This window comes from Pseudoclavibacter helvolus (genome assembly GCF_049707175.1).
In the GTDB taxonomy this organism is placed as follows: Bacteria; Actinomycetota; Actinomycetes; order Actinomycetales; family Microbacteriaceae; genus Pseudoclavibacter; species Pseudoclavibacter helvolus_A.
The window spans coordinates 1-56,935 of the sequence record NZ_JBNAFM010000004.1; the positions used below are offsets into that span (position 1 = coordinate 1).

56 protein-coding genes, 1 pseudogene and 1 riboswitch (1 of these 58 cut by a window edge) are annotated in these 56,935 nt (G+C 67.0%); of the genes and pseudogenes, 35 read left to right on the top strand and 22 right to left on the bottom strand.

Annotation, left to right across the window (positions count from 1 at the left end):
* Nucleotides 1-788 precede the first annotated feature (788 nt).
* Complete coding sequence (locus ACPYN9_RS04045; RefSeq protein WP_424464130.1) at nt 789-1,715, bottom strand: DUF4870 domain-containing protein; 927 nt, start codon at nt 1,713-1,715, stop codon at nt 789-791.
* Complete coding sequence (locus ACPYN9_RS04050; protein WP_424464132.1) at nt 1,705-2,238, bottom strand: hypothetical protein; 534 nt, start codon at nt 2,236-2,238, stop codon at nt 1,705-1,707. The genes ACPYN9_RS04045 and ACPYN9_RS04050 overlap by 11 nt, the downstream gene beginning before the upstream one ends.
* A gap of 144 nt (nt 2,239-2,382) precedes the next feature.
* On the opposite strand from ACPYN9_RS04050, the gene ACPYN9_RS04055 reads away from it, so the two are divergent.
* Nucleotides 2,383-2,874, top strand: coding sequence for a SixA phosphatase family protein (locus tag ACPYN9_RS04055; protein WP_424464133.1), 492 nt, complete (start codon nt 2,383-2,385; stop codon nt 2,872-2,874).
* An 82-nt stretch (nt 2,875-2,956) separates the two neighbouring features.
* On the opposite strand, the gene ACPYN9_RS04060 is transcribed toward ACPYN9_RS04055, so the two are convergent.
* On the bottom strand, nt 2,957-4,141 hold the full coding sequence (locus tag ACPYN9_RS04060; protein WP_424464135.1) for a cation:proton antiporter: 1,185 nt from the start codon (nt 4,139-4,141) through the stop codon (nt 2,957-2,959).
* Nucleotides 4,142-4,280: 139 nt separating this feature from the next.
* Between ACPYN9_RS04060 and ACPYN9_RS04065 the strand changes: the two genes are divergently transcribed.
* From ACPYN9_RS04065 to ACPYN9_RS04085, 5 genes are all read left to right on the top strand, one after another.
* A complete protein-coding gene (locus tag ACPYN9_RS04065; RefSeq protein ID WP_424464137.1) occupies nt 4,281-5,012 on the top strand; it encodes an alpha/beta hydrolase in 732 nt (243 codons plus the stop codon).
* On the top strand, nt 5,002-5,241 hold the full coding sequence (locus ACPYN9_RS04070; protein ID WP_424464138.1) for a hypothetical protein: 240 nt from the start codon (nt 5,002-5,004) through the stop codon (nt 5,239-5,241). Before ACPYN9_RS04065 ends, ACPYN9_RS04070 begins: the two co-directional genes overlap by 11 nt.
* A gap of 49 nt (nt 5,242-5,290) precedes the next feature.
* Nucleotides 5,291-5,857 carry a hypothetical protein gene (locus ACPYN9_RS04075; protein WP_424464140.1) on the top strand — a complete coding sequence of 189 codons (567 nt, stop codon included), beginning with the start codon at nt 5,291-5,293 and terminating at the stop codon, nt 5,855-5,857.
* A 101-nt stretch (nt 5,858-5,958) separates the two neighbouring features.
* The gene (locus tag ACPYN9_RS04080; protein WP_424464142.1) at nt 5,959-7,359 is read left to right on the top strand and encodes an FAD-dependent oxidoreductase; all 1,401 of its coding nucleotides are present in this window, start codon (nt 5,959-5,961) and stop codon (nt 7,357-7,359) included.
* 9 nt (nt 7,360-7,368) lie between these two features.
* Nucleotides 7,369-7,728, top strand: a complete 360-nt coding sequence (locus ACPYN9_RS04085; RefSeq protein ID WP_424464144.1) for a hypothetical protein — start codon at nt 7,369-7,371, stop codon at nt 7,726-7,728.
* A 41-nt stretch (nt 7,729-7,769) separates the two neighbouring features.
* On the opposite strand, the gene ACPYN9_RS04090 is transcribed toward ACPYN9_RS04085, so the two are convergent.
* Nucleotides 7,770-8,213 carry a hypothetical protein gene (locus ACPYN9_RS04090; protein WP_424464145.1) on the bottom strand — a complete coding sequence of 148 codons (444 nt, stop codon included), beginning with the start codon at nt 8,211-8,213 and terminating at the stop codon, nt 7,770-7,772.
* Between the two features lie 170 nt (nt 8,214-8,383).
* Nucleotides 8,384-9,067 carry a hypothetical protein gene (locus ACPYN9_RS04095; RefSeq protein ID WP_424464147.1) on the bottom strand — a complete coding sequence of 228 codons (684 nt, stop codon included), beginning with the start codon at nt 9,065-9,067 and terminating at the stop codon, nt 8,384-8,386.
* Nucleotides 9,068-9,146: 79 nt separating this feature from the next.
* Nucleotides 9,147-9,261: riboswitch (SAM riboswitch) on the bottom strand.
* A 105-nt stretch (nt 9,262-9,366) separates the two neighbouring features.
* Here ACPYN9_RS04095 and ACPYN9_RS04100 point away from each other — a divergent pair.
* From ACPYN9_RS04100 to ACPYN9_RS04140, 9 genes are all read left to right on the top strand, one after another.
* Nucleotides 9,367-9,498 (top strand): hypothetical protein, encoded by a 132-nt coding sequence (locus tag ACPYN9_RS04100; RefSeq protein WP_424464148.1) that lies wholly within the window; start codon nt 9,367-9,369, stop codon nt 9,496-9,498.
* A gap of 321 nt (nt 9,499-9,819) precedes the next feature.
* On the top strand, nt 9,820-10,956 hold the full coding sequence (locus ACPYN9_RS04105) for a DNA cytosine methyltransferase (protein ID WP_424464149.1): 1,137 nt from the start codon (nt 9,820-9,822) through the stop codon (nt 10,954-10,956).
* 122 nt (nt 10,957-11,078) lie between these two features.
* Complete coding sequence (locus ACPYN9_RS04110; protein WP_424464151.1) at nt 11,079-13,685, top strand: Z1 domain-containing protein; 2,607 nt, start codon at nt 11,079-11,081, stop codon at nt 13,683-13,685.
* Nucleotides 13,686-13,801: 116 nt separating this feature from the next.
* Entirely contained in the window at nt 13,802-14,674 is an 873-nt protein-coding gene (locus tag ACPYN9_RS04115; RefSeq protein ID WP_424464153.1) for a PD-(D/E)XK motif protein, read from the top strand.
* Nucleotides 14,671-16,599: a hypothetical protein gene (locus ACPYN9_RS04120; protein WP_424464155.1), complete on the top strand. Its 1,929-nt coding sequence runs from the start codon at nt 14,671-14,673 to the stop codon at nt 16,597-16,599. The genes ACPYN9_RS04115 and ACPYN9_RS04120 overlap by 4 nt, the downstream gene beginning before the upstream one ends.
* Nucleotides 16,596-17,486 (top strand): hypothetical protein, encoded by an 891-nt coding sequence (locus ACPYN9_RS04125; protein WP_424464157.1) that lies wholly within the window; start codon nt 16,596-16,598, stop codon nt 17,484-17,486. The genes ACPYN9_RS04120 and ACPYN9_RS04125 overlap by 4 nt, the downstream gene beginning before the upstream one ends.
* Nucleotides 17,483-18,334, top strand: coding sequence for a hypothetical protein (locus ACPYN9_RS04130; RefSeq protein ID WP_424464159.1), 852 nt, complete (start codon nt 17,483-17,485; stop codon nt 18,332-18,334). Before ACPYN9_RS04125 ends, ACPYN9_RS04130 begins: the two co-directional genes overlap by 4 nt.
* A 1,340-nt stretch (nt 18,335-19,674) precedes the next feature.
* Nucleotides 19,675-21,726 (top strand): sigma-70 family RNA polymerase sigma factor, encoded by a 2,052-nt coding sequence (locus ACPYN9_RS04135; RefSeq protein ID WP_424464160.1) that lies wholly within the window; start codon nt 19,675-19,677, stop codon nt 21,724-21,726.
* 92 nt (nt 21,727-21,818) lie between these two features.
* Nucleotides 21,819-22,163, top strand: coding sequence for a hypothetical protein (locus tag ACPYN9_RS04140; RefSeq protein ID WP_424464161.1), 345 nt, complete (start codon nt 21,819-21,821; stop codon nt 22,161-22,163).
* A gap of 41 nt (nt 22,164-22,204) precedes the next feature.
* Here ACPYN9_RS04140 and ACPYN9_RS04145 read toward each other — a convergent pair whose 3' ends face one another.
* A complete protein-coding gene (locus ACPYN9_RS04145; RefSeq protein ID WP_424464162.1) occupies nt 22,205-22,351 on the bottom strand; it encodes a hypothetical protein in 147 nt (48 codons plus the stop codon).
* Between the two features lie 182 nt (nt 22,352-22,533).
* Between ACPYN9_RS04145 and ACPYN9_RS04150 the strand changes: the two genes are divergently transcribed.
* Nucleotides 22,534-23,838, top strand: coding sequence for an alpha/beta hydrolase (locus ACPYN9_RS04150; protein WP_424464164.1), 1,305 nt, complete (start codon nt 22,534-22,536; stop codon nt 23,836-23,838).
* A gap of 13 nt (nt 23,839-23,851) precedes the next feature.
* On the opposite strand, the gene ACPYN9_RS04155 is transcribed toward ACPYN9_RS04150, so the two are convergent.
* The 6 genes from ACPYN9_RS04155 to ACPYN9_RS04180 all read right to left on the bottom strand — a co-directional run bounded on the left by ACPYN9_RS04155 (nt 23,852) and on the right by ACPYN9_RS04180 (nt 29,203).
* Nucleotides 23,852-25,345 carry an amino acid permease gene (locus ACPYN9_RS04155; protein WP_424464166.1) on the bottom strand — a complete coding sequence of 498 codons (1,494 nt, stop codon included), beginning with the start codon at nt 25,343-25,345 and terminating at the stop codon, nt 23,852-23,854.
* Nucleotides 25,346-25,528: 183 nt separating this feature from the next.
* Entirely contained in the window at nt 25,529-25,849 is a 321-nt protein-coding gene (locus ACPYN9_RS04160) for an L-rhamnose mutarotase (RefSeq protein ID WP_424464167.1), read from the bottom strand.
* An 8-nt stretch (nt 25,850-25,857) separates the two neighbouring features.
* On the bottom strand, nt 25,858-26,529 hold the full coding sequence (locus tag ACPYN9_RS04165) for a FadR/GntR family transcriptional regulator (protein WP_424464168.1): 672 nt from the start codon (nt 26,527-26,529) through the stop codon (nt 25,858-25,860).
* A gap of 165 nt (nt 26,530-26,694) precedes the next feature.
* Nucleotides 26,695-27,495, bottom strand: coding sequence for a TspO/MBR family protein (locus ACPYN9_RS04170; protein ID WP_424464169.1), 801 nt, complete (start codon nt 27,493-27,495; stop codon nt 26,695-26,697).
* Between the two features lie 88 nt (nt 27,496-27,583).
* Nucleotides 27,584-28,108: a pyridoxamine 5'-phosphate oxidase family protein gene (locus tag ACPYN9_RS04175; protein WP_424464171.1), complete on the bottom strand. Its 525-nt coding sequence runs from the start codon at nt 28,106-28,108 to the stop codon at nt 27,584-27,586.
* A gap of 165 nt (nt 28,109-28,273) precedes the next feature.
* A complete protein-coding gene (locus tag ACPYN9_RS04180) occupies nt 28,274-29,203 on the bottom strand; it encodes an NUDIX domain-containing protein (RefSeq protein WP_424464173.1) in 930 nt (309 codons plus the stop codon).
* A 185-nt stretch (nt 29,204-29,388) separates the two neighbouring features.
* Between ACPYN9_RS04180 and ACPYN9_RS04185 the strand changes: the two genes are divergently transcribed.
* Entirely contained in the window at nt 29,389-29,814 is a 426-nt protein-coding gene (locus tag ACPYN9_RS04185) for a hypothetical protein (RefSeq protein ID WP_424464175.1), read from the top strand.
* Nucleotides 29,815-29,847: 33 nt separating this feature from the next.
* On the opposite strand, the gene helR is transcribed toward ACPYN9_RS04185, so the two are convergent.
* Both helR and ACPYN9_RS04195 read right to left on the bottom strand, forming a co-directional pair.
* A complete protein-coding gene (gene helR, locus ACPYN9_RS04190) occupies nt 29,848-32,016 on the bottom strand; it encodes an RNA polymerase recycling motor ATPase HelR (RefSeq protein WP_424464530.1) in 2,169 nt (722 codons plus the stop codon).
* Between the two features lie 86 nt (nt 32,017-32,102).
* Complete coding sequence (locus ACPYN9_RS04195) at nt 32,103-33,233, bottom strand: FUSC family protein (RefSeq protein WP_424464177.1); 1,131 nt, start codon at nt 33,231-33,233, stop codon at nt 32,103-32,105.
* Between the two features lie 236 nt (nt 33,234-33,469).
* Here ACPYN9_RS04195 and ACPYN9_RS04200 point away from each other — a divergent pair, with 236 nt between their 5' ends.
* The 9 genes and pseudogenes from ACPYN9_RS04200 (at nt 33,470) to ACPYN9_RS04240 (ending at nt 41,526) form a co-directional block, all read left to right on the top strand.
* Nucleotides 33,470-34,486 (top strand): siderophore ABC transporter substrate-binding protein, encoded by a 1,017-nt coding sequence (locus ACPYN9_RS04200; protein ID WP_424464179.1) that lies wholly within the window; start codon nt 33,470-33,472, stop codon nt 34,484-34,486.
* A gap of 164 nt (nt 34,487-34,650) precedes the next feature.
* Entirely contained in the window at nt 34,651-35,664 is a 1,014-nt protein-coding gene (locus ACPYN9_RS04205; RefSeq protein WP_424464180.1) for an ABC transporter permease, read from the top strand.
* On the top strand, nt 35,657-36,724 hold the full coding sequence (locus ACPYN9_RS04210) for an iron chelate uptake ABC transporter family permease subunit (RefSeq protein WP_424464182.1): 1,068 nt from the start codon (nt 35,657-35,659) through the stop codon (nt 36,722-36,724). The genes ACPYN9_RS04205 and ACPYN9_RS04210 overlap by 8 nt, the downstream gene beginning before the upstream one ends.
* Nucleotides 36,721-37,479, top strand: coding sequence for an ABC transporter ATP-binding protein (locus tag ACPYN9_RS04215; RefSeq protein ID WP_424464183.1), 759 nt, complete (start codon nt 36,721-36,723; stop codon nt 37,477-37,479). Before ACPYN9_RS04210 ends, ACPYN9_RS04215 begins: the two co-directional genes overlap by 4 nt.
* Nucleotides 37,480-37,538: 59 nt before the next feature.
* Nucleotides 37,539-38,486, top strand: a complete 948-nt coding sequence (locus ACPYN9_RS04220; protein WP_424464184.1) for an ABC transporter substrate-binding protein — start codon at nt 37,539-37,541, stop codon at nt 38,484-38,486.
* A gap of 16 nt (nt 38,487-38,502) precedes the next feature.
* Entirely contained in the window at nt 38,503-39,567 is a 1,065-nt protein-coding gene (locus ACPYN9_RS04225; RefSeq protein ID WP_424464186.1) for a FecCD family ABC transporter permease, read from the top strand.
* Nucleotides 39,564-39,809: a hypothetical protein gene (locus tag ACPYN9_RS04230; protein ID WP_424464188.1), complete on the top strand. Its 246-nt coding sequence runs from the start codon at nt 39,564-39,566 to the stop codon at nt 39,807-39,809. The genes ACPYN9_RS04225 and ACPYN9_RS04230 overlap by 4 nt, the downstream gene beginning before the upstream one ends.
* Before the next feature lie 24 nt (nt 39,810-39,833).
* A pseudogene (locus tag ACPYN9_RS04235) lies at nt 39,834-40,628 on the top strand (FecCD family ABC transporter permease).
* Complete coding sequence (locus tag ACPYN9_RS04240; protein WP_424464190.1) at nt 40,621-41,526, top strand: ABC transporter ATP-binding protein; 906 nt, start codon at nt 40,621-40,623, stop codon at nt 41,524-41,526. Before ACPYN9_RS04235 ends, ACPYN9_RS04240 begins: the two are co-directional and overlap by 8 nt.
* A gap of 55 nt (nt 41,527-41,581) precedes the next feature.
* Here the strand turns inward: ACPYN9_RS04240 and ACPYN9_RS04245 are convergent, their stop codons facing one another.
* Entirely contained in the window at nt 41,582-42,298 is a 717-nt protein-coding gene (locus ACPYN9_RS04245) for a glutamine amidotransferase (RefSeq protein ID WP_424464192.1), read from the bottom strand.
* Between the two features lie 123 nt (nt 42,299-42,421).
* Entirely contained in the window at nt 42,422-43,090 is a 669-nt protein-coding gene (locus ACPYN9_RS04250) for a GntR family transcriptional regulator (RefSeq protein WP_424464194.1), read from the bottom strand.
* Between the two features lie 180 nt (nt 43,091-43,270).
* Here ACPYN9_RS04250 and ACPYN9_RS04255 point away from each other — a divergent pair, with 180 nt between their 5' ends.
* Genes ACPYN9_RS04255 through ACPYN9_RS04275 form a run of 5 tightly spaced genes read left to right on the top strand, consistent with a single transcriptional unit; the run spans nt 43,271 to nt 49,268 of the window.
* Nucleotides 43,271-44,563: an NRAMP family divalent metal transporter gene (locus ACPYN9_RS04255; protein WP_424464196.1), complete on the top strand. Its 1,293-nt coding sequence runs from the start codon at nt 43,271-43,273 to the stop codon at nt 44,561-44,563.
* Between the two features lie 28 nt (nt 44,564-44,591).
* Complete coding sequence (locus ACPYN9_RS04260; protein WP_424464197.1) at nt 44,592-45,380, top strand: LamB/YcsF family protein; 789 nt, start codon at nt 44,592-44,594, stop codon at nt 45,378-45,380.
* An 8-nt stretch (nt 45,381-45,388) separates the two neighbouring features.
* On the top strand, nt 45,389-47,065 hold the full coding sequence (locus ACPYN9_RS04265) for a 5-oxoprolinase/urea amidolyase family protein (RefSeq protein WP_424464199.1): 1,677 nt from the start codon (nt 45,389-45,391) through the stop codon (nt 47,063-47,065).
* Complete coding sequence (locus tag ACPYN9_RS04270; RefSeq protein ID WP_424464201.1) at nt 47,062-48,834, top strand: acetyl/propionyl/methylcrotonyl-CoA carboxylase subunit alpha; 1,773 nt, start codon at nt 47,062-47,064, stop codon at nt 48,832-48,834. Before ACPYN9_RS04265 ends, ACPYN9_RS04270 begins: the two co-directional genes overlap by 4 nt.
* 56 nt (nt 48,835-48,890) lie before the next feature.
* A complete protein-coding gene (locus tag ACPYN9_RS04275) occupies nt 48,891-49,268 on the top strand; it encodes a VOC family protein (RefSeq protein WP_424464203.1) in 378 nt (125 codons plus the stop codon).
* A gap of 65 nt (nt 49,269-49,333) precedes the next feature.
* Here the strand turns inward: ACPYN9_RS04275 and ACPYN9_RS04280 are convergent, their stop codons facing one another.
* Nucleotides 49,334-50,329: a Gfo/Idh/MocA family protein gene (locus tag ACPYN9_RS04280; protein ID WP_424464205.1), complete on the bottom strand. Its 996-nt coding sequence runs from the start codon at nt 50,327-50,329 to the stop codon at nt 49,334-49,336.
* 140 nt (nt 50,330-50,469) lie between these two features.
* Here ACPYN9_RS04280 and ACPYN9_RS04285 point away from each other — a divergent pair, with 140 nt between their 5' ends.
* Nucleotides 50,470-51,051: a hypothetical protein gene (locus ACPYN9_RS04285; protein ID WP_424464207.1), complete on the top strand. Its 582-nt coding sequence runs from the start codon at nt 50,470-50,472 to the stop codon at nt 51,049-51,051.
* Nucleotides 51,052-51,135: 84 nt separating this feature from the next.
* Nucleotides 51,136-51,702 (top strand): dihydrofolate reductase family protein, encoded by a 567-nt coding sequence (locus ACPYN9_RS04290; protein ID WP_424464209.1) that lies wholly within the window; start codon nt 51,136-51,138, stop codon nt 51,700-51,702.
* Nucleotides 51,703-51,726: 24 nt separating this feature from the next.
* Here the strand turns inward: ACPYN9_RS04290 and ACPYN9_RS04295 are convergent, their stop codons facing one another.
* Nucleotides 51,727-52,401 (bottom strand): response regulator, encoded by a 675-nt coding sequence (locus tag ACPYN9_RS04295; protein WP_424464211.1) that lies wholly within the window; start codon nt 52,399-52,401, stop codon nt 51,727-51,729.
* Entirely contained in the window at nt 52,398-53,618 is a 1,221-nt protein-coding gene (locus ACPYN9_RS04300; RefSeq protein WP_424464213.1) for a sensor histidine kinase, read from the bottom strand. The genes ACPYN9_RS04295 and ACPYN9_RS04300 overlap by 4 nt, the downstream gene beginning before the upstream one ends.
* 117 nt (nt 53,619-53,735) lie before the next feature.
* On the opposite strand from ACPYN9_RS04300, the gene ACPYN9_RS04305 reads away from it, so the two are divergent.
* Entirely contained in the window at nt 53,736-54,527 is a 792-nt protein-coding gene (locus ACPYN9_RS04305) for a GAP family protein (RefSeq protein ID WP_424464215.1), read from the top strand.
* A gap of 63 nt (nt 54,528-54,590) precedes the next feature.
* Here ACPYN9_RS04305 and ACPYN9_RS04310 read toward each other — a convergent pair whose 3' ends face one another.
* The 3 genes from ACPYN9_RS04310 to ACPYN9_RS04320 form a co-directional block, all read right to left on the bottom strand.
* Entirely contained in the window at nt 54,591-55,031 is a 441-nt protein-coding gene (locus tag ACPYN9_RS04310; RefSeq protein ID WP_424464216.1) for a thioredoxin family protein, read from the bottom strand.
* A gap of 76 nt (nt 55,032-55,107) precedes the next feature.
* Nucleotides 55,108-55,614, bottom strand: a complete 507-nt coding sequence (locus ACPYN9_RS04315) for a thioredoxin family protein (RefSeq protein ID WP_424464218.1) — start codon at nt 55,612-55,614, stop codon at nt 55,108-55,110.
* Nucleotides 55,615-55,627: 13 nt separating this feature from the next.
* Nucleotides 55,628-56,119, bottom strand: a complete 492-nt coding sequence (locus ACPYN9_RS04320) for a DUF4395 domain-containing protein (protein ID WP_424464219.1) — start codon at nt 56,117-56,119, stop codon at nt 55,628-55,630.
* A gap of 164 nt (nt 56,120-56,283) precedes the next feature.
* Here ACPYN9_RS04320 and ACPYN9_RS04325 point away from each other — a divergent pair, with 164 nt between their 5' ends.
* Nucleotides 56,284-56,935, top strand: the 5' portion of a protein-coding gene (locus ACPYN9_RS04325; protein ID WP_424464221.1) for an aldo/keto reductase. It continues 278 nt past the right edge of the window; 652 of the gene's 930 nt are visible here — the first part of the coding sequence; its start codon is at nt 56,284-56,286; its stop codon lies beyond the right edge, outside the window.

Here is a 56,935-nt window from a genome sequence, read left to right on the forward strand (position 1 = left end):
CCCTCAACAGATCGGTCCGGCCCTCAAGAAGCGCATCCACAACCGCCGTCTCACGAGACGAACCCCTGAATGACTCCAATGCCACGATGACCTCCCCCAAGATCACCACCAGCGTACCACTGGAACAGTCCAATAACTAGTCCATGAACAGGCTTTCTGAGAAAACTTCGAACCTGAGTACGAGCCAGAGCGAAAGCCGAACAAGCCCCGGTCAGGGAGTCCTTCGACCCGCCAGTTCGGTGATGAAGTAGACACTCGGTGGCTCCAGCGGCGTCCTTCACCTTCACGCTGTGGCGTACCCGACGACTGCTTTTCGCTTGAGCACCGACGGACGAACTGCGCGTCTAATGGACGCTCTCATTCGACTCTCGAACCCCGACCGAAAGCGCGGGGCCGGCGCCGTTCGCGGCGCAGCCTCGCGCATCCCGGAGATCTCAAAGATCTAAAAGCCCTGCCTCGCCGCGCAGTCCCGCAGCCCCGCAGCCGTGCAGCCGTGCAGCCGTGCAGCCAACGCTAGCCGCGCATCCCAGCAACTGCGCATCCCACGCATGCCGAGCTACCCGAGCACCTCGCACGCGAACTCGAGACGTGCCGCGGGTAGGCCGGCAGGTCAAGCGCGTCAATGCCGGAGAGCCCCACCACGGCGCACCAGCGAACGCAGCCCAGCGCCGGAAGCTCACGGCCCGAACTTCAGACCCCCGAGACGCTGCCGCGCCTCAATGCCCAAGACACTGCCGCACCTTGATGCCCAACTCGATACGCAACTCGATGCCCACGGTTCGGTGTTCTCAGCCCGCTCGGGACTGCTCACGAGCGGATGCGCCTCCCTGGAGCGTCTCGGCCTTCAAGAACGGGATCGCCGCAAAGAACGTGAACACGCGGCCTTGCGAGGCCGTCACCGTCCCGGCGATCGAGGCGATGACGTGCAGGAATCCGACGGCGAGGATGAGCACCATGACGCCGGTCGCCGCGATCTGGCCAAGGGGGCCAGATGTCACCGCATCCACCCCGAGACTGCCCAGCGTCATCATGCCCACAACGAAGACCACATAGGCTGCGAAGGCGAGCAGCATCGTGGCGGCCCAGTTGGCCGCAACTCGCGCGTTTTCACGAGCAACGGCGCTCTCGGAGCGACGCCACACTCGCCTCGACACGAACCACATCGTGAGGGCTCCCGCCAGCATTCCCAAGATCGGGATCGGGATCCAGCCGATGAACCCCAGCGCCCAGCACTTCGTTCCGTTCTCCGACGGCGCGACGTACACGTACTGCACGGGTGGCGTGGGCTGAGCGCCCGCGTCCGTCGCCCCGAGCGTCGGCAGCACGTTGTTCGCGGGATGCGCGTGCGGAGCCGAGGACTGCGCTCGCGGAGCCGAGGATTGCGCCTGCGGACCCGAGAACTGCCCGTGCGGACCCGAGAACTGCCCGTGCGGACCCGAGAACTGCCCGTGCGGACCTGAGGATTGCGGGTGCGGAGCTGAGGCCTGCGCGTAGGGATCCGAAGTTTGCGCGTACGGGTCCACATCCTGTCCCGACAGACCCACCTGTTGCGGCAAACCGACGTTCGGCCCCTGAGCGTTGGCAGGCTCGTTCGAGCTCGCGGCCGATGAGTCGTTGACGGAGGTGTCCCTCCACGACCAAGTGCCGATGCTCAGCGGGTCTCGATTCGGGGCGCCGTGTGCAAGCTGTTCGTTGGGCGTCTGCTCATGCGACATGGAAATCTGCCTCTCGTGCTCGAAATGGGATGGCGAGCGCGTAGCGGAATGCCCGCCCCTGCGAGGCGCTGACGCCACCGCAGATGATGCCGACGAGGTTCGCTGTGCCGATGGCATAGAGGAACCCAGTGGAAGTGATGAGCATCCATGAGTTGTCGGTCGAATCCGCCATCGCCCCCACCGAGACCGCGAAGAACGCGGCCGCCACGGCCACGAGCCCGAGCATCGTCTTCCCCCAGTTGGAGGCGTTGCGTGCGACTTCTCGTTGGAAGGCGTCGTCGGAGGCGAGGCCGCGCGCCGAGGAACTGATCATGCTCGTGGGGCCGACGATCCACCCGAGCAGTGGCACGAGCACCGTCAACCCGACGAGCCAGTACGAGGCGCCCGTCGCCGGCCGCTTCACGTAGACGATCTGCGACTGCCCCGCCACGTGGTGCTGTTCCGCACCGGTCGGATGCGGATGCGGATGCGGATGAACATGCGGCTGCGCCTGCAGCGGCAGATGCGGATGCGGATGCGTCACGAGCGTTCCCCCCAGAACTCCGTTGTGGCCCTCTGCTACTCCCCCGGGCCAGCCGCGAAGTTAGCACGGGCGGGTACGCGGCGCGATGGGCAGTTCTGCCCGTGTAGAGAGCCCAACGTGCTCTCGGTTGCTTAGGCTGGCGGCATGCCCCGCACTCTGATCTTGCTCCGCCACGCCAAAGCCGAGCATCCGATGACGATCGACGACCGCCAGCGTTCGCTTGCCGAACAGGGAGTGTGGGACGCCGCCGCCGCCGGCGACTGGCTGCGCGAGCACGCGCCGAGGGTCGACAAGGTCCTCTGCTCCCCTGCCGCCCGTACGAGGCAGACGCTCGAGACGGCTGAGGTGCTGGCCCCTGCCGAGTTCCCGAGCGCCCTGTACATGGGCGGCGAGGACGACTACCTGGATCAGGTCAAGGAGACCGCTGCCGACGTGCAGACGCTGCTCGTCATCGGCCATGAGCCGACCGTGTCCGGCACGGCAATCGCGCTGGCCGCCGATCGGGAGTCGGATCTGGCGCGCGAGATCCGGCACGGTTATCCGACGTCGGGCATCACGGTGCTGACGTTCTCAGGTGAGTGGGATGCGCTGCGATGGGGTTCGGCGAACATCACGGCCTTCCACGCGCCACGCTGAGGTCCGCCACACCGACACGCGCCACGCTGAGGCCCGCCACACCGACACTCGCCACGCTGGCACCCACCGCCGTACCCCGCCACTACGACCGCGCGGCCTCGTCTCGCACCGCATCCGCTGGTCTCAGGGCCATGCCGATGAGCGGGAAGAAGAGCACCAAGAGCATTCCGGCGCCCACGAGCGATGAGGCGATGGCGGGTTCGAGCACCTTCTGGTCGACTCCGATCGCGGTGACTGCGACGATGATCGGCAGCGCCGTGGAGCTGAGCAGCCCGAGGCTTGCGCGCTCTCGAGGCGAGGTTCCTTTGGGCGCGGTGAGCTGCGCCGGCAGGCCGCGGATGATCAGCAGCAGCCCGAGGAAGACGGGCAGCAGGATGAGCGCCTGCACGCTCCCGAGCAGCGCGTCGAGGTTGAAGGTGACGCCCGTGTAGATGAAGAAGAGGGGCACGAGGAAGCCGAAGGCGATGGCCTCGATTTTGCTTTCGACTTGTTCTCGGTCGGCTTCGGGGGCACTGCGCATGATGATCTGCCACATGACCCCTGCGGCGAAGGCGCCGAGCAGGATGTCGAGGTCGAGCATGGCGCTGAGGGCGACCAGGCAGGCGAGGGTGAAGATGACGATGCGCACCGCGAATTGACCTGAGGTGTGGAGGCTCGCGTTGACGAGCCGGTGCAGGTGCCCGTGCTTGAGGCGAACGGCGACGAGGATTGCGACGCCGGTGACGACGACGAAGAGCGCGAGCACGAGTGCTGAGACGCCTGGTGAGCGGGTGCCGAGGAAGACGGAGATGGCGACGAGTGGGCCGAACTCGCCGACTGCGCCCATGGCGGTCGTGGCTTTGCCGAACGGTGAGCTGAGTTCGCCGGCGTCGCGGAGGATCGGGATGAGCGCGCCGAGCGCCGTCGAGCTGAGGGCGATTGCGATGATGACGCCTGCCTCGCCGGGCGCGATGAGCAGGCCGGCCGCGATTCCCATGGCGAGGCTCAGAACCCAGGCGAGTGAGGCTTTGGCGAGTGGCCCGCCGCCGAGGCTGCGGAAGCGGATCTCGTTGCCCGCGACGAAGAACAGCGCCGCGAGGCCGAACTCGGACAGCCAGTCGAGGAGGTCTGATTTGTCGACCCAGCCGAGCAGGCTGGGCCCGATGGCGATGCCGAGCAGCAGTTCGAACACGACGATCGGCACTTTGACCCAGGGCGAGATGCTGCGCGCGAAGAGGGGTGCCAGCACGGCGAGGGCCGGGATGAGGAAAACCCCAGGTTCGGACACGCGCTCAGGCTAACAGCGCAATGGCTGGAGGCCCGCGGTTCAGGGGCCGGTTCTGGGGCATGTTCGGGGCCGTGTGGAAGGATGCTCGCGGAGAACGGTGCCGTGGCTGCGCGCGCCGGCACCCAAAGGGGAGGCAGCGGTGAGGCTGAACACGATCACGACCGGCGATGGCCCGAAGAAGGTCGCGCTGGTGCATGGAATCGGGGCCAGCGCTGAGCTGTGGACTTCGTTCGTCGAGCGGATGGTCGAGTCGGGTGAGTACACGGCGATCGCGGTCGACCTGCGGGGTCACGGCGACAGCCCGCGGGCGACGAGTTACCGTCTCGGTGAGTTCGTGGACGACCTGTGCGAGACGCTGCCGGACGATCTGCACAGCGCGGTCGGGCATTCGCTTGGCGGAACGCTGCTGGTTCGTGCCGTTCCCCGGCTCAGGCCCGGACACGCGATCTACCTTGACCCGGGGTTCAAGCTTGGGCTGCCGAGTCGGGGCGCCGGTGCCCGTGTGTTCTGGGCGCTCTCCGGGGTGACGCTGCCGCTTGTCATGCTGGCGAGCGCCGCAACGGGAACCAACGACACGAAGCGGTACACGCAGCAGACGAAGGTTCTGAATGATCGCGCGAAGCGCCGCTTCGACCGCAAGATGACGGTCGGCATCTTCGACCAGATCGCGCACGACGCGTACGTTCCCGCCGCTCCGCTCGTGCCGTCGACGGTGGTGCTCTCGGCTGAGGGCAAGGCGGTGGTGCCGGCGCCTCTGCCAGAGGAACTGGATGCGCTTGGCTGGGACGTGCGCAGCTTGCCTGAGGTCGGGCATCCGTTCTGGTTGCATGACGCGGATGCGACGTTCCGGTCGGTGCGCGATGTCCTTTGAGAGCGTGGTTGTCGTGACCGGGTGCGTCGTGGCGGCCGTACTGCTGGCGTTCGGGGTGCTGATGCTGGTGGCCCCGAGGGCGATGGCTCGGCGCGGGCTTCCGCGCAGTTACAAGGCGGGTGGCCATGCCTCGGTGGGCTACACCCGCCTCTCCGGTGGCGTGCTGTGTGGCGTCGCGGTGGCCACCGCGGTCTTGAGTTTGGCGGCAGGCCCCTTGGGGCTCTTGTGACTGGGGTGCCTCCCCTAGGCTGAGTCGACCGGCTGACGAAGGAGTTCGCATGCTGTCTGTTGAGTTCCCCAGGGATGTCATCTTCACCGCTTCCCTGTTCGGCTTTGCGACGTTCGTCTGGGCCGGGTGGGCGCAGGAGCGGCCACGGCATTGGGCGTGGCGCATCGTCTTCGGCGTGTTGAGCCTGGCCGGGGTGGCGCTTTTGGGCGTCACGCTGCCGACGGCTATCAGGAATTGGTCGAGCGCGACCGCCCTGCAGGTCGATTCTCTGCCATTCACGATCTACATCGTCATGGTGGCGCTGGAGGTGGTCGGCGGCCTCATCGCGGCCTTCTTCCTGCTGCACCGCAAGAAGGGCGAGCTGATGGCTCCCGTGATGCTGCTCATCGTGGGCCTGCACTGGGTGCCCATGATCTGGGTGTTCGAGCAGCCGTTCCTCGCGCCGGCCTCGATCTGGGCCGTCGCGGTTGCGATCGCCGCGTTCTTCCTGCCGCGCGAGAAGCAGGCGCCGAGCTTCTGGTGCGGCATCTTGGCGGCACCGGTCTTCCTGCTCACTGGCGTGATCTTCGCGGTCGTCGGCTTGCACGAGTTCGCGAACATGCCCTGCGCCTGCTGACCGCAGCGCCGGGGCGCCCGGGACGCCGTTTGTTAACCTGGTGGTCAGCAGAGCTACATGCGCAACTCGACCAGACATACAGAACCAGGGAACAACAGAACATGAGAATTGCGATCATCGGTGCCGGCCCGAGCGGCATGGCACAGCTTCGGGCGTTCGAATCGGCGGCACAGCAGGGGCGCGAAATCCCCGAAATCGTGTGTTTCGAGAAGCAGGCGGATTGGGGCGGTCAGTGGAATTACACGTGGATGACCGGCCTCGACGAGCACGGCGAGCCCGTCCACTCGAGCATGTATCGAAATCTCTGGTCGAACGGCCCCAAGGAGGCCCTGGAGTTCGCTGATTACAGTTTCGACGAGCACTTCGGTCGCCCCATCTCTTCCTATCCCCCTCGCCCCGCGCTGTGGGATTACATCTCGGGTCGCGTTGAGCGGGCGGGTGTGCGCAAGTACGTCCGATTTAGCACGGTTGTGCGCTGGGTCGACTTCGACGAGGCGACGCAGCAGTTCACGCTCGTGAGCGAGGACCTCGAGGCGAAGAAGACCACCCGCGAGGTGTTCGATCGGGTCGTTGTCGGGTCTGGCCATTTCTCGTTCCCGAAGATGCCGACGTTCGAGGGACTCGAAACGTTCCCTGGCCAGGTGAGTCACGCGCATGAGTTCCGCGGCGCGGAGAAGCTGCGCGATAAGGATGTGCTCGTAATTGGCTCGAGCTATTCGGCGGAGGACATCGGCAGCCAGGCGCACAAGATGGGGGCGCGTTCGGTCACGGCAAGTTACCGGACGGCTGCGATGGGCTACGACTGGCCGGTGGGCTTCGAGGAGCGTCCGCTGGTGACTCGCTTCGACGGTTCGACTGCGCATTTCGCGGATGGCACACAGAAGGACTTTGATGCCGTCGTGCTGTGCACGGGGTACCTGCACAAGTACCCGTTCCTGCCTGACGAGCTGGCGCTCGACTCCCCCAACAACGTGTACCCGGAGGGCCTCTACAAGGGGGTTGTGTGGGAGCGGAACCCACACCTGTTCTATCTGGGTGCTCAGGATCAGTGGTTCACGTTCAACATGTTCGATGCGCAGGCGTGGTTCGTGCGCGATGTCATCTTGGGCGACATCGTGTTGCCTGGGGTGGATGCGCGCCGTGCGGATATTGATGCGTGGCTCGAGCGTTTTCACGCGATCGGCGGGGCTGCGGAGGAGATTCGTTTCCAGGCGGAGTACACGCGCGACCTCATCGAGGCGACCGATTATCCGATGTTCGATCTCGATGAGGTCGTGGAGATTTTCCTTGCGTGGAAGCGCGATAAGGCGGAGGACATCATGGGCTACCGCGATCGCACGTACCGTTCGGTCATGACGGGCACGATCGCATCCACGCACCACACGAAGTGGGTGGATGAGCTCGACGACAGCTTGGATCGCTATCTGTCACCGAGTCCTGCTGCGGTGCAGCGGACGGCGGCGGATTCGGCCGAGGACGCCGCTGACGCGCCTGCCGTTTAGGCTGGCCGGATGAAGCTCAGTCGACATGAGGCCGCGATCCGCCTCGACATCCCGTTGGAGATGGCGAAGCGAAATGGGCTGCCTCCGTACATTGCCGAGGAGGCGTTGGCGGAGCTGGATGCGAACCCGCCGGTGTGGCTGGCGCAGTCGCGGGCGAACCGCACCGGCAAGCGTCCGGTGTGGGCGACGCTGACGTGCGAGGTGTGCGGGACGGTTGAGAAGGTGCGGCCGAAGAAGTGGTGGCCGGAGTTCACGTACGTGTCGTGCGATAACCACGACCTCGACGCGCTGCCGGCGCCCGCTGCGGGCACGACGCGCGAGTTCTCGTATGGCATCGGGACGCGTTTCACGGGTGTCGTCGACGCGTAGCTAGTCCTCTCCCTCGGTGCGGCGCCCGGCGTCGGCGGTTGTTATGACTCGGTGTTCGCGGGGCGCCACCCGCCGTCGACGGAGAGCAGGTGCAGTTCTCCGCCGATGGCGGCGAATTGGGTGAACTTCGTCGCCGACATTTCGCTCCAGATCGACCCGATGATGCGGTCTCCCGCGGTGTAGTTAGCGATCAGCTCCATAAAGAACTGGTCGTGCTGGATGAAGTCGTCGTGGAAGTCGGAGGCGAGCCAGAACCGCTCGGTGTCGGACGTCAAGCCAGCAGCCAGGCCGCAGGGAACCCAGGTGAACCAGTCACGCTCAGGAAGGTACTCGGCCCATTGGTAGTGTGGCGCGCCGGCTGCTAGGTCGGGCCCGCGGCCGGCAGCCGGGTCCTTCGAGACGATCGAGTGCAGGTACTCCGTGACCCAGGCGGGCCGGTCTTTGCGGAGTTGGGTCTGAATGGTCATCGAGATGGCGTAGCTCACGCGACCACCCTATGCACCAGACTCAGGCTGTCTCCTCGCTGGCATTCAGGTCAGGCGCCTGTGGTGGGTCGCCCGTCCGGTCACGGCTGGCGGGGCTGGGACCTTTCTCTCGAAACCACTGAACAGTGTTCATTGGGCACGATCCAGTGGCTCCGAGAGGGCCCCGTTCCTCAGCCCAGCGCGTTGGACCTTCGGCTCAGGCGCTCGAGGTTCGCGTCGCGGAGTCTTCCGTCGCCGCGCGGCCCTTCGTCGTGAAAGGCGCGACGCTCGTTTTTCCGCGCGACACACACCGCGCATCCGCTTGGGGCCTCCCCCGCTTGCTTCAGACCTAGCTCGACCGCGTGGGCGAAGTTCCCGTTGTTGTAGGCGGCGGGGATCGCCTTCCAGTCGTCGGGGCGGAGGTGCCCGGCGCGGTAGCCGAGCTTGCCGTGTTCGAGGCCGGCTCGCCGGAGGGCTTTCTTCGGCGACTTCGCGTCGCAGTCCTGCTCGTGTGCGTCGAGTTGGCGGCGGGCGAGGTGTTGTGCGCTTGTGTTGAGGAGCAGGAACAGCAGGGGCGAGAAGCCGAGCTGGTGCCAGCAGCCGGCGAACTCCTGCCAGTCGGGTTTGGTGTCGAGCCTTCCGCCGCGGAGCGTGCTGGCGAGCATCGCCATGATGAACGGCGGCGTGCCGTGCGTGTGCGGGGGCCAGCGGAGCACGGCTTGCAGCCATTCGCGGCGCAGGTCGTGGGGTAGGGCGCGGAAGGTGGCGAGGGCCCGTTGGTCGAGCTCGGCGTCCCAGTCGCGTTCGGCCTTGATGAGGTAGACGCCACTCTGGGCGTGCGTGGTGCCGCCGGTCGGCGTTGGGGTTTCGGGCATGGATGCGCTCCTCACGGGTACGCCACGCGTTCAGCGGATGCGCGGCGCGGGTTCACCGCGCACGGCACCGCTTGGTGCGTGAACTGACTTGTCGCGCACCGGACGGTGTCGACCCGTTCTTCCCCTGGGGCACCCCACTCAGGTAGAGGGTTGCCGTGCAGCTAGCCAGGTACTTGACGCTGCAACTCGTGAACGTGGGATGGAGATTAGCACGAAGGCCGCCCCAGGAAGGCGACGTCATGGTGTGACGGATCGACCCTACGCGTAGCTCCCTGTTCGCTCGCCCCTAGACCTGTGCCGTGAACGACGCATCGTTGCCCACGGTATGGATCACGTTTGTGTTAGCTGCCGAGATGGAAAACGGGTTCGCGGGAAGCACATTTGCAGCGCCGTCGACCATCCAGCTCTCCGAGGACCAAGCGGTGATGTAGGCCGGATGGCCCGACCTAAGGCCATTGACACCACGACGTGCGGGTGGAGCGGCTGGCCCCGACGAGTTCGCGTAGATCATCGGCGATTCGGGCCAGCAGCCAGTCTGCCGCTGGGCAGACACGGGACCCAAGTGACCGGGGAATGTTCTCGGTGGTCTAAAGCTCGTCTAGGCTCGAATGAGGCCCGCACGGGGCTTCCCGGAGAGCCGTCGTTGCAATGTCGGTGGCATCGACAACACTGAAGTCGTCGCACTCGAGGATCATCCAACGATCTCAGGGGCTCTAGCAACGTGCGCCGCGACTGAACCGACAAGAGGACAGATGAAGAGATTCCGTCTAGGTGAGTTTTTCTCGGGACCCGGTGGCCTGGCCCTCGGCGCGCTGGCCGCGGCGAAGGATGTCTCAGGCCGTGTGGCCCTGGAGCACGAATGGGCCGTAGACATCGACCCGGATTCATGTCAAACATTTATCGACAACGTCCCCGGGGCTTCAGGTGACTCAGTCCATGTCGGCGATGCTCGTGCGTTCTCGCGTCCCGACAAGCTCGCTGAGCTCAGTGGCATCGATGGCTTCGCATTCGGATTCCCGTGCAACGATTTCAGCGTCGTTGGTGAGCACAAAGGACTCGACGGTAACTTCGGCGGCCTCTATCGCACTGGTGTCAAGGTCTTGAAAGCAAAACAGCCCGAATGGTTCGTGGCGGAGAACGTCGGTGGAATCCGAAGCGCCAACGGGGGCCTTGCGTTTCAGGTCATCCTCAGCGAGCTCGAAGCTGTCGGCTACGAGGTGACGCCACACTTCTATAAGTTTGAGGAGTACGGCGTTCCGCAGACGCGTCATCGCGTGATCATCGTGGGCATCCGGAGGGACCTCAATGCTGCCGGCATAAGGTTTAAGGTCCCCGCTCCGACCCATACCAAGCCTGAGCTCGCCCCTCACCAAGGTTTGATGCCCTTCGTGACATCGAGGGAAGCACTGGAGAAGGCAATACCCCCCGGGACGACACACAACGAACTCACGCGCCAGTCTCAACGCGTCGTAGACCGTCTAAACCAGATCGATCCAGGTGAAAACGCGTTCAACGCGAAACGACTGCAAGCGGATCTCAGACTAAACGTCCGCGGGGCCACCATTAGTCAAATCTACCGACGACTACACCCGGATAAGCCTTCGTACACCGTGACGGGGTCGGGTGGCGGCGGAACTCACATGTACCACTGGGAAGTACCGCGAGCCCTCACGAATCGTGAGCGCGCGCGACTTCAGACTTTCCCGGACGAACACAAGTTTTATGGGAATCGCGACTCGGTGCGTAAGCAGATCGGCATGGCCGTGCCAGTCAACGGAGCCCGTGCGATATTCCAGGCCCTATTCAAGTCAATGCTCGGACTGGAATACGAGTCAATCGAACCAAACTTGAAGGCTGAAAGTCCTGAACTCTCGCTTCGCCAGGCTTGATCACCTAGCCTCCAGAATCAGCACCCACCAAACCTTTCGCGAATGGAGTCGCATTGGACACTCGATTTTTAGTTGAGACTATGGTCCAAAAGTTTCAACTCGACGCGTCATTTGATGACGCTTTGAAGCAGACGAAGCTCTTCTTCGAGGGCCAGTCGCTACAAGGGCTCGACGAAGCACTGGAGCAAGTCGAGAGAGATCACTACGCCAGCGTGTCCTCGGCAACAAAACTACACGAGACTTCGATCTCTCAGAAACTCGATATGTTGCAGCAACGCTGGTACGCCGGCCCCTTGAAGAATGGTCTTTGGCAAGAGCTTGCGGATCGGATGCGAGAGAGCGGCTTACGGGGGGCGGTGGACGCCGTAGACGAATCGACAGAGGCCATTGTTGCCGCGATGGCCGAGCCCCGTGTCGAGGACGATCGACGGCTAGGACTTGTCGTCGGGAACGTCCAATCCGGCAAGACCGCGAACTATTCAGGTGTTATCGCTAAAGCACTGGATCAGAACTACAAGTTCGTGATCGTTCTATCCGGCATTCATAACAACCTTCGCCGCCAGACCCAGATTCGCCTCGAGCGTGATCTGGGCGTGACGGATAACCCGAGCGCCTGGCATGGACTCACCTCACCAGATGCCGACTTCGGAACCGCTGCGAAGCGAAACGCGAGCAGTATCGTCTCGAACAATGCAAGAATTCTGGCTGTCGTCAAAAAGAACAAGAATCGACTCGAGAATCTTCTGGAATTTCTCCGCGCGCTCGACTCGGACGTCGTTCGCAGAACTCCGATCTTGATCATCGACGATGAGTCCGACCAGGCGACGCCCGACTCCTCGCCGAAAGGCAAGGAGGAGGCATCGACCATCAGCAGGCTCATGCGCGACCTCTGGGCCGAGGTGTCGAATGGCACCTACATCGGCTACACGGCGACCCCGTTCGCGAACGTCTTCATGGATCCGAGCGCGGAAGCGGCGGAGCTCTACCCAAGCAATTTCATCCACGTGATGCCCACGCCCGACTCGTACTTCGGGGCGGCCCGGCTCTTCGGACTCGGCACCGAACAAGCGGCTGTTGAAATCGATACTCACGACGTGCTCCGTCACGTCCCCGACGTCGAGCTGGATGCGCTTCGCCCGGCTGGGAAAGATGCGCCCTTCGACGCTGAAGTCACGCCATCACTCGTCGACGCCATCAGGTGGTTCATTGTTGCAGCCGCCGTCCGACGAGTGCGCGGTCAAAACGAAAAGCATTCAACGATGCTTATTCACACGACGCACAACGTGGAGCCGCATTTCGACCTCCGCGATGCAGTGGTCGACTTTCTTGAACCTCGTCGAGCGCGTGCTCGCGACGGTGACGTTCGGGAGTTCTACGCGACCTTCCACGAGGAGATCGACCGGGCTCCGGAACTACTGACCAGCAATGCTCAGGAAGCGACATGGCCGCGTGTGGAGCAGGAGATCCTAAGCGTGATGCGTAATCTGCGTGTCTCCGTCGACAATGGCCAGGCCGATGCAAGTGAGCGCCTGGACTACCGCGATGAGGAGCCGCAAACTGTCATCGTGATCGGTGGGGGCACCCTCTCGCGCGGACTCACTCTAGAGGGTCTGTTTGTCTCCTTCTTCACCCGTTCTTCGAACGCCTACGACACGCTCCTGCAGATGGGTCGCTGGTTCGGATATCGGAGCGGTTACGAAGATTTGCAGAGGATCTGGCTGAGTAGCGGTCTGGACGAGGATTATCGGTTCCTTGCGCAAGTCGAGCACGAGCTCCGCCAAGACATCGACAGGCTGATCCGTTCAGGGCAGTCGCCATCACAGATCGCTGTTCGTGTGCGCCAGCATCCCGGTCGGTTGCAGATTACGAATCCGAATAAGATGAAGCACGCACACGAAGTTGAGGTTGATTTCGAGGGCTATCCGATGCAAACGTACGTGTTTGATGTCGGATCGGAAGAGAAACTCGAATCTAATCGACAAGCGGCTCGAGGCTTACTCGGTCGCATCAGTGACAAAGTCGCCAAAACACGGCACGCAGACACCGGCGGATCTCGGGTATTCACGGGCGTTCCGGTCGAAGAGATCAAGAAGTTCTTCCAGGAGCTCTCGGTCCACAGCCATTTCGGCGACTCCTTCTCCGCCGCCGTGGCCTGGTCGGCAAACAAGCTCCCCGAGAAGCCCTGGAACGTGGTCCTGGCGGGCGGCAACGAACCGAGTCAATTCAAGGTAGGAGGGTTCACAGTTTCGTCGGTCCGACGCGCTCCGATTAGTCCAGATGAAGACGCGGTCAAGGGCAAGCACATCAACATTCGAGCTTTGATGAGCGGAGACGACATGCTGCTCGATCTCAAGCTTCTAGACACTGGCCACGATTCAGAGCGCTCCAAGTACTCACGGAAAGACCGCATAACGCAGAAAGAGATGCGGGCAGCGGTCGACGACGGCGACGGGAACGGCCTTCTGATCATCTACCCCCTGAGTCCCCGCTCCGTGCCGACAACTAAGAGCCGAGTCCCGATGCAAGAGGCGCTAAAACAGGTCAACCCCGATGTAGAGTTCAGCGACCAGCCCATAATCGGGGTCGCGTTGGTCGCACCGATCGACAGTCGCCATGAGTTGATCTCCAAGGGAACCTACCTAGCCGTCACGCCGCACTTTCAGGCAGACGAGGACGTGGACGAGCTCCCGACACCGGACACAGAGAAGAACTTCACGGGTGTTGTCTGATGCGCGCGGAAGAGACTTTTCGGCAGGCCCGCCGTTTGGGAGACGTCCTTCGCATCGATGAAGCCCGCGTCGCTCCCGTAGTCGGAACCCCCTCGGGGCGAGCCGTCTGGCTGGGGATGGACAGCAACGACGTGTCGGTCGCCTACTTCGAGGTTCCAGGTAGCCCGGACGTCTCGTTTGCGGTGAGCCAGCTGATGTTGGTCTCGACTGTAAACATTGGACTGGATACTAACGGTGCTCGCTACACCGCCATCAAGATAGCCTGTCTCGACCCTTCGCTCGCGGCGATCTTCACGACGTTCATTGAAGACCTGATCGGTGACCTTTCGGAGGAGGCGGACGTGCCGCAACTGATTGTGGCCTCGGCGGCCCGTTGGCGGCGTCTGCTACAGGTGGCCGGACGCGAACTCTCGGCGCATGCGATGGCAGGGATCTACGGCGAACTGCTGTTCCTCGAGCGTGCAGTGGCCGAACTCGGCAGTTCGAGCCTGCACGACTGGCAGCGGCAAAAACACGACTCTCATGACTTTAGCGGTGCAACTGGGTGTGTAGAGGTCAAAACCACCGGAATGCAGTCAAGAGCCGCCGTCGGCATCCACGGCCTGCGGCAGATGCTTCCCTGTTCACCAGCTCCCCTGACTCTAGCCGTCGCCGAAGTCGCTGTTACGGGTGCTGGAGAGTCGATCGACGATGTCATCGAACGGGTTCTGACCACCGGAGTGGACCCAGAGCTCTTCGCCGATAAGTTGGCCGATCAGGGGTACGTCTACAAGATGCCGGCCTCCGAAAAGTTCTCGTTCGAGTTGCGGACCTGGAGATTCTGGAGCATCAATGAGAACTCGCCGGTGCTCAGCTCACGGCAGCTGAGCGAGGAGGTCATGATGGCACTCGCCAATGTCTCCTACGACCTCGTGCTCTCTGCGCTTGGCGAAGCTAGCTCTAGTTTCGACTTCGCTGCGCTCGATGCAACCAAAGGCGGCTCAGCATGAGCACACACACATCGCTTCGACGGTTCTCCAAGCCCAGGCGTGCCGGAGATCAGACCAGCGGTGGTCGTGGAAAGCTGCTTAAAACAAATTCCGACTTGACGAGAGTCGAGTTGCTCATCCGAGAGACATTGCAGAATTCCTGGGACGCGCGACGCGACGATGTCCGTCCGACCTACGGAGTTCGCATTCGCGAATCCGATGCCGCACTCAAATACCTCCTGTTGAACAACGTTTTCACCGACCTTCCTGATTCTTTAGACGTGCTACGACGCAATGTCGCCGCCGCTGGTTCCCACGTACTCGAGATCTTTGATCGCGGAACCACGGGCCTTGATGGCCCGATCCGCGCGTCCGTAGAATCGGAACCAGGCGAATCCAATAACTTCAACTCATTCGTCTTCGATATTGGGACTACCAAGTCGACACCTGGCTCCGGTGGGACATACGGATTCGGCAAAACGGCGGCGTTCGAGGTCTCCGGGGCGCACGCCGTGGTCTATTGGTCAGTTTGCAGAGGAGCCGAAGGAGTCCATGAGCATCGGCTGATTGCATCGGTGCTCCACGACCCATATGCCGAGGAGGGAGCGAGATTCACCGGCGCCCACTGGTGGGGTGACCCCGATGATGCAGATGTGATCCCGCTCACCGGAACGAGGGCCGAAGAACTCGGCCGGGCTCTGTTCCAGACACCGTTCGAACAAGGTGAGCTCGGCACGTCGATTCTGATCATTGATCCGGTCATTACCGTCGACTCCGGCCAGAAGGACGAGGCCAGCCGACGGGTCGCGGTCCGCGACGGCGACCTCGCAGACCGTCTGACCGCACAGATCGAGCGAGCGGTCGGAATACATGCCTGGCCCAAGGTCACTCCAGATTCAAATGGTGAGCAGCCAATGTCGGTGCAGGTCTATAGGCAGGATCGCGATCGCGAGCTCGGCCTGCAAATCAGGGAACGTTACTCGCGCTTCGGCGACGCGCTCGTACAGGTTCGAGATGCTCAGAGAGCAATAACATCTCCGATACCGACTCTTCGCCCTAGTCATATTGTTCGCGAGGAGACTTTCCCGATCCAGCTTCGTCCGTCCAGATCGCAGAAGCAGGACGATTCGGAGTTCTTTGGTGGCCGCGCAGACAACATTGCCGGCCACGTTCACATCAGTCTGAGTCTTGCAGACCCGGTCCCCCGATTCGGTCTGATCAGCCCGTCAAACGTGCTCTGTCTGATGCGCTCACAGGCCGAGCTGGTGGTCTACTACGACGAGATTCTGCCATTCGACGAGCCTGGACTCACCTGGCACGCCGTTTTCAAGCCCACACCCGAATGCGACAAGCACTTCGCCTCCTCCGAACCCTCGACGCACGACGCGTGGACGCCGAACGCAGCCGAAAACGAGGTCGCGACATACGTCGTGAGTAAATCACTCGCCCAGATCCGTCGCAAGGCTCGCAATTTCCTCGAGGAGACCCGCGCGATCAATGCGAAAGAGGAACGGAGCGTGCGACGAGTTGCCACGGCCCTGAGATCGTTCGTGCCTCTCGGGCCTGCAGATGCTGAGCAAGATGAGGTCGAAGCCGGCACCGCGGCCAGGAGCAAGTCGCGCGCCTCCAGGCGGCAACCCAGGGTTCGCGCCGAAGTCACTGATTCGCTGCCGGACATCGACGGTCTTGGTCATACGCTGTCCGTCCTCGTAAGCGCGCCAGGAGACAGCACCGTGCAGGTCAGGGCCGTCTTCTTCGCGCGTACGCCGGACGGAAAAATGGAGTTGTTCGACGACGAAGTACGCGTGTCCTGGAACCTCGGCGCCAAGTCCGTCAGCACCGCCTCTGAGCTGTCAATCCGCTCGAACACCTCGGTCGAACTGCACGTGCGCACACGGACCGCAGTTGCCCTAGAGGTAGTTCTCGAAACGACGGTGGACACATGAACCGCGTTCTCCTATACCCATATCCCAGGCTCGAGCCTGCAAACATCTCCTGGTCAGCTTGGAGGATCGTGCTCGACGGTCACGAGGTGACTACCGGAGAGTTCACCGATGCCTGGGATGCCAACTCTGCGATGGAGTTCAGTCTGTCGGTATCGATCCCGAGTTCGTCGTTGCTACGAATGCGAGGCGGTAACCCAGTCCTCCTTCTGAGTGCGAGCTGCGCGGAGACCGCATTCACCGACACAGCGGAGACCCCATTCGTCGCGTCGCCAACGTCTTTGACAGCAGCTGGCAGTCTCTCGCTCTCGGGTGCGGACATCAGCCAGAAGCTGACCCTCAGGGCGCAAGTTCTCATGCCGGTCGAAGCACAAGGTCGCGCACCTGAATGGACGAGTCGACGCATCCTCGGGGAAGCTCGCGCACTCGACCTGGAGCTCGATTCCGACCTCTCAGGCTTTCCGACCTCAGCGCGTTCGTTCAGCGCCGCGCACCTGCCCGATGCCCCGTGGGATATCAAGGTTACTGCGACGGATCTCTCCGACTCGTTCTCCAACTCAATACGGCTGTACCTGAATGAGGACTACCCACTTGTCAGAGAGCTCATGAATGGCAAGCCCAAACCCCATGTGGAGGCAGAACTCTCGGCTTCCATCGCCCGCACCTTGTTGAACACTTCGAGGAGACTCTGGGATATGGCTCCGGAGATCGAAAGCCCTGATGACGTCGCCGCGCAACATCCGGACTCCATCGCCGCTGCCGGTAAGCGCGTGGCTGGCACGTACCTGCGAATGAACTTAGCTGAGGCGATTCACCTGATACGGTCCCGACCTGAGACCGTCGAGTTTAGGGTCGCATCGGCCGCCGGTGTACTCAAGGGACGATCATGAGCGGACAAGTGCTGTTCCCTAGACTCACTCCCAGCCGTCGAGCGATTCTGCGCTCAGAGCTCGAGGACGTCGCCTCACCGACAGATGTCACCTTCGCATTGGAGGCGCTTCAAGACGCCTACGACGATTCAAGTGCTTTTCCCGCAACTGGAGGGCGCCGAATCACGGTGAATGAACTGATCGATTTCCGAATGCGCTGCCTCGAGGCTGTCCAAAGTGTTCCGCCGACTTCGGAGATCGAGCGCGGACAGCTTTTTGACCTCGCCATCGGCCGGGTGATTCACACTTCGACGGTCAATTCACGTGGGCAAATGGGCCACCCGCAAGTCTGGGACCTCATCACCCTGGTATTACTGCCTGATCTGGCGTCAGCCCGCTTCGAGCCGTCGCGGGGTGTTCGGACGGGCAGGTTCGACGGCGGCGGTCGGCGACACGTGTTCCAACGTCTCTGGAAGCGCTGGCAGTCGTTGGGGCCCGATCTCGTCGAGTCAGGCGGACTCACCGAGGATGACTATGTCGCGCTTTTGGAGCGGAAGATCACTTTAGAACGGCCAGCGGTTGCGCGCGCCGCGGCGGTCGCCATCGTGAATTCACAGCTGACTGGCGGTCACCGCCGCGAGTACACGCGTGTACTCATGCGGCGCCTCGTCCAGGCCTCCGGAATTGTAGCCGTAGGCGGTGAAGATGCCGCGCATCTTGAGGCACTTTTCGCCCATCTCGATTTCACTACGCGAGAAGCTTTGAGAGACCAAGCCAACGTCGATTCCACATATGTCGGTGTGGGCGGGGGCGCTGGTATGTACTACGACGATAGCGAGTTTGTACGCCCGACCGCAGACCCTCGTTAGCGACCCTACACGTACCCCGGCGATAGCGAGTTTACTCTGACTGGATATCCGCTTCTCTGAGCGCCATTAATTTCCCGGTTGAGCGCCGCTTGTTCTTCGTAACGATCATGTAATTGAGCGCCGAGTATCCGACTGAGGCCGCCTTTCTAGAATCTGTCGCGTGGCCGAACACGAAACAGGAGGGGGTGTTCGGATCGTAGGCAGGACGAAGGCGAGGAGCTGGTACTGCAGGGCTTCTCGTCGCGGCCGATCGCGGCACAGGGCATATCTCGGTACTCGGTGGCGGCGGTGATCGACGCCGCCGCACGAGAAGGAATCCGGCTGTGACGACATCGCCGATCACGGAGACGGGAGGTGTTTGCGCGACGGTTGCCCGGTCGCGATGAGGACGAGAGCGTTCACGCCTAGCCAGATTGGACAGGGTGCATCGGGAGATCACCCGTGTCGAGATGGCGTTGAGGCAGTTGCCTGGCTAGTACGTCGACGCTTGCCGCGGCATGGGCGAGACAGAGCTAGGGCGTGGCCGGCTCTGCAAGATCTACTCGCGGCACATGCGGGTGATCGGCGTGGCGTCGCGGGTCGAGCATAAGGCCAGGCAGACGGTGGAGGTCGACTGTTTGGGTGCTGACCGATCTGGTCGCCGGGCAGACGGCTCGGGGCAGGTGTTCGTGGGGACGCTGCCGTTCTCCCGCTACTCGTTAGTCGAGCCCACGTTCGATATGCGACAGGACACCAGGCGGCGTGCGAACGCGGCGATGTTCGACTGGTTCGGCTGGGCGTCTATGACGTCTAAGACCGGCCGGGGCCGACACTTGCGCATTAGCGTCAAGAAACCCAGGTTTAGGGACACGTCGAGCGTTCCAACGCCTCCGCCAGGTCATCCAGCAAGGTGATCGTCTCGTCGACAGGCCGTGAGCGCGGCCGTTGGCGAGTCGGCACCTCGCCCTGGTAGCCAATGCTCAAGACCTTGCACAGATCTGATCCATTTGCCGAGAGTTCCTCATCTTCCCTGCGACGAGCGAGCGCTGACGTCTGCATGTTGCCGAGACGTGAATGTCGGTCGTGTGGATTAACGTTTTCGTATGCGCCTTGCCTCTCTCGTCCACCGCGAAGAGCACACGGCTGAGCCTCCATTCGATTTCTCCGGAGAATTAGACCCGTGCCCCGGTGATTCAACACGACTACCACATTCCCATCTCGTTCAGGAGCGGGCGTCACGGACGAATGCGGACACCCGACACCCCAGCCGAGGTGAGCTCAGCAGCTGGTTCGGGCAACTCACAGAGCCCCTACTCACCGCAGACGAAGAAGTCGCCCTGGCGCGAGAGATCGAACTTGGTTTGATCGCACAGCACCACTTAGATCACGGCGCCGACGCGGAAGGGGCACATGATTCCAAGACGTCTGAGGACCTGCGTACGATCGCACGTGACGGCCGGCGCGCCTACGACCGTTTCGTGCGCTCGAACCTTCGCCTCGTAGTTTCTATCGCAAAGCGCTACTCAAACGCACCGCTCGAACTCGAAGATGCACTTCAGGAGGGGAATCTCGGGCTCATGCGTGCCGTCGAGAAGTTCGACTGGACTAGAGGGAATAAGTTCTCGACCTACGCGACCTGGTGGATTAGGCAGGCCATCACACGTGCGATCGCTGACCAAGGACGACTAGTTCGTATCCCTGTCCACGCTGTGGAAGACATCGCGCGGATTCGGGCAACCCGCCGAGACTTGATGGACCCAATTATCGGCGAAGCCACCGATGACGACGTTGCGAGCGCACTCGACCTCGAAGTCGCACGGATCCACCAGCTCGAAGCTTACGACCAAGACCCCGACTCCCTGAACCGGCACGTCTGGACGGCAGAAGGCCCCGTCGAGTTGGGCGATCTGCTACAGGACCCGCTGGAGCTTCCGACCGAGGCTCGCCTCGAGCGCGATGAACTCGTGGAAACAGTGCGCGCCGTCATTGCTGCCCTCCCGCCTCGCGAACGGCAGATTATGCGACGGCGCAACGGCCTCGATGGTATGGAACAGGGAACGCTCGATTCGATCGGAGCCGAATTCGGCGTGACTCGCGAGCGCATTCGGCAGCTTGAAGCAAAGACGATCAAAACACTTAAACAAGATCCTTTCTTACTCGCGCTCATCGGCGATCTTCGAGGGAATCTCGCGACGTCAGAAGCGATTCCCCGGGTAGCTCGTGGAAGAGCGCGCTCAGCCGAGCCGAGTCTCGCGAGTTTGGAAAAGACAAGCGAGGATCCCGAGATTGGTCTACCGCGCGAAGCGCGCGGATTCTCCACAAGCATCGAATTGGGCACCTCCCCGTCGGAAGTGGCCTTGACGCAGGCCCCCAGAGATCCGGCCGGACGGGAAGCACGGGGAGTCGACCTCCATATACGCCTTGCAATAGTCGAGGCTTTCGCGGCCAATCCGGACATCGCTTCCGTGTCCAGCAGGACCAAAAATACTTCAGCCACGGTCATTGACGTGCTGGCTGACATTACCGGAGAGAGCTTAGATCGGATAACTGCCGAGCCGCAGATCGTTACCGTTCCACGTCGACTTCTCCGCAAGCTTCGCGATCAGGTCGCCGATGCGTCGCAAAGTACCGAAACGGGGTCGCTGGACCGCGAGGCGCGCGTGCCCGCGGCGGACCCGGCAGACTCAGCGGACCATCCGGCACATGATTTTCCAACCTCATTCCGGTCGCTAGATTCGAGGCATAAGCCGGTTTCGACCGACGACTCCACCCAAACTAAGCCACTCGATGACACACACATTGGCGAACTCGAAAGGATCGATATGTACAACGCAACACTTGAAGACGGCACTGAGGTGACACTCACGCGAGACGGAACCTGGTCGTTCGGTGCCGCGGACTCGACGACCCCAACCTTCAGACGAACTCGGTGGGGCGCAAACAGGGACGAGATTGCCAGTTCTGAGGATGGCAAGCCCAAGAAGGGACCGGATGGCTCTCTGACCTATAAGGGGAGGATCGCGCACTTGGAGACAAAAATCCGGTACGAGCTGCTCAACGACGCGCTCATGCGCGCGGAGTACGAAATCATCGAAGAGTTCTCAAGCACCAATAAGTACCTCAGCGAGTTCAGTTGGTTCAAGGATCTGCTCACTAAGAAATATGGAGCACCAATCGAGGACGAGATTACCTGGATCGATGAAAGTTCCAAGGACGAGCCCAATGAGTGGGGTGATGCCGTTGCAAGAGGAGATCTGGAGCTTCGCGCGGTCTGGCACTCCCCGGAAACCCGGGTCACGGCCGCACTGAAAGGCCAAAACTACGAAACCTCAATGACAATCACCTACGACGCCGTTCGATACGAACACATCGCCCGAGCCGCTCGCGAGGCAGAGATCCTCGCCGATCTGTAAATCGAGCTACTGCCCCCGCCGCTCTCCTTCACGCACCCCGGCGGCAGCGAGTTCACACTGACGGACAAGTCGTCGCGGGTGAGAAAGTTCGCTTGGTTGATGCCGAGCAGGTACGTGCTCAGGACGATGCCACCGACCGCTGCAACGACGAGTCAGCGCCGGCCGGTCGACGTGTGGTCGACGAAGACGTGCCGTACGACGCAAAGCAACACGCACAGTTCAAACGGCACGCAGACGAGTACAACCAGGAGCGCCGCGACGTCGACAAGAGCGATCGCGACGTTGTCGGAATCGCTGCCCACGAGGAAGTCCAGCAGAAGCCACGCGGTCGGCACCAGAAGCACCAAGGTGCGACCGATCCGGCCCCATATCGGACGCGTTCGAGCAGCACCAACACGAACGCCGCCGTCGACGACGCCAAAAAGCCGAGGATGTAGTCGAAGAACATCTCAGCCCACATGCCTAGCGTGAACGCCGGTCACCAGGCGACCGCAGCCATGCCGACCATGACCACGCCGAGCGGCACGTCGCGCTTACGACCGGGCTCACGCATAGTCGCCTCATCGGGGTCCTCACCCTCGAGAAGGGATTCCCTGCCACGCTGGCTCGAAAGTTCTGAGTCCACCCCGCACCGCGGCAGCGCCCGCCGCCCGCCGCCCCACGCATCCCCCAGCAAACCACCCGAATCGCGCGTGTAGCGTTCAGCTACTCCGTGTGATTCGCCGAGGCGACCGCTTCGACGGATCACCGGAATCCCCAGTAACGCTTCGCACGAAGGAGCACCCCGATGCTGTTCCCCGCACGCGCATGAGTGCCCTCCTCGAGTTGCCCATCATCAACTCCCCCGCCATGTGGATCATCTTCGTCGTCGCGGCCGCCATCACCATCACGCTGCTCCTGCGCGACGCCGACCCGAAGTGGTTCGTGCGTGCATCCATCGGGGCCATAGGCGGCGCCCTCGCCGGCATCGGCGCCTACTACGCCGGCAACCTCCTCGACCTTTTCGGCGTCGCCCTCCCCTTCATGGTCGGCGTCTGGGCCGCCGCCACCTTCGCCGGCATCGGCCTCGCCATCGCCTCGTTTCCCGACTCGAAACCGTGGCGCAAAATCGTCGCCTCCGCCGCCATCCTCATCTACCTGATCGCCGGCGCCACCGGCATCAACGCGTTCTACGGCCTCAACCCCACCCTCGGCTCCGTCTTCGGCGTCGTCGATGAGCCACAAATTACCGTCCCCGATTTCAACCCCGACAACCGATCAGCGCCAACGCAGCCCCTCGCCGAAACCTGGCAGGCCCCCGCCGACATGCCCTCCGTCGGCGAGCGAGGCTCCGTGCCCATCCCCGGCACCGAATCCGGGTTCGTCGCCCGAGACGCGGGCATCTACCTGCCGCCCGCCGCCCTCGTCGACAACGCGCCGGCCCTCCCCGTCGTCATCATGATGATGGGGTACGTCGGCAACCCCGACCCCACCATCATCAGCGACGTCCTCGACCAGTTCGCCGCCGACCACAACGGGCTCGCCCCAATCGTTGTCGTCGCCGACCAGCTCGGAGGCCAAGGCGACGTCGACCCCGCCTGCGCCGACTCCGCCAAGTTCGGCAACGCCGAAACCTACGTCACCACCGACGTCGTCAACTGGGTCAACGCCAACCTCAACGTCATCCAAGACCCCAAGTACTGGACGGTCGCCGGCTACTCCAACGGCGGCGGCTGCGCCGCCAAGTACGGCGCAAAAGACCCGGGCACGTTCATGAACATCATCAGCGTCTCCGGCGAGCAGTACCCCGGCTCAGAAAACCCCGACGCCGTGCAAGCCGACATCTACGGCGGCGACGCCGCAGCCTTCGACGCGTCCAAGCCCATCACCATCTTCCAGGCAGCCGCAGCCGGAACCTACGACGGCATGACCGCGGTCTTCACCGCAGGCAGCGAAGACCCCGACTTCGTCGCCATGGCCACCACGGTCTCCAACGCGACGAACGCCCTTGGCATCGACACGACCCTCTTCATCGTGCAAGGCGCAGACCACGGCGGCACGGCCGTCAGCGGCGGCCTCACCGAAGGGTTCAACGTGCTCTACCCGAGACTCGGCCTCGCCTCCGGAGGCTGAGCGGACAAGCAGATCACGCCCCCGGTCCCGACGGGCGAGCCCCCGCCTGCCGGGTCGCCAGCGCACCCCGCCGCGCACGACGGCGCACGAGCATCCACGCCACCCCGAGCACCACGAACCACACCGGGGTCAGCACCAGCGGCCCGCGCGTGTCCGCGAAGAGCCCCAACACCACGAGCATGAACGCGAAGAACCCCAGCACCAGCCACGCCAGCGGCACCCCGAAACGCAGGCGGTACGCGGATGCGGCGTGCAGCTCGGGCCGCCGGCGCCGGTACACCAGGTACGACGCAAGAATCATCGACCAGACGAAGATGAAGAGGATCGACGACACCGCCGTGACGAGCTGGAACGCGTCGTCGAACACCAGCCCGAGCGACCCACCGAGCAGCACCACCCCACACGACAGCAGCAACGCGTTCCCAGGAACCGCGGTTCGGGTGAGCTTCCCAAACACCGACGGCGCCTGCCTCGTCGTCGCGAGACCGTACGCCATTCGGCTCGACGAGAAGAACCCGCTGTTCGCCGCCGACACCGCCGACGTCAGCACAACCGCGTTGATGAGCGCGGCCGCGCCACCCAGGCCCACCAGCAGGAACAGCGCCACGAACGGGCTTTCCGCCGGGTCGATCTCGCTCCACGGCGTCACGCACATGATGACCCCGAGCGAAAGCACGTAGAAGAACAGGATGCGCAGCGGCACCTGGTTGATGGCCCTCGGCAGGTTCTTCTCCGGCTCCTTCGCCTCCGCCGCCGTCGTGCCGACCAGCTCGATGCCCGCGAACGCGAAGATCGCGATCTGGAACCCACCCAGGAACCCGACGAAACCGTTCGGGAAGAAGCCACCGTCATCCCACAGGTGCGCGACGCTCGCGACCTCACCGTTCGGCGCGGTAAAGCCCGTCACGATGAGGAAAAGGCCCACGACGATGAGACCAAGAATCGTCACGACCTTGATGAGCGCGAACCAGAACTCGGCCTCGCCGAACGCCTTCACCGCGATCAAGTTCAACGCGAGCACGAAGGCCACCGCGACGACCATCGGCACCCAGCCGGGCAGGTCGGGCCACCAGAACCTCGCGTACGTCTGCACGCCGACCATGTCGGCCGTCGCGATCGAGATGAGGCACAGCCAGTAGGTCCAACCGATGAAGAACCTCGCCCACTCGCCCAGATAGTCGGCGGCGAAATCCTGGAACGTTCGATAGCCGAGATTCGAGAGCAGCAGCTCCCCCATCGCGCGCATCATCACGAACAGCATCGCGCCGACCACGACATACACGAGCAGAATCGACGGGCCCGCCTTGTGGATGCCAATCCCCGAGCCGAGGAAGAGCCCCGTGCCGATCGCACCGCCGATGGCGATCAGCTGAATATGGCGATTGCTGAGCCCACGCTCGAGCACCGGACCACCCGACAGGGAGGCAGTGACAGGCTCGAGCGCGTCGGCATCGCCTGGCGCGGTGGTCGTCATGATCCCGACGAGCGCAGTCGGGGGAAACAGCACGCGGTGCTCATGGCCAGAGCCTAGGACTCGGCGGAGGAAAACGCACCGAAAAGAAGTGGTGGAGGACACTGGAATCTCACCAGACAAGGCGTCTCAAGAACGCATCCCCCAAGGCTTCGAGTGTCGCACGGGCGCCGCGCCCAGGCAAGAGGTTTCGGCGCGACCCCATCCCACCGCTGCACGTCAGCTGCGCCGCTTCTGGGCCTCGAGGTCCCACATCACCTCGAGCGGCGCGTACCCGGCCTCGCCGTCGGCGTCACGGAAGAGCTCGACAAAGCGTCCGATGTCTGCCTGCCACCGTGCGTTCGCGGGGTCGGCGTCGAGGGCCGCATTCGCCGCGTCCCAGTCGTCGCAGATCACGTCGTGGAAGAGACGATGGCCCGAGCGGAAGATCGTCCAGCTCCGGATGCCGACGCGCTCGAATGTCTCGACCAGCTCGTCGGGGATCACGGCATGATGCCGCCGATAGTCATCGATAGCACCCGGCGCGATCTCGGAGTGCAACGCCACCCTCATCGTGCGTCCCGCAGCCAACGCTCGACCCCGGAGACATGCGCGAGCGTCAGGGCCGCGGTGAGCTCCGCATCCCCCGACCGCAGCGCGTCCAGGATCGCCCGATGCTCGTCGACGGTGCGCGACACCGCGCCGGCCTGCGTGATGCCCCGCCAAACTCGCGCCCGCACGGTGCGACTCGACAGCGAGTCGATGAGACTCGTCAGATACTTGTTGCCCGTGCTCTCGACGATGTGCCGGTGGAACTTCAGGTCGTGCTCGATGAGCCCCTCGACCTCGGTCGTGTCGTCGATCTCAGCCAGGATCTCCTCGAGCTGCGCCAGCTGCTCCGGCGACGCCTCACGGGCCGCGACCGCGGCCGCCTGCGGCTCGAGCATGCGGCGCACCGCGAGGATCTCGAGCACGCTGTCATCTTGATGCAGGTCGACGACGAAGTTCATCGCCTCAAGCAGCAGACGCGGCTCGAGGCTGGTTACGTACGTGCCGTCTCCCCGACGCACGTCGAGAACCCTGATCACTTCGAGCGCCTTCACTGCCTCGCGAAGCGAGCTCCGAGACAGGCCGAGCCGCTCGCTCAATTCCTTCTCGGGCGGGAGCTTCGACCCGGGCGAGAGATCGCCTGAGACGATCATCTCCTTGATACGCAGAATAGCTCCATCGGTCACTGCCATGCGGCCATGCTAGTGCAATCATCCGATGTCTTGTCCACGACAGGTGGCGAAACACGGAAGCGGCCCGCCACAAGGGCGAGCCGCTTGAACCGCTTCGACGTACAGGCCGCTGAGACTTCAGGCAGCGCGGCCCTCAGGCAGCGACGTCCTCAGGCAGCGCGGCACTCAGGCCGTCACGGGCGTCGCGGCTTTCGCACTGCGCCAGTCGATGGACCGTGCGAGCACTCCGGTCACGGCGATGAGGATCGCAACCGCGAGGGCAACGACGCCAACGAGCGTCGACTCGGGCGCGTCCGTGAGGCGACCGAAGCCGACCCAGGCGACGCCCCAGATGATCGCCGCCGACACCGCGAGGTTCTTCCAGCGCCACACGTAGAAGGTCGCGAGTCCGAGCACGGCCACCAGCGCCGCCGTCGTCGACACCTCACCGAGTGTGCTCTCCGCAGCAACTCCGGTCGAGACGATCGCGGCGCCGAGGTTGGCGAGCGTGGCGACCGAGACCCAGCCGAGGTACAGGCCGAACGTGGTGTCGACCGCGAGGCGCTCGCCCCAGTTGTCGGCGGGATGCGCGGCGATGCGGCTCACGAGCGCGATGCAGACGGCGAGCAGCGCGACGATGACGCCGACGCTCACCCAGATCAGGCCGAACTGGGTGACAAGAAGCCATCCCGCGTTGAGCAGCATGGACAGGGCGGCGAGCCAGCCCGTCGCGCGCGCCTTCGCGGACGTGGCCTGCTTGGGCAGCCACTGCCAGACGACGTAGGCGAAGAGGCCGACATAGATGACCGACCATATGGAGAAGGCGGTACCTGCGGGGGCGATGAGCGTGGCGTCGGCGGCGAGGTTGCCGCTCGACGACTGGTTGACCTCCGTGCCGCCGAAGAGGCCCACTCCGAAGAGGGTTCCGACGACACAGAGAATTCCGGAGACGGTCACGAAGAGACGACGAAGAAGATCGGAGGACATGGAAAAGAAGCTAAACGATCTAACTGAATGCGGCATGCGAGTGGCCCGGCCTCGCAGAGCGCGAGACCGGGCCACAGGGCACATCGTGTTACAGGTCGACCTGGCTGCTATCGCCATCCATCGGCTCGCCAGACACCTTCGACTTGAGGAAGCTGAAGGCGGTCGCGATGCGGCCGCCCGGGGTGTCCCAGTACTGGCCGCCAGTCGCCGTGAACTTCAGCACCCCAACGTTCGGGTCTTCCGGCCCATTCGGGAACCAGGCCTCGGCCGCCGGGTTCCACAGCTCGCGGAGCTTCTCCGGCGCATCCACGATTCCCGCCGTGCCCGACAGCGACACCCACGAGTCGTTGGAGCTCAGCGCGACCCCGGCGCGTGGGTCCCCCGTCAGGTTGCGGACCGTCGTCGAGTCGTTCTGGATGAGGAACCAGAGGTCGCCATCGAACTCGGCCTCCTGGATGGTCAGCGGGTGCGCGACCAGCGACCCGGAGGCCTCGATCGTGGTCAGCATGCCGAAGCGGAACTCCTTGACGAGCTTCGCGATCTTCGCCACTTCTTCTGCGTGCGAGTCGCTCGAGTGCGCGCCGTGGCCGTCATGCGTGGTGTGGTCAGTCATTGTGTGCTCCTGGGGTCGGATCCTGCACGCTGGCGCCCGAAACCGGGCGCTCCCGTTTCCGGGACCTGGCGAACGTACGCACGGGGCATCCGAAATCCCCTCGTGTCGCCCGGGCGGCTCCCGTGCACTCCCGGCGCGAAGCCTGGGAATGCTCGCCGGCCCGTGTCAGCTGCGAGCGCCGTAGCCGACCAGCTCGCGCAGCCAGCCAACGCCTCGCACGCTCGCGCCGACCGCAGAGACGCGCTCGCCCAGCTCACGATCGCTCGTCGCGACGGTGACGGACTCGCCCGAGACCACTCGGCGCCTGGCTTCGGCGACGATCGCATCGTCACCCGAGGCCTCGGCGCGCACCAGGCCGACGCGACCATCAACCTCCCTTTGTGTTCCCCGAACGTCGCGGGCCTTGCCCTCGACGACGACCGAGAACTCCGGGAACCACGACGTGCCGGTCAGCTCCAGGTCCTGCGCCGACACGGCAGCCCCGCTCACCCCCTCGATCCGAGCGACCAGCCGTTCCGCAGCCCCAGCGCGGTCGCGCCACCAGCCGTCCGGCACCGAGCCGACAACGTTCGCGGCGTCGACGATGATCACGGGCCGCACCGCGAGCGCCGCACGCAACCCGTGCCAGGCCGCGGCGAAACCGTGGTGCAGGGGCAGCGCATCCACGTCCTGTACGGGCACCCAACGCAGCTCGAGGCTCTCGGCGTCGGCGATCACGGGGTCGAACGCCTGCACGACGCGGGCGACCAGCGTGGTGTACCGCCAGAAGCCAAGGTCGAGCACGCTCGTGAACAGCGGTGCCACGGCGCCCGCAGGCACGCCCGCTTCTTCGGCCGCCTCGCGCAATGCTCCCTCTGCGGGCTGCTCACCCTCGTGGAGGGCGCCGCCGGGGATCCCCCACGTGCCACCGTGGTGACTCCACTCGGCCCGGTGCTGGAGCAGCACGCCGCGCTCGGGGTCGACGGCCACCAGCCCGGCGGCTCCGAACCGCCCCCAGTAGCGCTGGCCGGTCTCGGAGTAGACCCACGCGTCGCCAGGGTCGCGTGGTCCGTGCGCGCGCCGCGAGACCTGGTTGCCGGCGGGGGAAGTCGTCACCCCGCCAGCTTCACACGGCGAGGCCGCCCTGCCAAGGGCTCGCGCCGACGGGCGTAACAGATCTGGGCGCGCCGCTGTGGTGCGGGCCGGCCGACTTCGAATGCAGTCCGGCTGTGGATGCGCGTCGCTCCACAGGCGCGGACCCTCGGCCGTTCCCGTGCTCGCGCGACCCGCAGACTCCTCGCATGACCGCGATACCAGCCCCAATGACCCAACCCATCTGCACCGACGACGAAGTGCTGCAGCACGTGACCGGACTCATCGGCCCGGCCTACCGACGCCAGCTCTGGCTGATGTTCCTCGACGCCGACGATCGCGCCCTCCCGGTGCTGCTGCCGATCGAGGCCTACCCGCAGCGCCCGACCTACCCGCAACTCGAGAAGATCGCCTCGGCGATCGCAGGGCTGATGGACGACCTCGACGCCGCCAGTGTGCTCCTCGCCTGGGAGCGTCCCGGGTCCAGCGAGTCGACACCCGATGAGCGACTCTGGGCTGCAGCCCTCGGCATAGCCTGCGAGGTCAGGGAGCGCTCCGTGCGGGCGCAGCTGCTCGCCTCGCGCGACGGCGTGCGCCTCTTCGAGAAGGCCGAGTACTTCGCCGTGGCGGCATGAGTACTCATGCCTCGCTCGAGCACCCTGCCGCGCTCATTCCGAGCGCAGCACCACCAGCTGCTGGGTCGCCCTCGTCATCGCGACGTAGCGATCGACGGCGCCCTCGATCCCGGTGCCGAACCGCTGGGGGTCGATGAGCACAACGAGATCGAACTCCAGCCCCTTGGCCGTTTCGGGCGTCAGCGATCGCACGCGCCCCCGGTTGTCGAACACCCGCGCACCGTCGCGGCCCGCGGCTGCGATCACGCAGGCCGTGCCATCCAGGTGGTCCGCGAGCCACGCATCCACCCGCTCCTGGAGCTCGGCGACGAAGCCGTGGACAACGGGCAGGCCGCTGCTGCGCACCGAGACGGGCACGTTCGCGTCGGGGAGCGCCTCGAGGATCACCGGGGCCGCCTCGGCCATGACCTCCTCGGGCGTGCGGTAGTTGATCGTGAGCTGCGCCAGCTCCACCTTCGGCAACCCCACGCGCCGCAACCGCTCCTCCCACGACTCCCGGAACCCGTGCCGCGCTTGCGCCCGGTCGCCGACCACGGTGAAGCTGCGCGACGGGCACCGCGCGAGCAGCATCGCCCACTCGGCGTCGGTGAGCTCCTGCGCCTCGTCGATGACGACGTGCGCGAACGGGCCCGCGAGCTCGTCGAAGTCCACCTGCGGCAGCGCGTCCTCGTCGATAAGCGAACGCTGCGCGTCCTCGACCCGCAGCATCGTCACCAGCCCCTCGCCGTCGTCGTCGCCCTCGATGAGGTTGTCGACGACGTGCGCCATGTTCTCCTGCTGCGACGCCAGGGCCTCGGCGCGGCGCGCCCGCTGCCGGAACTCGCTCGGGTCGCCCGTGAGGCGCCGGGCTGCGTCGATGAGGGGAAGATCGGCGGTCGTCCAGGCGCGCGCATCCGGTCGCTGCAGCTGCCGGACCTCGTCGGCGCTCAGCTCCGGGGCGCACCACTGCAGGTAGGCGGGCACCGACCACAGGTCGGCGATCACCGCCGCCGGATCCAGCAGCGGCCACGCCTTCGCGAACGCCACCCGCAGCCGCTCGTCGCGCACCAACGACGCCCGCACCGAATACTCGGAGGCACCCGCGGAGCGCTTCTCCACCAGCAGCCGCAGCACCTCCTCCCACACCTGCTCGCGCGCCTCGTTGTGCGTCAGTCCTGGCTCGTAGGCGACGAACGCCTCGGCCCAATCGGCGGCGTCGAGCGTCAGCTCCTGCGAGTCGCTGGTGGTCACCGTGAACGGCGCGCGCGGCGGACGCTGGTGGTAGCGCACCGCCTTCCCGACGGCACGGACCAGGTCGAGCGACGACTTCAGGCGGGCGACGGATGCGTCACGCTCGTCCCGCGCGTCGGCCCCCTCCGGCAGCAGGTCGCGGAGCGTGCACAATTGCACGCTCTCCTCGCCGAGACTCGGCAGCACGTTCGCGACGTAGTTCAGGTACGGGCGGCTCGGCCCCACGAACAGCACGCCGCCCCGCCCCTGCTTGAACCGAGGGTCGGCGTACAGGAGGAACGCCGTGCGGTGCAGGGCAACCACGGTCTTCCCGGTGCCCGGCCCGCCGTCGACGACGAGCGTGCCACGAGAGCCGGCCCGGATGATCGCGTCCTGATCGGCCTGGATCGTGCCAAGCACGTCACGCATCTGCCCCGACCGTGCCGCCCCGAGGCTCGCGATGAACGACGACTGGTCGTCCAGCGCCACGCGGCCCTGCAGCTCCCCCGGCACGAACACCTCGTCCCAGTAGTCGACGACCCGCTCAACATTCCAGCGGTAGCGGCGACGGCTCGCGAGGCCAAGCGGATGCGCGTGCGTCGCCGCGAAGAACGGCTCCGCCGCGGGCACACGCCAGTCGATGAGCAAACGGCGACCGTCCTCGTCGGCGAGACCGAACCTGCCAACGTAGACGTCGGGCGACCCGTCCGCCGGGGTCATCCGGCCGAGGCAGGCGTCGACCCCGAAGCGCTCCAGCCCGCGCAGCTGACGAGTCAGGCGGTGGATCTCGGTGTCACGGTCGAGCGCCTGCTGCCCAGAACCGCCTTCAGCTCGGCGCAGTTCGGCGAGCCTCGCGGCGAGCTCGCCCTTCTGGTGGGACAGGGCGGCCGCGATCGCGGCGAACTGGTCGGCGTCAGCCCCCACGAGTTCGGGATCGGATTTGAACGAGAGGTGCGGCGGCAGGGCGAAGACTTCGGAAGCAGGTGTCACGATCGCTCATTCTGGTCCCTCGACCGGGTCTTGCGGCAATCCCCCTGGTTGTCTCTACCATGGAAGGGGCGGGATAGCGGCCGACGACGTCACCTCCGAACCGGCCACGCCCACGGCCAGCGCTCGAGCGTGACCGCGATGACGATCGCGACGACCACGCCGATGGCGGTCTCGACGCCCCGCTCCAACAGAAGCTGGCCCGCCGACACGTCGCCGCCCAACCGCCCCATGATCAGCACGAGCGGCGTGAGCAGCAGCAGCCCCAGCGTGTAGTTCCTCACGATGAACAGCTCGACCCCGCCCTGCAGCACGATCACCATCAGCACCACGAGCAGCCCGCTCGGCTCGAACGCCAGCAGCACTGCCGCGACGCCGAGCCCAAGCACCGTGCCCACCAGCCGATGCGTGGCGCGCAGCACCCGATGGAACCCCGTCGCCGCAGACAGCCCGGCGATCGCCGACACCATCGCCCAGTACGGGTGACCAATGCCGATCAGCAGCGGCACCAGGCCCGCGACCAAGGTGCCGACCGCGAACACCGCGGCGCGACCCGCCGCCGACGACCGCTGCGGGCGCACCGAGCGGATCGACCCCGTCGACGGCCCAGATGCCTCCGGCACCGCATCGCCGGCAACGCCTTCGAGGCCCGGACCCACAGCACTCCGGCGCTCAGCGCGCGCTCGTGCCCGGTCCGCGAAGCTGCCGACTGCGCCGAAGACGACCCCAAGCAGCAGCGACCATACGGCCGTCACGACCGCGACGCCGATCCCCACGAGCAGCACCGCACCGTCGACCGCGAGCGCGGCAATCGCCGCGAGTGCGAAGATCTGGAACATCGGCCCGGGAGGCGCCCAGCCCACCCGGTCGCCGAGGAGCGACATGAGCCACGCCCAGAGCGTCGCGGCGGGGAGCACGAGCCACGCCCGATCCGGCGACAGGGCGATGAGCGACCCCAGGGCGACGGAGACGAGGAGCGACCCGGCGGCCATGGACTGGATGCGCAGGCGCCCCAGCACGTCGAGCCCCCGCCCGTAGACGCTCGTGAACGCGCCGAAGACCGCGAAGATCGCGAAGTCCATCGAGGCGCTCGCCCAGAGGAACAGCAGCGGTGCGCCGATGGCGAGTGCGACCCGCACCGCGACCCAGTGGTCGCGCCGGTAGGGCCCTAACGTCGTGAGGTCGCGCCAGCCGGGGATCAGTCTGGAACGGGAAGAAGCCATTGCTCCATTGTCCCGCCGCCGGGCAGTGCTCCCCGCCCCGGCCCCGACCATCGCCTCAAACTTAAGATAGGCTCGCCTTACTCGATGCCGAGTTGTGCTGGAAGATCAGCACGACATGCAGGCTTGGCCCGTCCGCCCACGAAGCGCCCGTGCGGCCCCTGCAACGGCTCTCTCCAGCGCGCCGGATGCAGCACCCGTGCGCGTACTCCCGCCCATCCCCGAACCGAGGATCCGCCATGCCCAGAACGCTCACCGCACCTGCCAGGCGCACCGCCGCCCGAATCCAGGGCGCCGGCCTGCTCGTCATCTCCGCGCTCCTGCTCGCCGGGTGCGCCCCGGCCGACTCCGCACCGGCCGCCGACGCGGACGCGACGGCAGCCGCATCCGGCACCGTCACGATCACCGACAACCACGGCGAGATCGAGGTGCCGGTGAACCCCCAGCGCGTCGTCGCCCTCGACAACACGACGTTCCAGACCCTCAGCGACTGGGGCGTCGAGCTCGTCGCGGCACCGAAGCCGCTCATGGAGAGCGTCTGGCCGGACCTCGCGGGCGGCGACGAGGTGCTCGACGTGGGGCTCCACCGCGAGCCGAACCTCGAGGCGGTCATCGAGGCCGAACCCGACCTCATCATCGGCGGCTACCGCTTCCGCGACTACTACGACGACCTCAAGGCCATCCAGCCGGCGACGATCGAGATCAGCGCCCGGGACGGCGAGGAGGCCACGAGCGAGCTGAAGCGCCAGATCGAGATCCTCGGCCAGATCTTCGACAAGGAAGCAGAGGCGGCCGAGACGATCGCCGCCTTCGACACCGCCGTCGCCGACGCGAAGAGCGCCTACAACGGCACCGACAGTGTCGTCGGCCTCATCACCTCCGGCGGCGAGATCGCCTACGCCGCCCCGGGTGAGGGCCGCGGCGTCGGCCAGCTCTTCCCCACCATCGGGCTCACCCCCGCCATCGAGCAGGCCGCTGAAGACGCCTCGCACGGCGACGACATCAGCGTCGAGGCCATCGCACAGGCCAACCCGGAGTGGATGATCGTGCTCGACCGCGACGCCGGAACCGGCGAAGAGGGCGCCACGGCGGCAGCCGACCTGATCGCAGGCGCCGAAGCACTGCAGAACGTGCCAGCGGTGCAGAAGAACCAGATCGTCTACCTCGACCCCTCGTTCTACCTCGACGAAGGCATCCAGGCCTACACGGGCCTCTACGCCGACGTCGCCGAGGCCTTCGCCGGAGCGAGCAACTAGGCGCCACAGCAGCATCGTGCCCCGCCGCTCGGAAGGCGCCCCGCGTCGTCCGGGCAGCGGGGCACGACCCACTGCCACCGGAGCCAGCCACATCAAGACAGCGCAGCGGCAGGCACCCCACCTGAACCGACCCCCAGAGCCCGCCGAGCAACGACAGCGAGCGAATGACAGCAACCGCCCCACCCCCCGCAACGCCGGCATCCCGCCCGACGGCGGCGCCGCGCGTGCCGCTCCTCAATCGCCGAGGAGCCCTGCCCATCGGCATTGCCGTGGTCGTCGGCCTCGCCGTGCTCTCGCTCTTCGTCGGCGCCTACGACATCGCGGGCAACGAGTTCGGCGGCGAGATGATCTGGATCTCGCGCGTCCCGCGCACCGTCTCGCTCGTGCTCGCTGGTTGTGCGATGAGCGTCTCCGGGCTCATCCTGCAGCTCCTCACTCAGAACCGCTTCGTCGAGCCCACCACGACCGGAACCACCGAGTGGTCCGCGCTCGGCCTGCTCGTGAGCTACCTCGTGGCCCCCGCCGCCGGCCTCACGACGCGCATGGTCATGGCCAGCATCTCCGCCTTCATCGGCACCATGGTCTTCCTCGCGATCCTGCGCCGCGTCGCCCTCCGCTCCGCACTCGTCGTGCCCCTCATCGGCATCATGCTCGGCGCCGTGGTCTCCGCCTTCACGACGTGGCTGGCGATCGAGACGAACTACCTCCAGCTGCTCGGCACCTGGTTCATGGGCAGCTTCACGAGCGTCGTGCGCGGCCGGTACGAGGTGCTGTGGGTCGTCGCCATCATCGTCGTCATCGCCTACTTCGTCGCCGACCGCTTCACCGTGGCTGGGCTCGGCAAGGACATCGCCACGAACTTCGGCGTCAACTACAACCTCGTCATGTTCGTCGGCACCGCCCTGGTCGCCATCGCGACCGGCGTCACCACCGTGGTCGTCGGCTTCCTGCCGTTCCTCGGCCTCATCGTGCCGAACCTCGTCTCCATGGCACGCGGCGACAACCTCCGCTCGAACCTGCCATGGGTGTGCGTGCTCGGCGTCGGCATCATCATCGTGTGTGACATCGTCGGCCGCGTCATCCGCATGCCGTTCGAGCTCCCCGTCTCGATGATCCTCGGCATGATCGGCGCCGCCGTCTTCATCACCCTCCTGCTCAGGATGCGGCGCGATGGCTGACACGATGCCCCGCTTCCCGAGGTCAACGCCCCGCCGCCTGGGCGACACCATCAGCGATGCGAGCAGAGCCCCGGGCTCCGCAGCGAACGGCCGAGCACCGCGCCTCTGGCTCCGCTTCAGCATCCTCGGCGCCCTCGTCGTACTCGCCGCCGTCGGCGTCCTCACCTACGACATCGCCATGGAGCCCGGGAGCCGCGGCTTCTGGCTCGCCGTGAACCTGCGCGTCGTGACCGTCGCGACCGTGATCGTCGTCGCAGCCTGCCAGGCCGTCGCCACCGTGCTCTTCCACACGGCCACCGGCAACCGCATCCTCACCCCCTCCATCATGGGGTTCGACGCGATCTACGTCGTCTTCCAAACGGCGCTCGTGTTCTTCCTCGGCGGCGCCGCCCTCACCGCCACCGACGGCCTCCCCAAGGTGTTCCTGCAGAGCTTCCTCATGGTGGGCTTCGCCACGGTCCTCTACACCTGGCTCTTCTCCGGCAAACGCGGCAACCTGCACATCATGCTGCTCATCGGCGTCGTCTTCGGCGTCGGGTTCGGTTCGCTCTCCACCTTTATGCAGCGCCTCCTCACACCGAGCGAGTTCGATGTGCTCTCCGCCAAGCTGTTCGGCAACCTCAGCAACTCGAACCCCGACTATCTGCCCTGGGCGGCGCTCATCATCGCCATCGTGCTCGCCTTCATCTGGCGTGCCCGCAACACCCTCGACGTGCTCGCGCTGGGACGCGACACCGCCATCGGCCTCGGCGTCGCCTACAAGCGGCAGGTGACGGTGCTGCTCATCCTCACCGCCGTGCTCATCTCGATCTCCACAACCCTCGTCGGCCCCATGACCTTCTTCGGCTTCATCGTCGCGACGCTCGCCTACCAGCTGACCGGGTCGTCCCAGCACAAGCACGTGATCCCCTTCGCGATGCTGCTCGGCATGCTCACCCTGCTCGGCGGCTACTTCGTGCTGCGCCACGTGTTCTACGCGGCCGGAACCCTTTCGATCATCATCGAGTTCGTCGGCGGCCTGTTCTTCATCGTCTACCTCCTGCGGAAGGGCGCCCTGTGATCTCGCTCTCGAACGTCACCAAGACCTACGGCACGTCGACCGTGCTCGGTCCCATCACCCTCGACATCCCGGCAGGCGGCATCACCGCGCTCGTCGGCCCCAACGGGGCCGGCAAGTCGACGCTCCTCACGATCGTCGGCAGGCTCACGGATGCGAGCAGCGGCACGGTCACCGTCGGCGGCCACGACGTGCGAACGGCGAAGAGCCGCGAGCTCGCGAAGGTCGTCTCCATCCTCCGCCAGGAGAACCACTTCGTCGCCCGCCTCACGGTGCGGGAGCTCGTCGCCTTCGGCCGCTTCCCGCACTCGCAGGGGCGGCTCACGCCGGACGACAAGCTCCACATCGACCGCGCCATAGAGTTCCTCGACCTGACGGCGCTCGAGCATCGCTTCCTCGACCAGCTCTCCGGCGGTCAGCGCCAGCGCGCCTACGTCGCGATGGTGCTGGCCCAGGACACCGACTACATCCTGCTCGACGAGCCCCTCAACAACCTCGACATGAAGCACGCCGTCGCCATGATGGGCCAACTGCGACGCGCGGCCGACGAGCTCGGCAAGACGTTCGTCATCGTGATCCACGACATCAACTTCGCCGCCGCCTACGCCGACACCATCGTTGCCCTCACCGACGGGCAGCTCGCGCACTCCGGTAGCCCGAAGGACCTCATGACCACCGAGACCCTTGAGCGGGTCTTCGGCACGCCCATCCGGGTCCACCACGACGGCGACTACCCGCTCGCCGTCTACTACCGGTAACGCCAGCGGGCTCGCACCGCGCTTCCCCCAACCATCACCACCACCGGAGGCTGAACCTCATGCACACACCGACCCCGCGACGGGCATCGACCCTCATCGCATCTGGCGCGCTGCTCGCCCTGCTGCTCACCGGGTGCTCGGCAGCGGCATCCGACACCCCCACCGCGACCGACGCGGCCGATGCGGGCTCCGCCGAGACCCGTTCCGTCGAGCACGCGCGCGGCACCGCCGAAGTGCCCGCAGACCCGCAACGCGTCGTCGTGCTCGAACCCGTCGAGCTCGACACCGCCGTCGCCCTCGGCGTGACCCCGGTCGGCGCCGCCGTCGCCAGCAACGTCGCGGGCATCCCCTCCTACCTCGGCGTCGACGGCGTCGAACCCGTCGGCACGGTGCCTGAACCCGACCTGGAGGCGATCGCAGCCCTCAAGCCCGACCTCATCCTCGGCACGGAGTCACGTCACTCGAAGCTCTACGACCAGCTCGGCGCCATCGCCCCCACGGTCTTCATGGCGACCCAGGCCGACCCGTGGCAGGAGAACGTGCTGCTCATCGGCGAGGCCCTCGGCCAGCAGGCCGAAGCCCAGCAGCTCCTGGACGGATTCAACGAGCGCTGCGAAGAGATCGCCAGCGCCTCCGGTGCCGCCGGCAAGACCGCCAACCTCATCAGGCCCCGAGACGAGACCACGCTGAGCCTCTACGGGCCGACCTCGTTCGCCGGCGGCGCCCTCGAGTGCGCCGGGCTGACCATCCCCGAGCAGGAATGGGAGGACGGGCTCCAGGCCGACCTCTCCCCCGAGAACATCCTCGAGGCCCGAGCCGACTACGTCTTCGTGACGACCACCGACGTCGACGACGCGACCACCATTCCCGCCGCGATCACCCAGAACGAGGCCGAGTTCCCCTCGGTCACGCTCGTCGACACCAGCTACTGGGTCTCCGGCGTCGGCCCCAAGGGCGGAGAACTCGTGCTCGACGACATCGAGCGCTTCCTCGCAGCCCAGCAGTGACGCTCGCCGTCCAGCTGTGACCCTCACCACCACATCGCCCGCTCCGACCCGCACCCGGGTCGGAGCGGGATGGCGCGCCCGGCGCCGAGGCAGGACGCCCCTCGGGCTCGGCGTGCTCCTCGTTGCGCTGGCGGCCGCCGTCGGGCTCTCCCTGGCGGTCGGCTCCAATTCGCTGCCACCGGAGCAGGTGCTCGACGTGCTCCGCGGCGGCGGCTCGCCGGAGGCCCGCTACGTCGTCTCGGAGCTACGACTGCCTCGCACCATCACCGGCCTCGTCGTGGGCGTCGCGCTCGGCGTCGCCGGGGCCCTCATCCAGGCCTTCACTCGCAACCCGCTCGCCGACCCGGGAATCCTCGGCGTCAACGCGGGCGCCGCCTTCGCCATCGCCATCGGCGTGGCCTTCTTCGGCCTCCGCGACATCTCGTCCTTCGTGTGGCTCGGCTTCCTCGGCGCGCTGGCCGTGACGGTGGCCGTGTACCTGATCGGCTCCTCCGGGCGAGGCCCCGCCGACCCGATCCGGCTCACGCTCGCCGGCGTAGCCATCGGCGCAGTCTTCTCCGGCATGACGACAGGAATGACCCTGAGCAACCCGGACGCGTTCGACCGGATGCGCTCGTGGAACGCGGGCTCGCTGCTCGGCCGAGGCTTCGACGTGCTCCTACCCGTGCTCCCCTTCATCGTGCTCGCCGTGCTCGGCGCGCTCCTCCTCGCCCCGGGGCTCAACGCCCTCGCGCTCGGCGACGACGTGGCCCGCGCCCAGGGCGCGAACGTCGGCGCGATCCGCGTCGCCGTCGTCATCGCGGTCACGGTGCTCGCGGGCACCGCCACCGCACTGGCCGGGCCCATCTCCTTCGTCGGCCTCTTGGTGCCGCACGTGGCCAGGTGGCTGTTCGGCGTCGATCAACGTGTCATCCTCAGCGTCTCCGTCGTCCTCGCCCCGGTGATCGTGCTGCTGTCGGATGTGCTCGGCCGCATCCTCATCGCCCCCGCCGAGATTCCCGTCGGCATCGTGACCGCATTCGTCGGCGCGCCCGTGCTCATCGCCCTCGCCCGCCAGCGGAGAGCGAGCACCCTCTCGTGACCGACGCCCGCCTGCACGGCCCCATCGACCGCGGCTACCGCCAGCTGCGCCTCACCGCCGGCACGCTCTCGATCCCGCTCCGGGCGCGGAGCCTCGTCGTCGGAGCACTCACCGCGACGGCCATCCTGCTGCTCGGCGTCGTCGCGCTCGGGCTGGGCTCCTATCCGCTCAGCCCAGGCGAGGTCGTGCGCATCCTGCTCGGCGGGGGCGACGCCCTCGACCGCACCGTCGTCTTCGAGTAGCGCCTCGCTCGGGTCATCGCGGCCGTGGTCCTCGGCGGGTTCCTCGCCGTCGCCGGAGCCCTCATCCAGACCGTCACCCGCAACCCGCTCGCGAGCCCCGACATCCTGGGCCTCTCCAACGGCGCTTTCACCGGCATGCTGGTCACCGTCGTCCTGTTCTCGGCGTCGTGGCCGCTCATGACCGCGGGCGCCGTGCTCGGCGGCGTGGCGACCGCCGCCCTCATCTGGGGGCTCGCCCGCAGCGGCGGCACCCAGGGGTTCTGACTCATCGTGATCGGCATCGGCGTCTCCGCCATCCTGGCGTCCACGAACTCGTGGATGCTGCTCGAGGTCGAGCTCGAGACCGCGATGTTCGCCTCAGCGTGGGGTGCGGGCACCCTCAACGGCGTGACCGGGCCACCCCTCGCCGGGGCCATCGCCCTCGGCCTCCCGCTGCTGGCCATGCTCCTGCTCGCCGGCCCGCACCTGCGCCAGCTCGACCTCGGCGACGACGTCGCCTCCGCGACGGGCGCCAGACCCGAACGCGTCCGAGCCCTCGTCCTGCTCGCCGCCGTCGGCCTCGTCTCGATCTCGACCGCCGTCATCGGCCCCGTCGCCTTCATCGCCCTCGCCGCCCCGCAGGTCGCACGGCGCATCGCCAGGACCCCCTCCCTGTCGCTCCCGCTGTCGGCACTCGTCGGCCGCCTGCTGCTCCTCGGCTCCGACGTCATCGCCCAGCACGTCCTGCCGGTCACCCTGCCCGTCGGAGTCGTCACGGTCTCCGTCGGGGGCCTGTATCTCGTCCTCACCCTCATCCAGGAGATCCGCCGCCGTGCCTGACCACCAGACCGCCGCCGCAGGCCCGACCGCCACCGAGCCGTCGAGCCCCGGCGATGCCCGCCTCAGCGCCGAGCACGTCACGCTCGGCTACGACGCCAAGCCCATCATCGACGGGCTCACGACCGCGATCCCAGACGGCTCCTTCACGGTCATCATCGGGCCGAACGCCTGCGGCAAGTCGACGCTGCTCCGCGGCCTGTCGCGCCTCCTCGCGCCGGACGCGGGGCGGGTGGTGCTCGACGGCAAGGCCATCACGAGCCTGCGCGCCAAAGACGTCGCGAGGCGGCTGGGCCTTCTCCCGCAGTCGGCACTCGCCCCGGACGGCATCACCGTCGCCGACCTCGTCGGCCGCGGTCGCTTCGCGCACCAGCATCTGCTGCGCCAGTGGTCCGAGACCGACGAGCGCGCCGTGCGCGACGCCCTCGAGGCGACAGGCACCCTGCCCCTCGCCGCCCGCCGAGTGGATGAGCTCTCCGGCGGCCAGCGTCAGCGCGTGTGGGTCGCCATGGTGCTGGCGCAGGAGACCGAGCTCCTGCTGCTCGACGAGCCGACCACCTTCCTCGACATCGCCCACCAGGTGGAGCTCATGGAGCTCTTCGCGCACCTCAACCGGCAGGGCAGGACCATCGTTGCCGTCCTCCACGACCTCAATCACGCCGCGCGCTACGCGGACCACATCATCGCCATGCGCGAGGGCCGCATCCTCGCGGCCGGCACGCCCCGCGACGTGGTGACGAGCGCGCGGGTCGAGGAGATCTACGGCCTGCCGAACGTCGTGATCGACGACCCGGTCACCGGCGGCCCCCTCGTCGTGCCCAAAGGCATGCCGATCGGGACGGCTCCGGCCACAACGGCCGAGGCATCGGCCAGCCAGGTGCCAAGCCCCGGGCAGGCGTGACGCGGCCAGGCGAGGCGACCGGGCCGAACACGGTCGCGGCTCGGCAGGGTCGAGGCTAGGAACCCTCGAGGCCGTCGAGCCAGGCACCGACGACGCCACGCGCCGCGGCCGTGAGGCGCGGTGCGTGCTCGAGCGCATCCGCCCTGATGACTCGCGGGTCAAGATCGTGGGCCGCGAGCTCGTAGGCGTTCGCGATGAGCCAGGTCTCGACCATGAGCGGGTCGACTTCGAGGTGGAACTGCAGGCCGAGCAGGTTCGGGCCGGCCGAGAACGCCTGGTTCGGGAAGCCCGGGGTCTCGGCGAGACGCTGGGCGCCTGCCGGGATCTCGAACTGGTCGCCGTGCCAGTGCAGCACCGGCACGTCCCGCAGCCCCGCGAGCACGGAGGCCGCGCCGGTGTCGGTCAGCGTGAGCGGGGCGAAGCCGATCTCCACCCTGCCCGTCGGCGCCACTTGGGCTCCCATCGCGGCCGCCATGAGCTGGGCGCCGAGGCACACGCCGAGCGTTGGCCGCTCCGCCCGAAGCCGCGCACCGATCGCTGCGATCTCGGGCGTCAGGAACGGGTAGTGCTCCGCATCCCCGACCCCGATCGGGCCGCCGAGCACCACCACCAGATCGGCGTCTGCGATCTCCGCCGCCGCGTCGGTGCCCGCGAAGTCGTGCTGACCCGCCTCGAGGTAGCGGATGCCGTAGCCGCGCTCCGTGAGCACGTCTCGGAGCAGGCCGAGGTCTTCGAAGACGATGTGGCGCAGGACGAGGGCGGTAAGTGACACGGCTGCTCCTTCTTCTGCGGAGTGCGGCTTGTGCGGGGTGCGGCTTGGTGGGTGCTGCTTGGTGGGGAGTCGGCGGGTGGGAATCACGCTGACGGCGGCGCGGCGCGGCGCGGATGCTCGCGCTCAGACGGTTGGGGCCGGCGCGATCCGCGCATAGGCCGCGAGCACGGTGCGCTCCGACCTGACCAGGTACTCGTCGAGCGCCTGCGCCGCACCCTCAGCGTCGCCGTCCAGGTGGAGGGCGAGTACACGCTGGTTCAGCTCGATGTAGGGCGCGTGGAGGTATTCGAGGTCTTCGAGGAAGCCGAACGCGAGGCGCAGCTCCGCGGAGACGTTCGCGTACACGCGGTCGAGCCGCTCGCTGTCCGCGAGCGCCACGATCGCCGTGTGGAAGTCCATGTTCGCGGTGCCGACCGCCGCCCAGTCGTTGGCCTCACGGCCCGCGACGGCGCGCTCGACCGCGGCGCGCATCCGCGCCCCAGCCGGGTGTCGTCCGGGGGCGGCGCGGAGCGACTGGACCTCGATCATGCGGCGCACACGGTAGATGTCGAGGATGCTCGCGAGCGAGGGAATGGCGACGAAGACGCCGGCGTTGGGCCGCCGCGTCAGGAGCCGTTCGACGGTGAGCATGCGGAAGGCTTCGCGCAGGGTGTTGCGGGACACGTCGAGCCGCTCGGTCATGGCGCTCTCGGAGAGGCGTTGGCCCGGCACGATCTCGCCCGCCACGATCATTTGGCGCAAGCTCGAGGCGGCACGCTCGGCGCGGTCGAGGGTCTCGTCGGCTGCGGTCACGTCTCGAACTCTACCGGCGTGCGGCGTCTGCGCATCCGTCGCCCGGTCCCGGAAACATGGCCGATACATCTTGTAACAAGACATTTACCGGTCTATCGTTGAACAATCTGTTGCTCAGCGTTGAACAACCGTAGGGTTGCCGCAATCGCTCGCTGCTCCCCTACCGAACTGGAACGAGTCATGTCCCCCACACCTCCTCCCGCGTCCCCGGCGTCCTCCCCCGTCAGCCCCTCCGGCTCCGACGACGCCAGTACCCCCGAGAAGCTCAAGCACTACGCGAAAGCCCGACGCAACTCTCTGGTTGGTGCCCTCTTCCTGATGGCCACGTCGGCCATCGGCCCCGGCTTCATCACCCAAACCGCCACGTTCACCCAGCAGCTCGGCGCGGCTTTCGCGTTCGGCATCCTCATCTCGGTGCTCATCGATCTCGCCGTGCAGCTCAACATCTGGCGAATGATCACCCTGTCCGGCAAGCGGGCGAGCGACCTCGCCAATGATGCTCTCCCCGGTAGCGGCTATGTGCTCGCCGTGCTCATTGTCATCGGCGGGCTCGTCTTCAACATCGGCAACATCGGTGGTGCGGGCCTGGGCCTCAATGTGCTGCTGGGCCTTGACGTCAAGGTCGGCGCCGTCATCAGTGCCGCAATTGCGATCGCCATCTTCCTCATCAAGCGCGCCGGCATCGTCATGGACCGCGTCGTCATCGTCGCGGGCATCGCGATGATCCTGCTGACGATCGTCGTCGCGGTCGTCGCGCAGCCCCCGATCGGCGACGCCCTGCGCCAGACGGTCCTTCCAGACACCATCAACTTCGCGACCATCACGACCATCGTCGGCGGAACCGTCGGCGGCTACATCGTCTACTCGGGTGCGCACAAGCTGCTCGACTCCGGGACAGCTGGCCCGCAGCACATCAAGGAAGTCAACCGGGCCGCCATGACCGGCATCCTCATCACGGGCATCATGCGCTACGTGCTGTTCCTCGCCATCCTCGGCGTCGTCGCGAGCGGCGTCGTTCTGGACACGACGCTCAACCCCGCCGCCGACGCCTTCCAGGCTGCCGCGGGCGAGGCTGGCCTGCGCATCTTCGGGGCGATCTTCTGGCTCGCCGCCCTCACCAGCGTGATCGGCGCCGCCTACACGTCAGTGTCGTTCCTGCCCGTCTTCTCGAAGCGCATCACCGGGCGCACGGCCGACTTCTGGACCGTCGGCTTCATTCTCGTCTCCCTGGCCATCTACCTGTCGATCGGTACCCCGCCCGCGACGCTGCTCGTCTTCGTCGGCGGCTTCAACGGACTCATCCTGCCGATCGGCCTCACGCTCTTCATGTACATCGGCTGGTTCCGCCCGTCGAAGCTCGGCGGCGCCAAGTACCCGAAGTGGCTGCTCATCGTCGGCACGCTGGCAACGGGCATCACCTGGTACATGGCAGTGAACGCCGTCGGCCCCATCTTCGACCTCCTCAACACGTGATCGATACTCCGAGCGAAAGGCTGACCACATGAACGCACGTTCCATCGACCTCAACAGCGACCTCGGCGAGGGCTTCGGCCGCTGGACCCTCGGCGACGACCAGGAGATGCTCGGCATCGTCACGAGCGCCAACGTCGCCTGTGGCTTCCACGCCGGTGACCCGCGTGCCATCCGCTCCACCGTCCGTGGGGCCGCGGATGCGGGGGTCGAGATCGGCGCCCACGTCGGCTACCGCGACCTGGCCGGTTTCGGGCGTCGCAACATCGACGTGGCCTCCGACGACCTCGTCGCCGACGTCGTCTACCAGATCGGCGCGCTCCAAGCCCTCGCCGCCGCCGAGGGAACCCGGGTGACGTACGTCAAGCCGCACGGCGCCCTCTACAACACGATCGTGCACGACGAGCGGCAGGCTGCCGACGTCGTCGAGGCCGTGCGCCTCGTCGACCCGAGCCTCGTACTGCTCGGCATGCCCGGCTCGGCGGTGCTTCGGCTCGCGGGCGAGGCGGGCATCCCGACGGCCATCGAGGCGTTCGCCGACCGCGCATACACGCCGCAGGGCACGCTCGTCTCGCGCCGCGAGCCCGGCGCCGTGCTGCACGACGTCGACGAGGTCGCGCAGCGCATGGTGCGGCTCGCGACCGAGGGGCGCATCACCGCCATCGACGGCAGCACGCTCGAGCTGCGCGCCGACTCCATCTGCGTGCACGGCGACAGCCCGGGCGCGACCGACATGGCCAGGCAGGTGCGGCTCGCGCTGACCGCGGCCGGTGTCGAACTTCGGCCGTTCGCCGCAACGACCCCGCATCCGGCGAGTTGAGCGCGCCCGTGCGATTCCTCACCGCCCGCGACGACGCGGTGCTCATCGAGTGCGGCAGCCTCGACGAGACCATCGCGCTCTTCGACGCGCTGACCGCGCGCTCGCTCCCCGGCATCGGCGAGATGGTGCCAGGCGCGCGGACGCTCCTCGTGCCGTTCCGCCCCGCCAGGATCACCGCCGCAGAGATCGAGGCCGCCGCGCTCGGTGCCGACCTCAGCGGCGTGCGCGCTGGCACTCCCCGACACCTCGAGATCTCCACCCGCTACGACGGCGAGGACCTCGCTGAGGTCGCCGAGCTGCTCGGCATCTCCACCGACGAGGTCGTTCGACGCCACACGAGCTCGACCTTCACCGTCGGGTTCGTGGGTTTCGCGCCGGGCTTTGCGTACCTCACGGGCGACGACCCGGTGCTCGACGTGCCCAGGCGGTCGACGCCGCGCACGCGCATCCCGGCCGGCTCGGTCGCGCTCGCCGGCACGTACAGCGGCGTCTACCCGCGCGAGAGCCCGGGCGGGTGGCAGCTCATCGGCACGACTGACACGCCCATGTGGGACCTCGGCCGCGACCCGGCGGCGTTCATGGCGCCCGGCGACATCGTGACCTTCAGCGTCGACCCCGCAAGCGAGCGCGCGCGCGTCAGCGTGAGCGCCGCCAGCGAGACCAGCTCCCCGAGCACCGACGGCGCGACCAGCACGGATACGCCCCTGCGGTCCGAGAGGGCGCATCCGCAGGGCGAAGCCGACGGCACGGCGAGCGGGTCGGCGCTCGAGGTGCGCTCCCCCGGCCTCCAGACGCTCTTCCAGGATCTCGGGCGGACCGGCTACGCCAGCATGGGCGTCTCCGCGTCGGGTGCGCTGGACGCACCCGCCCACCGGCAGGCCAATCGCCTCGTCGGCAACGACCCTGCCGCGCCCACGCTCGAGGTCGCCTACGGCGGGCTCCGCCTCGTCGCGCGCGGCCCGCAGGTGCTTGCCGTCAGCGGCGCCGAGGTTGAGCTCAGCGTCACCGGTGAGCGGCCGCGGCGTGCCCCATTCGGCGCGGCGTTCGCGCTCGACGACGGCGACGAGGTGCAGCTCGGCGCGCCAGCGGCCGGAGTGCGCAGCTACGTCGCCGTGCGCGGCGGCTTCGACGCGGAACCCGTGCTCGAGAGCCTCGCGACCGACCTGCTCGCGGGACTCGGACCAGCGCCGATCGCGGCTGGCGACGTGCTCGGCGTGCGCCTGCCTGAGGCGCCGCTCGCCCCCGCAATCCCCGTCGCCGACGACGCACGCCCCTTGCCTGCGGCGGGTGGCGACGTCGTCGAGTTGCGCATCGTGCTCGGCCCGCGCGACGACTGGTTCTCCGCCGACGAGCTCGAGCGCTTCACCGAGCAAAAATGGCAGGTCACGCCCCAGTCGAACCGCGTCGGCGTGCGGCTCGAGGGCGAAGCGCTCACCCGCGCTAAGAGCGGGGAGCTTCCGAGCGAGGGATGCGTGAGCGGGGCCCTGCAGATGCCGCCGAGCGGCCAACCCGTGCTGTTCCTCGCCGACCATCCGCTCACCGGGGGCTACCCCGTCCTCGGCGCCGTTGTCGCCGCCGACCTGCCCCTCGCCGGCCAGCTGCCCGTCGGCGCTTCGGTGCGGTTCCGCATCGTCGACCCGAGCACCCACCACCCACGCACTGCAACTCCAGGAGATGTTCGATGACCCGCATCAGCAAGGTCCTCATCGCCAACCGCGGCGAGATCGCCGTGCGCGTCGCCCGCGCCTGCGCCGACTATGGCGTCGCCTCGGTCGCCGTCTACGCGGACAGCGACGCAGACGCCCTGCACGTTCGCCTCGCCGACGAGGCCGTGGCCCTCGACGGCGCCACGTCGAGCGAGACGTACCTCGACGCGGCCAAGCTGCTGGCCGCGGCCGCCGCCACCGGAGCCGACGCCGTGCATCCGGGCTACGGCTTCCTCTCCGAGAACGCCGACTTCGCCCGAGCCGTCGTCGCGGCGGGGCTCGTCTGGATCGGCCCGCCCGCCGAGGCCATCGAACTCCTCGGAGACAAGATCTCGGCGAGGCGACTTGCCGAACGCGTTGGCGCCCCCCTGGTGGCCGGCACCAGTGGCCCCGTCGACTCGCCGGCCGCGGCGAGCGCCTTCGCGGAAGAACACGGCCTCCCGATCGCCATCAAGGCTGCCTTCGGCGGCGGCGGCCGCGGGCTGCGCGTCGCCCGACGCCTCGACGAGGTCGAGGAGCTCTTCGCCGCCGCGGGACGGGAAGCGGTCGCCGCGTTCGGCCGCGGGGAGTGCTTCGTCGAGCAGTTCCTCGAATCGCCGCGCCACATCGAGGCGCAGGTGCTCGCCGACGAGCACGGCAACGTGGTCGTCGTCGGCACCCGCGACTGCTCGCTGCAGCGCCGCAACCAGAAGCTCGTCGAGGAGGCCCCAGCCCCGTTCCTGACCCCGGAGCAGCGCGAGCGCATCCACACCGCGGCCCGCGACATCTGCGCGGCCGCTGGCTACCGCAGCGCCGGTACCGTCGAGTTCCTCCTCGACGCGAACGGCGTCATCTCGTTCCTCGAGGTGAACACGCGCCTGCAGGTCGAGCACCCCGTCACCGAGGAGACCTCCGGCATCGACCTCGTGGTGGGTCAGTTCCGCGTCGCCGACGGCCTCGCGCTCGGCGCGGTCGACGTCGAGCCCCGAGGGCACTCCTTCGAGTTCCGGATCAACGCCGAAGACCCGGCCCGCGGGTTCCTGCCTGGCCCCGGCACGATCGCCGAGTTCCGGGCTCCCTCCGGTCCCGGAGTCCGCGTCGACTCGGGCGTCGAGCGCAACTCCGTCGTATCTGGCCAGTTCGACTCGATGCTCGCGAAGCTCATCGTCACCGGTGCGACGCGAGACGAAGCCCTGCGGCGCGCGCGCCGAGCCCTCGCCGAGTTCGAGGTCGAGGGGGTGCCGACCGTGCTGCCGTTCCACCGCGCCGTGGTCGACAACCCAGACTTCATCGGGGCGGAGAGCACCGCAGGCGAGCCGGGCTTCGGCGTGCACACGCAGTGGATCGAGACCACCTTCGCCGAGCGAGTGCCCGCACAGGCCCTCGCCATCGAACCCGCAGACCCGAGCGTGGTCTCCACCTGGATCGAGCTCGACGGGCGACGCGTCGCCATGCGACTGCCGGCCGCCCTGTTCGCGGCCAGCGGGCAGGCGACCGCAGGCGCCGGTGCGGGCGTCTCAGACGGGGCGACGGATGCTGGGGCCGGGTCGGCCTCGTCCGTCACCGCCCCGATGGCCGGCACCCTCCTGCGGTGGCTCGTCGACGACAGGACCGAGATCGACGCGGGCACCGCCGTGGCCGTCGTCGAGGCGATGAAGATGGAGACACCGGTGCTCGCCGACGCCACCGGAGTGCTGCGGCATCGCACGGAGGCCGGCAGCACCATCGCGTCCGGCGAGATCCTCGCCGAGATCGACCCGGCAAGCTGACGCGGAGCGGGAACGCCAAGCACGCGATGTCGGCGGTGGCGGGCAGACTGGAGCGCATGAGCGAACCAGCTGCCCGCCACCATTCCATCGACTACCTCGAGTTCGGGGTCACCGACCTCGCCGTCGCCAAACAGTTCTACGGCGACGCCTTCGGCTGGACCTTCAACGACTACGGGCCAGGCCCGACCTACGTCGGCATCCGCCGACCAAGAGGCGGCGAGACCGACGAGGTCGGAGGCTTCCGGCTCGACCCGCAGGTCACGCCAGGGGGCGCCCTCGTGCTGCTCTACTCCGACGACCTCGAGGCGAGCATCGCGCAGGTCCGCGCGGCCGGCGGCCAGATCGTGAGTGGGCCGTACGAGTTCCCAGGCGGACGCCGCTTCCACTTCACCGACCCTGCGGGCAACGAGCTCGGCGTCTGGTCGACCACGTAGCAGCCAGTCAGGTCAGTGACGAGCGAGGTCAGCGCTCGGCTCGGATCCGCTCCGCTCGGCTCGGCTCAGCCCCGCGTGCTGCCGGCCGTGACCTTGGCGCGCACCTCATCGAGCACGCGCATGATCTCGACCGACTCGTCGAGCGGCATGCGCGGGCTCTCGAGCTCGCCCGCGTGCAGGCACCGCTCCACCTCGAGCGCTTGGAACTGCATCCCACGTCCCACGTGCTGGGGCTTGTCGAAGCGAAGCAGCTCACGCTGCGGGTGCCCGCCGTCGAAGACCGTGAACGACGTCGAGGCGTAGAACACGGCGTCGATGTCGATCCAGCCGTCCGACCCGACGACCGTCGCGCGGTTCGAGCCAGGCGCATCCATGCGCGTGAGGGTCGCCGAGGTGCGTCCGTCGCCGTGGCCGAGAAAGACGGAGGCAGACAGGTCGACACCGAGCGCCGAGGCCTCCCCGTCCGCGAGCACCGACGTCGGAGTCCCGAGCAGCTGCGACGCGAACGAGACCCCGTAGACACCGAGGTCGGCCATGACGCCCCCGCCGAGCGCCGGGTCGCCGTGCCGACTCGTCGACGAGACATCGAGATTCTGGAAGTGGGAGTTCGTGACGCTGCGGAGCTCGCCGATCGAACCGCGCGCGAGGACGTCGCTGATGGCATCTGCCGTCGGCAGGAAACGCGTCCACATAGCCTCCATCGCGAAGACACCCTTGGCGCGTGCCGCCGCGACGACCCGCTCGGCCTCGTCGGCCGTGCTCGTGAACGACTTCTCGATGAGCACGGGCTTGCCGGCCTCGATCGCGAGGAGCGCCTGCTCGGCATGGAACGTCTGGGGCGTCGCGATGTAGACGACGTCCACGTCGGGATCCCCCACCAGCTCCTCGTAGCTGCCATAGGAGGTCGCGATCGAGAACTTGGCGCCGAAGGCCGCCGCGCGCGCCGCATCCCGGGCACCCACCGCTGCGACGTCGAGCCCCTGCGCCTGCAGGTCGCTGACGAACGTGCCGGCGATGTTGCCCGCACCGAGGATTCCCCATCGAACGCGTTGAGTAGTCACGCTCCGAGAGACTATCCCCGCACCCGACGACACGGCAATGCATGCCGCGCGGCGCCCTCGCCCGAGGCCAAGCAGACGATTCGCGCCAGATCGCGCATGGCCTTGGACTGCGAAGTGGCGACCTGCCTAGACTCCATGGCGTGTCGAAGACCCCCTCCACCACACGCCGCGCCGTGCTCGGCGCTGCCTGGGCGGTGCCGGTGCTCGCGGTCGCCACCGCCGCCCCGAACGCTACTGCCTCAGCGACCCTCACCGTGGCCATCGACGGCTCGTTCGGCGGGGGCGGGTACACCTTCAACCTGCGCGACGGGAAGTTCGGCAACGTCGCGCAGAACACCTCGCTCAGCAACACCAGCGCGATCACCGTGCCGTTCGTGGTGACGGACGGATCCGGAAACGCGCTCGAGGGCGCAACCGTCGAGATCGTCGGAGACAACTCGCAGGACGGCCAGGGCAACTACATGTTCGGCGCGTCCAACGCCAGCGCGACGGGCAACTTCACGCAGAGCCCCGTGAAGCGCACCTCCTCGCAGGTGACCGACGCGTCAGGGCGAGTCGTGGTCAAGATCAGCACCTCGACGTTCAGTCGCGACAGCTGCGCCGGCGGCATTCCGAGACCCGGAACCGTCACCGCCACCGTCAGCAAGCCGGGGTACACGACCATCACGGTGACCTACACCTACCTGATTTACGACGCGGGGCAGATCGTCGTCTGCCCGTAGCGAGTCCGCCGTCGCGCGCGCGAGCGGCGTGCCCTGATGTGAATTACCATTACGGCATTCGCATGCACGACGTCAGGAGAACCCATGCGCAAGCTCATCGTCACCGCCTTCGTCTCCGCCGACGGCGTCATGGAGGCCCCAGGCGGAGAAGAGCGCTACCGCAACTCGGGCTGGACCTGGCAGGACATCGAGTTTGACCCCGCGGCCTACGCCATCAAGGGCACCGAGCAGCTCGAGGCGGGTGCCCTGCTCCTTGGCCGAAAGAGCTACGAGGCGTTCGCCCCGGTCTGGCCCGGCATGACCGAGGAGTTCCCGCAGTACAACACCATGCCTCGCTACGTCGTGTCGACCACTCTTGCGGCAGACGACGAGCGCTGGCCTGCGACGATCCTGCGCTCGCTCGACGAGGTCGCTGCGCTCAAGGACGGCGAGGGCGACCCCATCATCGTGCACGGCAGCGCGGAGCTCGGGCAGGCCCTGGCCGACGCAGGCCTCGTCGACCGCTACCACCTGCTCGTCTTCCCCTTGCTCCTCGGCGCGGGCAAGCGCCTCTTCAGCAAGACAGATAAGTCCACCCAGCACCTCAGGCTCATCGAGCACGAGGTGTACTCGAACGGCATCCAGAAGCAGGTCTTCGACGTCGTCAAGTAGCCCGAGCGAGCGGATACGCGGGGCTCAGTCGACGAGCCCCGCGCGCCGCGCAAGTACCGCCGCTTCCATGCGGGAGGCGACGTCGAGCTTCGCGAGCACCCTCGAGACGTGAGTCTTTGCCGTCGACGCGCTGATGTGCATCCGCTGGCCGATGCCGACGTTCGAGAGCCCCTCACCCAGGGCGGTCAGCACCTCGCGCTCGCGCGCCGTCAGCTCGCCGAGACCGGGCACCTCCGCCGGCGCATGCGCATCCCGGTCACCCGTCGCCGCGAAGCGATCGAGGAGCCGCCGCGTCACCTCGGGTGACAACGCCCCCTCACCGCGCGCGACCGCCTCGACGGCTGCCTGCAGCGCCGGCCCGGTGGTCGACTTCAAGAGGAACCCTGCGGCTCCGGCTCGGACCGCACCGAACACGTACTCGTCGAGGTCGAACGTGGTCAGCACCAGCACCTCCGCGAGCGCCTCGGCGACGATCGCCCGGGTCGCCTCAATGCCGTCGGTGCCCGGCATGCGGACGTCCATGAGCACAACGTCTGGGCGGAGCGCCCTCGCGTTGCGGATCGCGGCGGCCCCATCGGCGGCTTCGCCGACCACCTCGACGCCGTGCGCTTCGAGCAGCAGCCGCAGGCCCGCCCTGATGGCGGCGTGGTCGTCGGCGATGAGCACACGCACCCGCGTGGCGTCCGGCAACTCGGTCATCTGCCACTCCCCTCCTCCTGGTCTGCGCGCCGCATAAGCTGCCCTTCGATCTTGGGCACGGAGGCGGCGACGCGCCACCCCTCCTCACCCGGCAGGGGCCCCGCCTCGAGGCGCCCGCCGAGCCGCTCCGCGCGCTCCCTGATGAGGCCGAGCCCGTTGCCCGTGCCCGGCGCATCCACGACACGCGTCCCGCCCCTCGAGGTGACGACCACCGACACCTCCGCCGCGTCCTCGTCGAAGCGCACCTCGACCTCGGCCCCGGGCGAGTGCCGTTCGGCATTCGCGATAGCCTCTGCGACCACACGGGCGAGGGCCTGCTCGGTGGCGGCGGATGCGCGGGGCACGCGCCCGACAAGGGTCGCGTGCACGAGCCCGGCGCCCGCGACGATCTCGGCCACCTGCTCGAGCCGGGGCGGCGCCGTCAGCTCCTCGGCCCCGACCGCCTCGTCGCCGCGGCGGAGGATGAGGATCATCGAGCGCATCTCGTCGAGGCCATCGAGCGCTGAGGCGCGAATCGCGCGCAGCGCGCTCGTCTCACGCTCGGAGGCCGCGTTCCCCGCCAGGGCAGCCTCCGACGTGATGGCGATCGCCGAGAGGTTCGCCGCGACCACATCGTGGAGGTCGCGCGCCATGCGCTCCCGCTCGGCTCGCACCGCCTCCTCACGCTCGAGCACGAGCAACCTCTCCGCGTCATCGGCTCGCTCCGCTTGGACCCGAGCGAGCTCCGCGCTCTGCCGCACTGAACTCGCCCACCACAGCGGAGTGCCGAGGATGGCGAGCGCCTGCAGGCAGAAAAAGACCGCCTCCCGGGGCGCCTCGCCGAGCAGCAGCGGCACCGCGAACGCGGCCAGCACGGCCACAACCACCAGGGCGTGGACGACCCGAACCGACACGGGCGGACCATGCCGCGCGACGATGTACAGCGCGTCGAGCACGAGCACCGCAGGCCCGATGCCGCCGCCCAACGCCGGCGCGGCCACGGCGAGGGCGACACACACCGCGAGCACGGCGATCGGGAACCGACGCTTCTGCGTGAGCGCCAGCCCGCCGAGCGCGACCGCCGCGAGGTCGAGTGCGACGTGCTCGCCGGAGTCGAAGAGCGCCAAGATCACGGCGAGCGCGACCACGACGATCGTCGTCGCAGCATCCTCGTCGAGGCGCCCGAGCGCGGCCAGGCGCGGGGCCCTCCACCGCGGGGCTCGACTCAGTGCGCTCATGCGACCATCCCAGCACACCGACGGCGACCGGGTGTCACCCAAACGATGCAGGCACGGTCCGCGAGGCTGACCCTTCGGGCGACGCGGGCGCGGGCCGGCGCGCACGAAGCTGACCCCATGTCCACTGAACTGCTGCTCTCGCTCCTCGGACTCGCGCTCGTCGACAGCCTGAGCGCTGGCACCCTCCTCATCCCGATCTTCTTCCTGCTCGCGCCCGGACGAGTCCGGCTCGGGCGCATCCTCACCTACTTGGCGACGATCGCCGTGTTCTACTTTCTCGTCGGGCTGCTGCTGACCGCTGGGGCGTCCGTCTTCCTCGAGAACGCGACTGCGCTCCTCGAGACCCCCGCTGCGTCGGTCGTGCAAATGGTCATCGGCGCCGCGCTGCTCGCGGTTGCGATCCTCATGCCGACGAAGCCGAAGGCTCCAGCTCCCACGCCGACGGGTGTCGGCACCGCGCGCGCCCTCACAACGCCGGATGCGCGGGGCGGGGCCGCGCAGTCGCCTCCCCCTGGCAGGCTCGCTCGGTGGCGGGAGCGTGCGCTCGCCGGGGGCACCCCAGCGACCGTGATGGTGCTCGCACTCGCTGCGGGTCTCGTCGAGCTCGCGACGATGCTGCCGTACCTCGCCGCCGTCGGGCTGCTCACCGGCTCGGGCCTGGGCCTGGGCGGCTCCTCGCTGCTGCTCGCGGTCTACTGCGTGGTCATGGTCGTGCCGGCGCTGGTCCTGCTGCTTGCCAGGGTCGTCGCCCGTGGCGCCGTCGAGCCCCAGCTCCAACGGCTCGCCGACTGGTTGAGCAGGAACGCCGCCGAGAACACAGCCTGGATCATCGGCATCGTCGGGTTCCTGCTGCTGCGCGACGCGCTCTCGAACGCCGGCAGTTTCGACTTCTGGCCGTTCAGCGCCTGACTGCTGAGCGCCTAGCTGTTGAGCGTCTGGCCGCTGACCCGACCCTCACCGTCTGCGGGAGCGTCAGCGCACGCTGAGCTCGATGAGCTGCGCCTCGACGGACTCGCGCAGCGGCGCCCCATCGAAGCGCCCCACCCGGTTCCCGTCGGCGTCGAGCAGCAGCACCGTCGGGGTGACGACGATGTCGTACGGCAGAACCAGCTCGGGCCGGATGCTCGTGTCGACCTCGGCGAACACGACCCCGGCCGACGTCGCCGCGACGTCCTGCAGCATCCACCTCGTCAGTGCGCACTCGGGGCTGTCGGGCGCCGTGAACAGCACGATCGTCGCGCGGCGGCCCGGCAGCACGTCCTCCGGCAGCAGCTCCAAGTCGATCTCCGACTGTTCCGGCTCCGGCTCGCCCTCACCGTCGAAGCGGCTCACACCCCGCCTGGCGACGCAGCCGACCACGGCGACGATGAGCACCAGCGCCAAGATGACGAGCAACACCACTGATCCGTCCACGCGCACAGCCTCGCATATCCAGGGGTCGAAGGGCAGGGGCATTCTGGGCGGCGCCCCGCGGCGCCCTCGGCTGCCGCTATCCGCTGAGCTCCAGCAGCTGCGCCTCGAGCTCGGCCCGCCGCGGCGGCCCCCCGATGCGGGCAACCCGCGCACCGGTCCCATCGAGGACGAGCACCGTCGGGGTCTGCCTGACGTCGTGGTCGCGGGCAAGATCCGGTCGGCTCGTGAGGTCGACCTCGACCACCGCAACGCCAGGCTCCTGGCTGGCGAGCTGGTCGAGCATCCGCCTCGTCGCGGGGCACTTCGCGCAGAACTCCGTCGAGAAGAGCAGCAGTGTTGCTCGCCGCCCTGGATCGGTGCCGACCGGCAGGAGGGTGAGGTCAGCCTCGCTCGTGCTCGACTCGGCGCTCACCGAGGCGGTGGCGGGGTCCGAGGCAGTGCCGGGGGTCGAGGCGGAGGCGGGGGCGGCGCGATTCGGGACCGTCCGCTTCAGGCGGCCGTTCACGCGCTGCACGACGAAACCGATGACGGTCGCACCGACCACCAGTGCGCCGAGCACCAGCGCAGCAACCCCCGCATCCATGCCGGAGCCGCCCTCAGCCGCGCGCCGCGCGCGGGCGGATGACGCCTGCCCGCAGCAGCAGCACGTACAGCTGGCAGCCGAGGCAGTACCCGAACACGGCGTTGAGGAACGCGGCGATGAACGCGGCCCCGGCCGCGACGGGCACCGCAAGCGGAACGCCGAGCACGTGCAGCACGACGCCCACAAGTGTCACCGCGAAGCCGACTCCCTGCGCGAACGTCGGCGGCGCTGCGTCTTCCGTCTCGGCGGGCGGCGCGAGCCTCGGGCGGATCAGCGCGGCGAAGACGCGCCCGTACGGGTGCCGCTGGATGCCCGCAAACGCGCCCCAGGCGAAGAGCGCCGACAGGGCGACGAGCAGGAGGAACCCGGGCTGGGTGAGCCGCTCCGCGAACGTCGCGGCAGGCGGCGCGGTGAGTCCCAGGAAAACGACGACGAGGAGCAGGAACGCGGTGATGGCCGCGCCAAATCTCGGCCCGCGTGGGTCGATGCGAGTCTGAGTCGACAAGGTGGCCGCCTTCGCCGGATGAGGGAACTGGGATGCACGGCTCCTGGGCTGAGGGGGCAGGGGATCGTGTGCCGAAAGCGTAGGCGTGCTCGTCTCGGAAGGAAACCGTTGTGACGCTCCGAGACGAACAGCTTCCCCAGCTCCCGACTTGAGATGATGCACCGATGAAGACCTTCACTCTCCCGCAGACCGACGTGCGCGCCTCGAGCATCGTCCTCGGCCAGATGCGCATCATGGACCTCGACGACGAGCAGCTCCGCACCCTCGTCGGCACCGCCATCGACTCCGGCGTCAACGTCATCGACCACGCAGACATCTACGGCGGCGAGCGGCACGCCTGCGAGCGACGCTTCGGCGAGGCGATCAGTTTCTCCCCCAGCGAGCGCGAGCAGGTGCTTATCCAGTCGAAGGTGGGCATCCGTGAGGGCTACTTCGACTTCTCCGCCGAGCACATCCTGCGCACCGTGGACGAGTCGCTCGACGCGCTCGGCACCGAGTACCTCGACGTGCTCCTTCTACACCGCCCCGACACGCTCGTCGAGCCAGACGAGGTGGCGACGGCCTTCAACGAGCTCCACAACCGCGGCAAGGTGCGCCACTTCGGCGTCTCGAACCACACGCCCGCGCAGATCGAGCTACTCGCATCCGCCGTCGCGCAGCCGCTCATCATCAACCAGGTGCAGCTGAGCATCACCCACGCGCCCATCATCGCCTCGGGCATCGCCGCGAACATGGTCGGCCTCGATCAGTCGATCGACCGCGACAACGGCATCCTCGACTACGCGCGACTCAAGGGCATCACCCTGCAGGCGTGGT

Bases quoted from the DNA above. Each gene is read 5' to 3' on its own strand.
- ACPYN9_RS04045 (WP_424464130.1), bottom strand. From the start codon at position 1,715: ATGTCGCATGAGCAGACGCCCAACGAACAGCTTGCACACGGCGCCCCG.
- ACPYN9_RS04055 (WP_424464133.1), top strand. From the start codon at position 2,383: ATGCCCCGCACTCTGATCTTGCTCCGCCACGCCAAAGCCGAGCATCCG.
- ACPYN9_RS04070 (WP_424464138.1), top strand. From the start codon at position 5,002: ATGTCCTTTGAGAGCGTGGTTGTCGTGACCGGGTGCGTCGTGGCGGCC.
- ACPYN9_RS04075 (WP_424464140.1), top strand. From the start codon at position 5,291: ATGCTGTCTGTTGAGTTCCCCAGGGATGTCATCTTCACCGCTTCCCTG.
- ACPYN9_RS04080 (WP_424464142.1), top strand. From the start codon at position 5,959: ATGAGAATTGCGATCATCGGTGCCGGCCCGAGCGGCATGGCACAGCTT.
- ACPYN9_RS04085 (WP_424464144.1), top strand. From the start codon at position 7,369: ATGAAGCTCAGTCGACATGAGGCCGCGATCCGCCTCGACATCCCGTTG.
- ACPYN9_RS04095 (WP_424464147.1), bottom strand. From the start codon at position 9,067: ATGCCCGAAACCCCAACGCCGACCGGCGGCACCACGCACGCCCAGAGT.
- ACPYN9_RS04105 (WP_424464149.1), top strand. From the start codon at position 9,820: ATGAAGAGATTCCGTCTAGGTGAGTTTTTCTCGGGACCCGGTGGCCTG.
- ACPYN9_RS04115 (WP_424464153.1), top strand. From the start codon at position 13,802: ATGGACAGCAACGACGTGTCGGTCGCCTACTTCGAGGTTCCAGGTAGC.
- ACPYN9_RS04120 (WP_424464155.1), top strand. From the start codon at position 14,671: ATGAGCACACACACATCGCTTCGACGGTTCTCCAAGCCCAGGCGTGCC.
- ACPYN9_RS04125 (WP_424464157.1), top strand. From the start codon at position 16,596: ATGAACCGCGTTCTCCTATACCCATATCCCAGGCTCGAGCCTGCAAAC.
- ACPYN9_RS04130 (WP_424464159.1), top strand. From the start codon at position 17,483: ATGAGCGGACAAGTGCTGTTCCCTAGACTCACTCCCAGCCGTCGAGCG.
- ACPYN9_RS04150 (WP_424464164.1), top strand. From the start codon at position 22,534: ATGAGTGCCCTCCTCGAGTTGCCCATCATCAACTCCCCCGCCATGTGG.
- ACPYN9_RS04165 (WP_424464168.1), bottom strand. From the start codon at position 26,529: ATGGCAGTGACCGATGGAGCTATTCTGCGTATCAAGGAGATGATCGTC.
- ACPYN9_RS04170 (WP_424464169.1), bottom strand. From the start codon at position 27,495: ATGTCCTCCGATCTTCTTCGTCGTCTCTTCGTGACCGTCTCCGGAATT.
- ACPYN9_RS04175 (WP_424464171.1), bottom strand. From the start codon at position 28,108: ATGACTGACCACACCACGCATGACGGCCACGGCGCGCACTCGAGCGAC.
- ACPYN9_RS04185 (WP_424464175.1), top strand. From the start codon at position 29,389: ATGACCGCGATACCAGCCCCAATGACCCAACCCATCTGCACCGACGAC.
- ACPYN9_RS04195 (WP_424464177.1), bottom strand. From the start codon at position 33,233: ATGGCTTCTTCCCGTTCCAGACTGATCCCCGGCTGGCGCGACCTCACG.
- ACPYN9_RS04200 (WP_424464179.1), top strand. From the start codon at position 33,470: ATGCCCAGAACGCTCACCGCACCTGCCAGGCGCACCGCCGCCCGAATC.
- ACPYN9_RS04205 (WP_424464180.1), top strand. From the start codon at position 34,651: ATGACAGCAACCGCCCCACCCCCCGCAACGCCGGCATCCCGCCCGACG.
- ACPYN9_RS04210 (WP_424464182.1), top strand. From the start codon at position 35,657: ATGGCTGACACGATGCCCCGCTTCCCGAGGTCAACGCCCCGCCGCCTG.
- ACPYN9_RS04220 (WP_424464184.1), top strand. From the start codon at position 37,539: ATGCACACACCGACCCCGCGACGGGCATCGACCCTCATCGCATCTGGC.
- ACPYN9_RS04255 (WP_424464196.1), top strand. From the start codon at position 43,271: ATGTCCCCCACACCTCCTCCCGCGTCCCCGGCGTCCTCCCCCGTCAGC.
- ACPYN9_RS04260 (WP_424464197.1), top strand. From the start codon at position 44,592: ATGAACGCACGTTCCATCGACCTCAACAGCGACCTCGGCGAGGGCTTC.
- ACPYN9_RS04270 (WP_424464201.1), top strand. From the start codon at position 47,062: ATGACCCGCATCAGCAAGGTCCTCATCGCCAACCGCGGCGAGATCGCC.
- ACPYN9_RS04275 (WP_424464203.1), top strand. From the start codon at position 48,891: ATGAGCGAACCAGCTGCCCGCCACCATTCCATCGACTACCTCGAGTTC.
- ACPYN9_RS04290 (WP_424464209.1), top strand. From the start codon at position 51,136: ATGCGCAAGCTCATCGTCACCGCCTTCGTCTCCGCCGACGGCGTCATG.
- ACPYN9_RS04295 (WP_424464211.1), bottom strand. From the start codon at position 52,401: ATGACCGAGTTGCCGGACGCCACGCGGGTGCGTGTGCTCATCGCCGAC.
- ACPYN9_RS04300 (WP_424464213.1), bottom strand. From the start codon at position 53,618: ATGAGCGCACTGAGTCGAGCCCCGCGGTGGAGGGCCCCGCGCCTGGCC.
- ACPYN9_RS04305 (WP_424464215.1), top strand. From the start codon at position 53,736: ATGTCCACTGAACTGCTGCTCTCGCTCCTCGGACTCGCGCTCGTCGAC.
- ACPYN9_RS04315 (WP_424464218.1), bottom strand. From the start codon at position 55,614: ATGGATGCGGGGGTTGCTGCGCTGGTGCTCGGCGCACTGGTGGTCGGT.